Genomic DNA, 47,703 nt, shown 5'->3' with positions numbered 1-47,703 from the left:
GTTCGAATCCTCTCTCGCCGACCAATTTTGAACCCCGCTTCGGCGGGGTTTTTTGTTTTCTATCTGTCCTCTACTTTCTTCGTTCTCCCTCATTGCGCTTTTGTTTTACCCACCGCTACAGATTAATCCCGTTGTGAAACAAAGGGGATGTTATCAGTAACCGACTGTGACATAATGCGCCGCGTAGATGCTCATTCCACCTCTTATGCTCGCCTTTGGCCTCATAAACTCGGGAATGACGCAGAGCCGTTTACGGTGCTTATCGTCCACTGACAGATGTCGCTTTTGCCTCATCAGACACCATGGACATTACGTTGAGTGAAGCACCCATTATGTTGTCGAATTAAACCTGTTTAACGCCTGCTCCCAAAAGGAGCGGGCGTTTTTTTATGCCCAGTAGTAGCCCGGCCAAGCGCAGCGCCGCACAGCAGCCAAAAAAAAGGGGCCATTCGGCCCCTTAACAAATGCTCCACCTTACGCGGGCGGGTTATTCTGCAGCGTCAGCATCAAACCATCTCGGCGCATTGCCGCTGCTTCTTCCGGCTGCTTCAGACGATCAAGCGTATCGGCAAGCCACGCGTAGTCAAACGCGTCCGGACGCTGCTTCAGCGCGGCGCGGAACGCCAGGCTCGCTTCCTGCCACTCGCCGTGCTTCATCAGCGACTGACCCAGCGTACTCCACAACAGCGGGCGATCGCCTACCGTTTTGATCTGCTGGCGGAGCAGTTTTTCCATCTGCTCTGGGTTATTGGTGTGCAGGCGCGGGATCAGCATCACCAGACGATCGTCATACTGACGCTTCAGCCCATCGATAATGATCTGCTGCGCGGTGTCATGATCGTCACATTCAATCAGGTGATCGGCCATGGCGACCTGCAGGGCGACCTGATGGCGGGTTTTGCGGCTCTGGTTTTTCCACCAGTTACGCAGCCCCTCGCTGCCCTGATCGGCACGAGCCTGATCCATCAGACCAATCCACGCCTGCTGTTCCAGTGCAGCACGGTGCGCGTCGTCGCCGACGTGGGCTTTTGCCATGGAGGGGATGATATCCAGCAGCGAGCTCCAGGCTCCGGTCTGAATATAGGCCTGCTCTGCCAGACGCAGCACTTCCGGGTGGCGCGGCGCCACTTCCAGCAGCTTATCAATACCGTGGCGTGCCGCGTGATTCTCGTGGCGGGCCAACTGCAGGCGAACGCGGGTGATTTCGACCGGAATCAGGTCGTTGCCCGCGTTTTCAGCGGCGCGCTGAAGGTGCTGATTGGCGCGCGCTTCGTCACCACGCTGCTGCGCCGCTTCGGCCGCCAGCAGGTAGTTCACCACCGGTTGCTCGGCGTGATCGGCATTTTTCGACATCAGCTTCTCAACCTGCTGATAGTCGCCTTCCGCCAGCTTCAGCAGCGCCTGCTCTGTCTGCTTACGCGCACGGCGACGCTTGCGTCCAACGAACCAGCCGCGCGTGTGGGCGCTGGTGCGGAAGATCCGGCGCAGAATCCACTCCAGGGCGAACAGCACCACCATTATCAGGATCATGATAATGACTAAGCCGGTGACGCTGGTTTCAATGTTGTAGTTGTCGGTCTGGATAAGCACATAGCCTTGATGGCCCGCAATCATCGGGCCGACCACCACGCCGGCAATCAGCAGTGCAAAGAGTAAGAGAACTTTTAGCATCGGTTACTCTCCTTGTGCTGGGGCAGGTGCTGGCGCTGGCTGCACGGGGGCCACCGCGACAGGCTCTGCGGACGTGACGGCAGGCTGCGCCATCAGGTTACGCACGCGGGTTTGCATCAGCTTTTCCAGAATCGGCTGGCTTTGCAGCGTTTCCGGGATGTCCATGGAAATGCTCTGCTGGCTGAGCTTGTCTATCTCATCGAGGAACGTTTTTGTGGCGGCGTCGTCGGTGTCGTAGTAAGCGCGTACCCAGGTTGAAACGTTATCCAGCGCCTGCTTGAAGGTTTCATCCTGATGGCGTGGAATCGCCTGAGAGGCGGCAAGCAGTTGGGCGCGGATATTCTCCCGCAGGTAGATATCCTGGTTTGGCGCCAGCAGCGGAACGGCAGTTTCATCGCGACGACGAATGGTAATAAAGCTATCCATAAAGTTCTGCCAGCTTTTCTGCAGATTCACACGCCATTCGCCGAGCGAGGCCGACAGCTCGCTGTCATCGTTATCCATCGGCGAATCGTCGGTGTTGTTGTCTGCCAGACGCAGGTTATCCACCTGATTGGCGAGCTGATTAACCTTGAGGATGATGCCGTCGTAGTCCACCTGAGAGACGGCGGAGAGGCTGGCAATATCTTCGGTAATGGCGCGACGCGCGGCGATTAAGCTTGGGTCGTTCATATCCGCCAGGCTCGCGTCGGCGCTTTTCAGCAGCGCGGCAGCGGTGGTGACGTCCTGATCGCTCCACAGCTTGCGTCCAGCCAGCTTCACAAGGAAGTCAGATTGGGCCAACAGCCAGGTTTTCGAGTCGGTACCTGAAATAGCTGCTACTTTTTGCTGCATTTCATCCAGCTGTTTAGCCATTTCCGCCCGCTGGGTTTTGGCTTCCTGCAGTTGGTCGGCCTGCTGTTTAAGCGTGGTTTCCAGCGCCTCTTTTTGTGCGTCCTGCGTTTTTTGCAGGGCGATAAGCTGATTGGCGAGGGTGTCGCTGGTCTGGGTCTGATTGACGGCCTGCTGTTTGCCCCAGCCGTACAGGCCAATGCCTGCCGCTAGCGCAATGGCGATAGCAACGGCGCTGAGCGCCAGACTGGTTTTCCCGCCGTTATTTTTCTTCTCAGCATTTTCCGGCTTACGAGCGTCGGGCTGCGGTGAGGTTTTCACCGCATCTTCGGACTCTTCAACCACGGCGGAGTTTTCTTTTTGTTCCGTCATTATGGCTTCCAATTTTGAGAGTTATTGTAGTGCGCGCAGCAGCGCATCGTTGTCTGCGCCATCGGCAACCTGAATATCCTGCCAGCCCAACTCCTGGGCCAGTTTTGCAATACGCTCACTCACCACCAGTAGCCGACAGGTGAGCAGCCAGCGCTCCCGGTACCAGAGGGGAATCAGCGTCCAGAGTTGTTGCAGCATTTCGCCGCTGGTCACCACGAGGGTGCTGACCTCTCGCGACTGCCAGCGCATGGCCTCTTCGGCGCCGTCATAGTGGATAGCGCTGCGCTGATAGCATTCGCACAGGGTGACATCGGCACCGCGGGCGCTCAGCGTTTCGGCCAGCAGTTCACGCCCGCCGTTGCCGCGCAGAATCAGCGCCTTCTTTCCCGCAATAGTTTGCAATTCAGGTAATTGTAGCAACACTTCGCTGATTTCCCGATCTAATGGATAGCGAACATCGAGGCCGCTCGCCTGATGCAGCGCCAGCGCCGTGGTACGGCCAATCGCAAAATAACGGGGAGAAGTGGGCCAGCTAACGCGCTGCTGCTGAAGCTGCGCGTGGGCGAAGCTGACCGCGTGTTGCGACAGAACAAACGCTAAATCGCCTTCGCGCAGTGCGCCAAGCGCCGGTGCCAGTGCGTTCAGCTCGCGTCCGGGCGTAAATTCTATCAGCGGGAAATTCCAGGCTACTCGCCCCAGCGCGCGCAAACGGCTGACTAACTCTTCACCTTGCGGGGAGGGGCGGGTAACCAGAATGGTCATACGGCGGCATCTCCGTCGTAAACGGCGGCAAGGATTGCCCGCGCGCCGTTGTCCAGCAGTTCATCGGCAAGCTCAATGCCCATGCGCTCGGCATCTTCCGGCTTGCCGCGGCGTTCACCGCACACCATCTCACTGCCGTCCGGCGCGCCAACCAGCGCGCGCAGCCACAGTTCGCCGTCGTTCAGCTCAGCGTAGCTGCCGATAGGCACCTGGCAGCCACCCTCCAGGCGCGTGTTCATGGCGCGCTCGGCGCGAACGCGAATGGCGGTGTCGTCGTGGTTTAATGGTGCGAGCAGGGCGCGGGTCTGTTCATCGTCCAGACGGCACTCAATACCGACGGCACCCTGGCCGACCGCCGGGAGCGACTCTTCCGGCGACATTGGCTGGCGAATACGGTCATTCAGCTCAAGGCGTTTTAGCCCCGCGACCGCCAGAATAATGGCATCGTAGTCACCGTTGTCGAGCTTGCTCAGACGCGTGCCGACGTTGCCGCGCAGCGAGCGGATCACCAGATCTGGACGGCGTTTGGCCAACTGGCACTGGCGGCGCAGGCTGGAGGTGCCGACGATGCTACCTGCCGGGAGATCGTCCATGCAGGCATAATGATTAGAGACGAAGGCATCGCGCGGGTCGTCACGTTCGCAGATGGTCACCAGTCCAAGCCCTTCCGGGAATTCTACCGGGACATCTTTCATCGAGTGGACGGCGATATCCGCACGATTTTCAAGCAACGCAAGCTCAAGCTCTTTGACGAAAAGCCCTTTACCGCCCACTTTGGCCAGCGGCGTATCGAGGATGATGTCCCCTCGCGTGACCATCGGCACGAGCGTCACCGTAAGCCCTGGATGGCAGGCCATCAGGCGTTCTTGTACATAGTGCGCTTGCCAGAGAGCGAGCGGACTTTGGCGTGTGGCAATTCTCAAAACTTTGTCTAACATGCTTGTTACCGTCGTTATCGTCCATTGACCATCCTAACATTGTTGCCCTAATGATGTTAGTTTTCACGGTCTTCGTAAAAATTCTTGCTGGGAATTAAGGGGTATGCACGAAGCGTGCCTTGAGAGTCAGTAAAGGTAAGCATAAACGGGGTTGTGTTTACCGTTCATTACTGGCACTGTCTTGATCGTATGCCGGGGTTTACAGCAGCATTCAATGCTACACTTGTTGTAGTGCAACATTCTTTACGGTCAACCGGCAAGGTGTTAAATTGATCACGTTTTAAACCATTTTTTGTCCGAAATTCGATAATCACAACGGCGGACACAAAACGGTAACGGTTCTTCTTGTTGAAATATTAAAGCCTCCGTACCGCTCTGACAGGATACGTCGAGGTTTTGAACATCAGGCGATATGTCTTGTACCTCTATATTGAGACGCTGAAACAGAGACTGGATGCCATCAACCAACTGCGTGTCGATCGCGCGCTTGCAGCCATGGGGCCTGCTTTCCAGCAGGTTTACAGTCTACTGCCGACATTATTACATTATCATCATCCGCTGATGCCGGGTTACCTCGACGGTAACGTTCCCAAGGGCATTTGCCTCTACACGCCTGATGAAACCCAACGCCACTATCTTGACGAGCTCGAGCTGCATCGCGGTATGCCGCCGCAGACCTCTGCAAAAGGTGAACTGCCGATTACCGGCGTCTACTCGATGGGGAGTACCTCATCGGTAGGTCAAAGCTGCTCTTCCGACCTGGATATCTGGGTCTGCCACCAGTCGTGGCTCGATAATGATGAACGTCAATTGTTACAGCGTAAATGCAGCCTGCTGGAAAGCTGGGCGGCATCGCTGGGCGTTGAAGTCAGCTTCTTCCTGATCGACGAAAACCGCTTCCGTCATAATGAAAGCGGCAGCCTCGGCGGCGAAGACTGTGGTTCAACGCAGCACATTTTACTGCTCGACGAATTTTACCGCACGGCGGTCCGCCTGGCGGGCAAACGTATTCTGTGGAATATGGTGCCATGCGAAGAAGAAGATCATTACGACGACTACGTGATGACCCTTTACGCCCAGGGTGTCCTGACGCCGAACGAATGGCTCGACCTCGGTGGATTGAGCTCGCTCTCCGCCGAAGAGTACTTCGGTGCCAGCCTGTGGCAGCTCTATAAGAGCATCGACTCACCGTATAAAGCGGTGCTGAAAACCCTGCTGTTGGAAGCCTATTCCTGGGAATACCCGAATACGCACCTGCTGGCGAAAGACATTAAACAGCGCCTGCACGACGGCGAGATCGTCTCCTTCGGTCTCGATGCCTACTGCATGATGCTGGAGCGCGTGACCGAGTACCTGAAGGCGATTGAAGATGAAACTCGCCTCGACCTCGTGCGCCGCTGCTTCTATCTGAAGGTGTGCGAAAAGCTCAGCCGTGAACGCGCCTGCGTTGGCTGGCGTCGTGAAGTGGTCGGCCAACTGGTGAAAGAGTGGGGCTGGAGCGAAGAGCGTCTGGCGATGCTCGATAACCGCGCCAACTGGAAAATCGATCAGGTGCGTGAAGCGCACAACGAACTGCTCGACGCGATGATGCAGAGTTACCGTAACCTGATTCGCTTCGCGCGTCGTAACAACCTGAGCGTTTCCGCCAGCCCGCAGGATATCGGCGTGCTGACGCGTAAGCTGTACGCCGCGTTTGAAGCGCTGCCGGGTAAAGTGACGCTGGTGAACCCGCAGATCTCCCCGGACCTGTCCGAACCGAATCTGACCTTTATCTATGTTCCGCCGGGACGCGCCAACCGTACGGGATGGTATCTCTACAACCGCGCGCCGAACATGGAATCCATCGTCAGCCATCAGCCGCTGGAATATAACCGCTATCTGAATAAGCTGGTGGCCTGGGCCTGGTTTAACGGCCTGCTGACCTCACGTACGCGCCTGTTTATCAAGGGCAACGGCATTGTCGATCTGGCAAAACTACAGGAGATGGTTGCTGACGTGTCGCACCACTTCCCGCTGCGTCTGCCTGCGCCAACGCCGAAAGCGCTCTACAGTCCGTGCGAAATTCGCCATCTGGCGATTATTGTTAACCTCGAATATGACCCGACGGCGGCTTTCCGCAATCAGGTGGTGCATTTCGATTTCCGCAAGCTTGATACCTTCAGCTTCGGCGAAGATCAGAAATGCCTGGTCGGCAGCGTCGACCTGTTGTACCGCAACTCGTGGAACGAAGTACGTACGCTGCACTTCAACGGCGAGCAGGCGATGATCGAAGCGCTGAAAACCATCCTCGGTAAAATGCACCAGGATGCCGCGCCGCCGGACAGCGTTGAAGTGTTCTGTTATAGCCAACACCTGCGTGGTTTAATCCGTACTCGCGTACAGCAACTGGTGTCCGAGTGCATCGAACTGCGCCTTTCCAGCACCCGTCAGGAAACCGGGCGCTTTAAAGCGCTGCGCGTCTCCGGGCAGACCTGGGGCCTGTTCTTTGAGCGTCTGAACGTGTCGGTGCAGAAACTGGAAAACGCCATTGAGTTCTACGGCGCCATTTCGCATAACAAGCTGCACGGGCTTTCCGTTCAGGTTGAGACTAACCATGTTGAGCTACCGCAGGTGGTCGATGGTTTTGCTAGCGAAGGGATTATCCAGTTCTTCTTCGAAGAGTCGGGCGAAGATCAGGGCTTTAATATCTATATTCTCGACGAGAGTAACCGCGCAGAGGTGTATCACCACTGCGAAGGCAGTAAAGAAGAGCTAGTGCGTGACGTCAGCCGCTTCTACTCATCGTCGCACGATCGCTTCACCTACGGCTCAAGCTTTATCAACTTCAACCTGCCGCAGTTCTACCAGATTGTGAAGGTTGATGGGCGTGCTCAGGTGATCCCGTTCCGCAGCCAGGCCATCGTGCCGCCGCCGTCCAATCAGGACAATAACAACGCGCCGTTGTTGCAGCAGTATTTCTCTTAAAACCCCGGCGTCGCTGCGCTCGGCCGGGCTACCGTTATGATCTGTAGCCCGGACGAGGCGTTTACGCCGACTCCGGGATTGTGCAAAGCGCTTAGCGGAAGCTAACCTCTTCACCCGCCTGCTGCGTCGCCGCCTGCTCAAGTAGATCCCAGAAGGTTTCGCCGCTGCGGTCGCAAATCCACTCATCACCCTTCAGGTCAAAATGGTAGCCGCCCTGTTTGGTCGCCAACCACACCTGGTGCAATGGCTCCTGACGGTTAATAATAATTTTGCTACCGTTTTCAAAACTGATGGTCAGCACGCCGCCGTTGATCTCGCAGTCGATATCGCTGTCGCCGTCCCAGTCGTCCAGACGCTCTTCGATGGTCAGCCACAGGGTATCGGCGAGGCGATGAAATTCACTGTCGTTCATTGTTGTTTCCCGTTATTTAGTGATGGCGGCAGTATAGCGTGAAACAAATCACGTTGCAGTCAGGTGCTTAACGCTTGCTTTTGCGCCTTCTCCTGCGATGATAGAAAATAGAAAGCATTGAACTACAGGCATCTTAAGAATGAATAAGATTTTTCGACCGCTGGCAGTGTTACTTGCATTATCTAGCCTTGCAGGCTGCGGCCTGAAGGGCCCGCTCTATTTTCCTCCGGCTGATAAAACGGCAGCTCCGCCGACGCAACCCGTCACTCCTCCGATTCAGAGCAGTTCTCCGGATCGTAACGACCGTGGTGATAACGGCGGCCCGACGCAGGTTAATTACTAATATTACCGTTCTGTTCCGCGCAACTGGAGTAGATGATGCAGTTCTCTAAAATGCATGGCCTCGGCAACGATTTCATGGTCGTCGACGCGGTAACGCAGAATGTCTTTTTCTCGCCCGAGCTTATCCGCCGACTGGCGGACAGGCATCTTGGCGTGGGTTTCGATCAACTGCTGGTCGTGGAACCGCCTTACGACCCCGATCTGGATTTTCACTACCGCATTTTCAATGCCGACGGCAGCGAAGTTTCCCAGTGCGGTAACGGTGCTCGCTGTTTCGCCCGCTTTGTGCGCCTGAAAGGGCTGACCAACAAGCGCGATATCCGCGTGAGCACCGCCAATGGCCGCATGGTCTTAAGCGTGACCGACGACGAGCTGGTTCGCGTGAATATGGGCGAGCCGAACTTCGAACCGTCTCAGGTGCCATTCCGCGCTAACAAAGCGGAAAAGACCTATATCATGCGCGCGTCTGAGCAGACAGTATTGTGCGGCGTGGTCTCCATGGGGAACCCACACTGCGTGATTCAGGTCGATGATGTCGACACCGCCGCGGTAGAAACGCTTGGCCCGGTGATGGAAAGTCATGAACGTTTTCCAGAACGCGCTAACATTGGTTTTATGCAGGTAGTGAAGCGGGACCACATCCGTCTGCGCGTTTACGAACGCGGAGCGGGTGAAACTCAGGCCTGCGGCAGCGGTGCATGTGCAGCGGTTGCCGTCGGCATCCAGCAGGGTTTGCTGGCGGAAGAGGTGCGAGTGGAACTGCCGGGCGGGCGACTTGATATCGCCTGGAAAGGCCCGGGCCAACCGTTGTTTATGACTGGCCCGGCGGCACATGTCTATGACGGATTTATTCACTTATGAAACACGTCGGGGAAGAACAGCAGGACGCTCTCACCACGCTGAATGATGGCGCGGTCGTGGATTATCTGTTGCAACATCCTGAATTCTTTATTCGTAATGCCGCAGTGGTTGAGCAAATGCGCGTCCCGCACCCGGTGCGGGGCATGGTCTCTCTGGTGGAGTGGCACATGGCGCGTTCGCGCAACTACATTGCCATGCTGGAAGAGAACATGAGCCAACTGATGGAACAGGCAACGGCGAACGAAAGCCTGTTTTACCGCCTGCTGCATCTGCAAAACCGGCTGGCCTGCGCAGAAAGTCTGGACGACCTCCTGCTGCGCTTCCATCGCTGGGCGCGTGAGTTGGGGCTGGCGGGCGCATCGCTGCGGCTGTTCTCTGACCGCTGGCGTCTCGGTGCACCTTCCAGGCATACCGATCTGGTGCTTTCCCGTCAGGCCTTTGAGCCGCTGCGCATTCAGCGCTTAGGTCAGGCCAACCACTATCTTGGCCCCCTTAACGGCCCTGAACTGTTGCTGGTACTTCCTGAGGCGAAAGCCGTAGGATCGGTGGCGATGTCGATGATGGGCAGCGACGGCGATTTAGGCGTGATCCTCTTTAGCAGCCGCGACCCGCACCACTATCAGCCGGGGCAGGGCACACAGCTGCTGCAGGAAATCGCCCTGATGCTGCCGGGCTTACTGGAACGCTGGATAGAGCGCGTATGACCGGCACCGGGCTAGGGCTAGCCGTTACCCGCTTTCTGCGCTATCTGGGCGTAGAACGCCAGCTTAGCCCCATAACGCTCCTCAACTATCAGCGTCAGCTTGATGCCATTATTGAACTGGTCGAAGGGATGGGCCTGCAGAATTGGCAACAATGTGATGCTGCGATGGTGCGCAGCGTGGCGACCCGCAGCCGCCGCAAAGGGCTGGGTGCCGCCAGTCTGGCGCTACGTCTGTCGGCGCTGCGCAGCTTCTTTGACTGGATGGTGGGTCAGGGCGAGCTGCCGGCTAACCCGGCAAAAGGTATCGCCGCGCCGAAAGCGCCGCGCCATCTGCCAAAAAATATCGACGTTGATGACGTTAACCGTCTGCTGGATATCGATCTCAATGACCCGCTGGCGGTGCGCGATCGCGCCATGCTGGAGGTGATGTACGGCGCGGGTTTACGTCTTTCTGAACTGGTGAATCTGGATATTAAACATCTGGATCTCGATACCGGCGAAGTGTGGGTGATGGGGAAAGGCAGCAAAGAGCGACGCCTGCCGATTGGACGTAACGCTGTGGCGTGGATTGAGCACTGGCTCGACCTGCGCGGGCTGTTCGGCAGCGACGAGGATGCGCTGTTTCTCTCGAAGCTCGGTAAACGGATTTCGGCGCGTAATGTGCAAAAGCGCTTTGCCGAATGGGGTATCAAGCAGGGGCTGAATAGCCACGTGAACCCTCACAAGCTGCGCCACTCGTTTGCTACCCATATGCTCGAGTCGAGCGGTGACCTGCGCGGCGTGCAGGAGCTGCTGGGCCACGCCAACTTGTCCACCACCCAAATCTATACCCACCTTGATTTTCAACACCTTGCCTCGGTGTACGATGCGGCGCATCCGCGCGCCAAACGGGAGAAATAATGCGTTTTTATCGGCCGTTGGGCGCTATCGCTGCGCTGACGTTTGACCTTGATGACACCCTTTATGATAACCGCCCGGTGATTGACCGGACGATGCAGGAGTCGCTGGCCTTTGTGCGCGGCTACCATCCGGCGCTGGCGAACTTCGATGCCCGTACGCTGCAGCAGTGGCGCGACGAACTGTTAAAGACGGAGCCAGAAATCTACCACGACGTCACCGAGTGGCGCTGGCGCGCGCTGGAGTCCGGTATGCGTCAGCTTGGGCTGACGGTTCAGGAAGCCAAAGCCGGTGCCGATGCAGCGATGGCGAATTTCGCCCAGTGGCGTAGCCGGATTGACGTACCGCAGGAAACCCATGATACGCTGGCGAAACTGGGCCAAAAATGGCCGCTGGTGGCGATCACCAACGGTAATGCCCAGCCGGAACTGTTCGGCCTGAGCGACTACTTCCAGTTTGTACTGCGCGCCGGCCCGGACGGGCGCTCGAAGCCGTTTGCCGATATGTACCATCTGGCGGCAGACAAGCTCAACGCGCCGCTCGGTGAGATTCTGCATGTGGGCGATGACCTGACCACCGACGTGGCAGGCGCGATTCGCTGCGGTATGCAGGCCTGCTGGATCAAACCGGAAAATGCCGACCTGATGCAAACCGCAGACAGCCGTTTGTTGCCGCATGTCGAGATTTCCCGGTTGGCATCTCTGACCTCGCTGATATAATCGTCAACATCTCTGTATAAATTCCCAGTGTATTTCTGGGACTCTTTTTTTTTCCGGCGGTGCCAATGGACGTTTCTTACCTGCTCGACAGCCTCAACGATAAACAGCGCGAAGCCGTCGCGGCGGAGCGGACCAATATGCTGGTGCTCGCCGGGGCAGGCAGCGGCAAAACGCGCGTGCTGGTGCACCGCATTGCCTGGCTGCAAAGCGTCGAAAACTGCTCGCCGTACTCCATCATGGCGGTCACCTTTACCAACAAAGCGGCGGCGGAGATGCGTCACCGCATTGCTGAGTTGATGGGAACGTCTCAGGGCGGCATGTGGGTCGGGACCTTCCACGGGCTGGCGCACCGTCTGCTGCGCGCCCACCATCTGGACGCCAATCTGCCGCAGGATTTCCAGATCCTCGATAGCGAAGACCAGCTGCGCTTGCTGAAGCGCCTGATCAAGGCGATGAACCTCGACGAGAAACAATGGCCGCCGCGCCAGGCAATGTGGTTTATCAATAGCCAGAAAGATGAAGGGCTGCGCCCTCACCATCTGCAAAGCTACGGTAACCCGGTTGAGCAGACCTGGCAGAAGGTCTATCAGGCCTACCAGGAAGCGTGTGACCGCGCGGGGCTGGTGGACTTCGCCGAGCTGCTGCTGCGCGCCCATGAGCTGTGGCTCAACAAACCGCATATCCTGCAGCACTATCGCGAACGTTTTACCAATATCCTGGTGGACGAATTCCAGGATACCAACAACATTCAGTACGCCTGGATCCGCCTGCTGGCGGGTGACACCGGCAAGGTGATGATCGTGGGCGATGACGACCAGTCGATCTACGGCTGGCGCGGGGCGCAGGTGGAGAACATCCAGCGCTTCCTCAACGATTTCCCCGGTGCAGAAACCATTCGTCTGGAGCAGAACTACCGTTCAACCAGCAATATCCTCAGCGCCGCGAACGCCCTGATTGAAAACAACAACGGGCGTCTGGGCAAAAAGCTGTGGACCGATGGCGCCGACGGCGAACCGATTTCACTCTACTGCGCGTTTAACGAACTCGATGAAGCGCGCTTCGTGGTGAACCGCATTAAAACCTGGCAGGACAACGGCGGCGCGCTGACGCAATGTGCCATCCTCTATCGCAGCAACGCCCAATCGCGCGTGCTGGAAGAGGCGCTGCTGCAGGCCAGCATGCCGTACCGTATCTATGGCGGTATGCGATTCTTCGAACGTCAGGAAATCAAAGACGCACTCTCCTATCTGCGCCTTATTGCTAACCGCAACGATGATGCCGCGTTCGAGCGCGTGGTGAATACGCCAACCCGCGGCATCGGCGATCGTACGCTGGACGTGGTGCGTCAGACCTCGCGTGACCGCCAGTTGACGCTGTGGCAGGCCTGCCGCGAGCTGCTGCAGGAGAAAGCCCTTGCCGGTCGTGCAGCGAGCGCCTTACAGCGCTTTATGGAGCTGATTGACGCGCTGGCGCAGGAAACGGCCGATATGCCGCTGCACGTTCAGACCGACCGCGTAGTGAAAGACTCCGGCCTGCGCATGATGTACGAGCAGGAAAAAGGCGAGAAGGGCCAGACGCGAATTGAGAACTTAGACGAACTGGTCACGGCTACGCGCCAGTTCAGCTACAACGAAGAAGATGAAGATTTAATGCCGCTGCAGGCGTTTCTCTCCCATGCGGCGCTGGAAGCCGGGGAAGGCCAGGCGGATACCTGGCAGGACGCGGTGCAGTTGATGACCCTACACTCGGCGAAAGGCCTGGAGTTCCCGCAGGTGTTTATCGTTGGCATGGAAGAGGGGATGTTCCCAAGCCAGATGTCGCTGGATGAAGGCGGGCGTCTGGAAGAAGAGCGCCGTCTGGCCTACGTCGGCGTCACCCGCGCCATGCAAAAACTGACGCTGACCTACGCCGAAACCCGCCGCCTGTACGGCAAAGAGGTTTACCATCGCCCGTCGCGCTTTATCGGCGAGCTGCCGGAAGCCTGTGTGGAAGAGGTTCGTCTGCGCGCGACGGTCAGCCGCCCGGTGAGCCATCAGCGGATGGGCACGCCAATGGCGGAGAACGATACCGGCTATAAACTTGGCCAGCGGGTACGCCATGCGAAGTTTGGTGAAGGCACCATCGTCAACCTGGAAGGCAGCGGTGAACATAGCCGACTGCAGGTCGCTTTCCAGGGGCAAGGAATTAAATGGCTGGTGGCCGCTTACGCTAGGTTAGAAAACGTATAACATTCAGAAAAACATAACATTTTTGTCACCTTCTGCTAGCCTTAATAAAGAGAAGGTAATTAATCTAACTTAGCGTTTCGTTGCGTGTTGACGGCGTTTTTTTGCTGGCGTAACATGCGCGCACGATTACGCTAAGAGGACAAAGCCTTGGACACACCCAGTAGATGCTGGCTCACCTTCCTGTCATTCAGGAACAACTCCTAAGGCTATCCTCTTATGCTGATAGCCTTAGCGGTTGTCAGCGACTCGTATTTCCCGTCGCATTGAGTCAGGCTGTTTAATGGTCTGAAACCCCTGTAGTTTCTGTGTGCCCACCGGCTGTCCGATAATTTTTTGCATTGGGAGTCCCGGTCATGCTGAGCGCATTTCAACTGGAAAACAATCGTTTAACGCGTCTTGAGGCGGATGAGATCGATCATCTTGCCAGCTCGGTTTGGGTGGATTTAGTCGAGCCAGATGACGACGAACGAAACCGTGTGCAAAAGGATTTGGGCCAGAACCTGGCCACGCGCCCTGAACTGGAAGACATCGAAGCATCCGCACGTTTTTTTGAAGACGAAGACGGCCTGCACATTCACTCCTTCTTCTTTTATGAAGATGCGGACGATCACGCAGGTAACTCCACCGTCGCATTCACCATCCGCGAAGGGCGTTTGTTCACCCTGCGTGAGCGTGAGCTGCCGGCATTTCGCCTCTACCGCATGCGTGCGCGTAACCAGGCGATGGCGGATGGTAACGCCTACGAGCTGCTGCTCGACCTGTTCGAAACCAAGATCGAACAGCTGGCGGACGAAATCGAAAACATCTATAGCGACCTCGAAAAGCTAAGCCGCGTCATTATGGAAGGCCATCAGGGCGATGAGTACGACGAAGCGCTCTCGACGCTGGCGGAACTGGAAGATATCGGCTGGAAAGTTCGCCTGTGTCTGATGGATACCCAGCGCGCGCTGAACTTCCTCGTGCGTAAGGCGCGTCTGCCGGCAGGCCAGCTGGAGCAGGCACGGGAGATTCTGCGAGATATCGAATCCCTGTTGCCGCACAACGAATCGCTGTTCCAGAAGGTGAACTTCCTGATGCAGGCGGCGATGGGCTTTATCAACATCGAGCAGAACCGCATCATCAAGATCTTCTCGGTGGTTTCCGTGGTCTTCCTGCCGCCGACGCTGGTGGCCTCCAGCTACGGGATGAACTTTGAGTTTATGCCGGAGCTGAAGTGGAGCTTTGGTTACCCTGGGGCGATTGTCTTTATGATTCTGGCAGGGCTTGCGCCGTACCTGTACTTTAAGCGCAAGAACTGGCTGTAATAGCCGTGCCGGATGGCGCTTCGCCATCCGGCAATCCTCTAGTTCCGACGCGCCCGTCTTTGCGTATACACCGCATCCATCACGAATATCGCCAACGCCACCCAGATAAAGGCAAAGGTCACCATCTTATCTGCGCCCGGCACCTCACCGTAGAACGTCACCGCCAGCAGGAACATCAGCGTCGGGCCGATGTACTGGAAGAAGCCCAGCGTCGACAGACGCAGGCGGGTCGCCGCCCCGGTAAAGCACAGCAATGGGATAGTGGTTACCACGCCTGCGGCAATCAGCAGCAGGTTCAGCGACCACGGGTTTTGACCCATATGGCTGGTGGCGCTATCGGCGATGCCGAACAGATAAATCGCCGCTACCGGCAGCAGCCAGAGCGTCTCGAACAGCATGCCGGTCTGGGCATCGACGGCAATTTTCTTACGCACCAGGCCATAGAAGGCGAAGCTGAACGCCAGCCCCAGGCCAATGATCGGCAGTGAACCGAAGGTCCAGAGCTGGACCAGCACGCCGCAAATCGCCAGCGCGACGGCAACCCATTGCATGCGGCGGAAACGCTCGCCGAGGAAAATCATCCCCAGCAAAATATTCACCAGTGGGTTAATAAAGTAGCCGAGGCTTGCCTCCAGCATATGGTGGTTATTGACCGACCAGATAAACAGCAGCCAGTTACCGCCAATCAGCACCGCCGATAGTGCCAGCAGGAAGACTTTCTTTGGCGTCTTCAGCAGCGTTTTAACCTGCGGCCATTGGCGGCTAAAGCTAATCAGCGCCACCATAAAGAAAAACGACCAGATAACGCGGTGGGTCAGGATCTCATCGGCAGGAACGTAGTAAATCAGCTTGAAGTAGGCTGGAGCGATGCCCCAGATGAAATAGGCGGCAAGGGCCAGAAGCACGCCCTGTCGCGTTTGTTTGGGATCCATGTGAAACATCCATTTCGAAAAAGTAACGCAATTTTACGCGATTCTGGCGGTTATCCCACCATATAAGTCGCCGTGGCGCTGGCGATATGCGTTTTCTCTTCGTTGTGCAGCTCAACGCGGGCAACGGCAACCTTATTGCCTGCGCGCAGCAGCGTGCTGGTGGCGGTAAAACGCGATCCACGTCCTGGACGAAGATAGTCGACGCGCAGGTCGATGGTGCCCATCTTTGACAAGCGCTGGCGCAGCTCATCTTCATTGATGGTGTCATGACGTGCCAGCGTACTGCCCACGCAGACCAGGCCTGCCGCGACATCCAGCGCTGAGGCGATCACTCCACCGTGCAGAATGCTTTGCGCCCAGTTGCCCACCATCATCGGCTGGTTGTTAAAACTCAGCTGTGCGAACGCCTTTTCGTAGACATCCAGCTCCAGATTCAGGGCCCGGTTGAACGGCATATGGTAGACAAAGATTTCGCCAACCAGCTTGAGTGCGGCTTCCGCGGTGAGTTCTGCAGACATAGTGACCTTACATTTCATTGTTAATAAAATGTTGATTTTATGCCGATTGAATGTTGATTTCTACTTTCAGAAAGGTTTGATGAGCAAGAACAGCGTAAACAGGTAGAATACGTGTCAATTTGTTATCCATTATTTATATATATCTCAGGGGAAGTTGACTGATGCGGATCTCACTCAGTGGGTTACTGGCGCTGCTGCTGCCTGTCGCGGCGTTGGCGCAAGAAGCGACAATTAAAGAGGTGCACGATGCACCGGCAGTACGCGGCAGTATTATCGCCAACCTTCTACAGGAGCATGATAACCCGTTCACGCTCTACCCCTATGAAAGCAACTACCTGCTTTACACCTGGACCAGCGACCTCAATAAAGAGGCGATTCGTTCCTACGACTGGGCCGAGAATGCGCGCAAAGATGAGGTGAAATTCCAGCTTAGCCTGGCCTTCCCGCTGTGGCGCGGCATTTTGGGGGATAACTCGGTACTTGCCGCCTCGTACACCCAGCGTTCCTGGTGGCAGCTCTCCAACAGCGATGAGTCTTCGCCGTTCCGCGAGACCAACTATGAGCCGCAGCTTTTCCTTGGTTTTGCTACCGATTATCGCTTCGCGGGTTGGACGCTTCGCGATATTGAGATGGGCTATAACCATGATTCCAACGGTCGCTCTGACCCCACCTCCCGCAGTTGGAACCGTCTTTATACACGTCTGATGGCGCAAAACGGCAACTGGTTGGTTGAGGTGAAGCCCTGGTATGTGATTGGCGATACCGACGATAACCCGGATATCACCAAATATATGGGCTATTACCGGCTGAAAATCGGCTACCAACTGGGTGACGCGGTGCTCAGTGCGCAGGGGCAATACAACTGGAATACCGGCTACGGCGGCGCGGAACTGGGTGTGAGCTATCCGGTCACTAAGCACGTTCGCCTCTATACTCAGGTATACAGCGGATATGGCGAATCGCTTATCGACTATAACTTTAACCAGACTCGCGTTGGGGTCGGGGTCATGCTTAACGACCTGTTTTAAGAGCAATTCCTGCGGTTTGTTGCGAGCATGGCCGAAGGAATTCGTCTAAAACGTTGCAGTTTGGCACGCAGGCGCTGAAAATAGCGCCTGTTTTTATTTAACGGTAATGGGGTCAATGTGGCACAGGCGGAAGTTTTAAATCAGGAATCGCTGGCTAAGCAGGTTTTGCAAGAGACCTTTGGCTACCAGCAGTTCCGCCCTGGCCAGGAAACCATTATCGACACCGTGCTGGAAGGGCGCGACTGCCTGGTCGTGATGCCTACCGGCGGCGGTAAGTCGCTGTGTTATCAAATTCCTGCGCTGGTGCTTAACGGCCTGACGGTGGTGGTTTCACCGCTGATCTCGCTGATGAAGGACCAGGTCGATCAGCTGCTGGCGAACGGCGTGGCGGCGGCTTGTATCAACTCCACCCAAACCCGTGAACAGCAGCAAGAGGTGATGGCTGGCTGCCGTACCGGGCAGATTCGCCTGCTCTATATCGCCCCGGAACGCCTGATGCTGGACAACTTCCTTGAGCATCTGGCGCACTGGAATCCGGCGATGCTGGCGGTGGATGAGGCGCACTGTATCTCGCAGTGGGGGCATGATTTCCGCCCGGAATACGCGGCCCTTGGCCAGCTGCGTCAGCGCTTCCCCGCGCTGCCGTTTATGGCGCTTACCGCTACCGCCGATGACACTACCCGTAGCGACATTGTGCGCCTGCTGGGGCTGAACGACCCGCTGATTCAAATCAGCAGCTTCGACCGCCCGAATATCCGCTACATGCTGATGGAGAAGTTTAAACCGCTCGATCAGCTGATGCGCTACGTGCAGGAGCAGCGGGGAAAATCCGGCATTATTTACTGCAATAGCCGCGCGAAAGTAGAAGACACCGCGGCTCGCCTGCAAAGCCGCGGCATCAGCGCGGCGGCGTATCATGCCGGGCTGGAAAACACCGTGCGCGCCGACGTGCAGGAAAAATTCCAGCGCGACGACCTGCAAATCGTGGTGGCCACCGTGGCCTTCGGGATGGGTATCAACAAGCCCAACGTCCGTTTCGTGGTGCACTTCGACATCCCTCGCAATATTGAATCCTACTATCAGGAAACTGGCCGCGCCGGGCGCGATGGTCTACCGGCGGAAGCGATGCTGTTTTACGACCCGGCCGATATGGCGTGGCTGCGTCGCTGCCTGGAAGACAAGCCAGAGGGCATGCTGCTGGATATCGAGCGGCATAAGCTCAACGCGATGGGGGCGTTTGCCGAAGCGCAGACCTGTCGTCGCCTTGTGCTGCTCAATTACTTTGGCGAGGGCCGTCAGGAGCCGTGCGGCAACTGCGATATCTGCCTCGACCCACCGAAGCAGTACGATGGCGTGCAGGACGCGCAGATTGCGCTCTCTACCATTGGCCGGGTTAATCAGCGCTTTGGGATGGGCTACGTCGTCGAGGTCATTCGCGGTGCCAACAGTCAGCGTATTCGCGAGTTCGGCCACGATAAGCTCAAGGTTTACGGCATGGGCCGCGACAAAAGTCATGAACACTGGGTCAGCGTCATTCGTCAGTTGATCCACCTGGGCTTTGTCACCCAGAACATTGCCCAACACTCGGCGCTCCAGCTTACCGACGCTTCCCGTCCGGTGCTGCGCGGCGAAGTGCCGCTGCAGCTTGCGGTGCCGCGTATTGTGGCGCTGAAGCCGCGCGTGATGCAGAAAGCGGCGGTGGGTAACTACGACAAGCAGCTGTTTGCGAAGCTACGTAAGCTGCGTAAAGCCATTGCCGATGAAGAAAATATCCCGCCTTACGTCGTCTTTAACGACGCGACGCTGATTGAAATGGCAGAACAGATGCCTATCTCCCCAAGCGATATGCTCAGCGTCAACGGCGTGGGCACGCGCAAACTCGAACGCTTTGGTCGTGAATTCCTGGCGCTGATTCGCGCTCACGTCGACGGAGATGATGAGGAGTAGTCAGTTTGCGGAAAAAGTGTCAGGATAGTTACTCACTGTACTATTTTCCGCGAATTTATCGCCTCGTTTGGTAGGTCTATCATGATTACGCTGTTTCTGACCGTCGCGCTGGTGCACATCATTGCCTTAATGAGCCCGGGCCCGGACTTCTTTTTTGTCTCCCAGACTGCCGTGAGCCGCTCGCGCAAAGAAGCGATGATGGGCGTGCTGGGGATCACCTGTGGCGTGATGGTCTGGGCTGGCGTTGCGCTGCTCGGTCTGCACCTGATTATCGAAAAAATGGCCTGGCTGCACACCATTATTATGGTCGGCGGTGGTCTGTACCTGTGCTGGATGGGCTACCAGATGCTGCGTGGAGCGCTGAAGAAAGAGAAAGCCGATTCAGCCGAAGAGCCGCAGGTTGAACTGGCTCAGGGCGGGCGCAGCTTTATGAAGGGCCTGCTGACTAACCTCGCCAACCCGAAAGCGATTATCTACTTTGGTTCAGTGTTCTCGTTGTTCGTCGGCGATAACGTTGGCGCGGGTGAACGCTGGGGGATCTTCCTGCTGATTATCCTCGAAACGCTGGCCTGGTTTACCGTGGTGGCGAGCCTGTTTGCGCTACCCGCGATGCGTCGCGGCTACCAGCGCGCAGCGAAGTGGATTGACGGCGTAGCGGGCACGCTGTTCGCGGGTTTCGGCATTCACCTGATTATTTCGCGCTAAGTGATCGGCCCACTCGATAGCGTTATCGAGTGGGCTATGCGGCGTTTAGTGGTGGAGTTGCTGGAGTTCATCGTGAGAAAGCCCGGTGATCTCAGTGATAATGTTGCTATCGATGCCCCTTTCCAGCATGGCTTTAGCAATATCCTGTGTTGCGGCAAGTTTACCTTCCTGAATCCCTTCTTTACGTAGTTGTTCTGCCATGGTCATAAACTTTTCTCCATGCTGCGGCACGCGCTGTGCCAGTCCATATAATAGTTTTTGAACATCCTGGGTTTGTCCTGCTTGTATCAAATAGTTTACCAGCACGGTTATTTGTTGTCCGCTCATGTGTCCCAGAATGAACAAACTGGCTAGCTTGTCTTGTAGCAACGCGATATCCCGCTGCCGGATATGTTTCTGCACCAGAGTCAGCGCCGCCATGCTGCGGTGTTGCATGATCTCGTCATCGGGGATAACCGTGATATCCACCAGCGGGAAGGGCGAGGTGTAGAGCTGGCGAGCGGCTATGGGATCGCTGAACGCATCCAGCCAGCTTAGCGACCAAGGATAAGGACTGCGCTTGCCGTGATAAAACAGGATGGGGATCACCAACGGCAAGGTTTTATAGCCTGCTTCGAGATGGCGCTGCATGGCGGCAACGGCGTAACGCAGTAGCCTGAAGGCCATATGTTTATCCGGCGTGCTCTGGTGTTCGATAAGGACGTGGATATAGCCGCGCCCAGTGGTGGTCTGCAGCGAATAGATGACATCACTGTAGTAGGGGCGTTGACAGTCTTCAATAAAACTCCCCGATTCCAGCCGTAGCGTCTCCAGTTTGCAGAGTTGGAGAAGCTGAGTGGGCAGGTGGAGGCTAATAAAATCCCGCGCCGTATCGGCGCAGGAGAGAAAGGTTTTAAACACCGCGTCATGCGGCGTGGCTGTCTCCGCCATCGTTTATCATCCGTGAATGAAAAGTCTGGTGGCATTCTGGCACTCAGGCTTTTTGTGGTGTAGCGGTTATTCCAGGCTTCTTTCCGGGATGCGTCGCCGCTCGCGCGATTTTGTCAGTTAGCGGCTCCCACGACAAAAATTTGCGTGCCGCATTCAGGCATGGCGCGCCGACGCCAGCAGCGCTCCTACCAGCATAAACAGCGAGCCGAACACTTTATTCAACGCCTTCATCTGCTTCGGCCCTTTAATCCACGCCGAGATCCGCTGCGCCAACGTAGCGTAGCCAATCATCACGATGATATCGACGACGATAGTCGTTATCCCAAGAACCAGATACTGCATAACCTGTGGCTGATGCGGCACGATAAACTGCGGGAATAGCGCCGCGAGGAATACGATGCTCTTCGGGTTGGTCAGGTTAACGAACACCGCGCGCTGGAACAGCTTGCCGCGACTTTGCGTTTTCGCCAACGTTTTCAGGTCAATGGAGCCTGCGGCACGCCACTGCTGAATGCCAAGCCAGATAAGGTACGCCGCCCCCGCCCACTTCAGCACCTCAAAGGCCAGCAAGGATCGCGAGAAGAGCGTTCCGAGACCTACGCCAACCAGCACGATGTGAATCGCCAGGCCGGTTTGCAGCCCGGCAATTGATGCCGCGGCGCCGCGATAGCCGTGGTTAATGGAGGTGGTCATGGTATTGATCGCCCCTGAGCCCGGCGAAAGGCTAAGAATTATGGATGTGAGCAGGTAGGCGAACCACCATTCGAAGGTCATGAGAAACTCCCTGATTGTCTGTTTTTATGCCACAATACGCTATTGTCCTGGCGTTGTGTCAGGCGTCACAAAAAAATGATTTTCAGCGGTTAGCAGGGGTGGAAGCCCGATGTTTCAACAGCAAAAGGATTGGAATACAAGAGAAAACGCGTTTGCTGCCTTTACAACCGGCCCGCTGATGGATTTCTGGCGAGGTCGGAAGGAAGCGGAGTTTATCGGCGTTGACGGCATTCCGGTAAGGTTCGTTCGGTTCAGTTCACCGGCGCACGACAGCGTGATCGTGGTCTGCCCTGGGAGAATTGAGAGCTACGTGAAGTATGCCGAGCTGGCGTACGACCTGTTCCATAGCGGCTTTGATGTGTTGATTATCGACCATCGCGGTCAGGGGCGTTCCGGGCGCATGTTGTCCGATACCCATCGCGGTCACGTGGCGAAATTCAGCGACTATGTCGACGATCTTGCGGCCTTCTGGCAGCAGCAGGTGTTGCCGGGGCACTGGCGGCGGCGGTTTATCCTCGCGCATTCTATGGGCGGGGCTATCGCGACGCAGTTTTTGCAGCGTAACCCGCAAGGCTGTGATGCCATCGCGCTTTGCGCGCCGATGTTCGGGATTATTATGCGCCTGCCGGAATGGGTAGTAAGGCCACTTCTCGACTGGGCTGAGGGCCATCAGCGTCTTCGGGAAGGGTATGCAATGGGAACAGGCCGATGGCACGCGCTGCCGTTTGGCATTAATGTATTGACCCATAGTCGCGAACGCTATCGGCGTAACGTCCGTTTTTATGCCGATGAGCCCCGGCTACGCGTGGGAGGCCCCACGTATCACTGGGTCAGAGAGGGTATTCTAGCAGGGGAGCAAATCCTCGCCGGTGCCGCAAAAGAGACGTTCCCCGTTCTGCTGATTCAGGCAGAGGAGGAGCGCGTCGTTGATAATCGCATGCACGATCGTTATTGCGAAATCCGCGCCGAAGCGGGCCACCCTTGTGATGGCGGTAAGCCGCTTGTCATACAGGGCGCCTATCATGAGATCCTTTTTGAAAAGGACGCTATGCGCTCAGTCGCACTCACTGCCATCGTCGATTTTTTCCGTCGACATTGTTAATTCGGCGCCAGCGGCGCACTGTTTAGAGGTTAAATTCGAATATGTACCAGGTTGTTGCGTCTGACTTAGATGGCACCTTACTCTCCCCCGACCACCACTTAACGCCGTACGCGAAAGAGACGCTGAAGCTGCTCACCGAGCGCGGCTTGAACTTCGTCTTTGCGACCGGTCGTCATTACATCGACGTAGGCCAGATTCGCGATAATCTGGGGATCAAATCCTACATGATCACCTCCAACGGCGCGCGCGTGCACGATGCCGATGGGAAACAGGTTTTCGCCCATAACCTCGATCGTGATATCGCCGCCGATCTCTTCGGCATCGTGAATGACAACCCGGATATCGTCACCAACGTATACCGTGAAGACGAATGGTTTATGAACCGTCACCGCCCGGAAGAGATGCGCTTCTTCAAGGAAGCGGTATTTAACTACACCTTGTATGAGCCGGGTATGCTGGAGCCGGAAGGGGTCAGCAAGGTGTTCTTCACCTGCAACGATCACGAAACGCTGCTGCCTTTGGAACAGGCGATTAACGCGCGCTGGGGCGATCGTGTCAACGTTAGCTTCTCCACGCTCACCTGTCTGGAAGTGATGGCGGGCGGCGTGTCGAAAGGCCATGCGCTGGAAGCGGTGGCGAAAGCGATGAGCTATACCCTGAAAGATTGCATCGCGTTTGGTGATGGGATGAATGACGCTGAAATGCTGTCGATGGCAGGTAAAGGCTGCATCATGGCAGGGGCGCACCAGCGTCTGAAAGATCTGCATCCGGAGCTTGAAGTGATCGGCTCGAACGCCGATGACGCAGTCCCGCACTTCCTGCGCGACATGTATCTGCGTTAATTATCAACAACTGGCTATTTGGTGGTCAGTTGTCAACCGATAACTCCGCTACAATGAATGCTCATCTTCCTATGAGACATTCATTGTGGCGCTCCTGATTATTACCACGATTCTGTGGGCTTTCTCCTTTAGCTTTTACGGCGAGTACCTTGCTGGACACGTCGACAGCTACTTTGCGGTGCTGGTGCGAGTGGGCCTGGCGGCGCTGGTCTTCCTGCCGTTTCTTCGCACCCGTGGGCACAGTCTGAAAACCGTTGGCCTGTACATGCTGGTGGGCGCAATGCAGCTTGGCATCATGTATATGCTGAGCTTCCATGCCTATCTCTACCTGACCGTCTCCGAGCTGCTGCTGTTTACCGTCCTCACGCCGCTCTACATCACGCTGATTTACGACCTGATGAGCGGACGCCGCCTGCGCTGGAGCTACGCGTTTAGCGCGCTGCTGGCGGTGATTGGCGCAGGGATTATTCGCTACGACCATATCACCAACCATTTCTGGACGGGGCTTATTCTGGTGCAGCTCTCCAATATCGTCTTTGCCATCGGCATGGTGGGCTATAAGCGCCTGATGGAGACAAGGCCAATGCCGCAGCATAACGCTTTTGCCTGGTTCTATCTCGGGGCGTTTCTGGTCGCGACGGTGGCCTGGATGCTGCTGGGTAACGCGCAGAAAATGCCGCAGACTCTGCCGCAGTGGGGGATTCTGGTATTTCTTGGCGTGGTGGCTTCGGGGATTGGCTACTTTATGTGGAACTACGGCGCCACGCAGGTGGATGCGGGCACCTTAGGCATTATGAACAATATGCATGTGCCCGCAGGGCTGCTGGTGAACCTGGCAATCTGGCATCAACAGCCCCACTGGCCGAGCTTCCTTACAGGGGCTGCGGTGATACTGGCCTCACTGTGGGTGCATCGCCATTGGGTCGCTCCGCGTTCTTCACGAACGGCAGATGATCGCAAGCGTGATTCCGCGCTGAGCGAATAAACGCATCCATCACCGGCTGACGCTGCTCGCCATCGCGCACGGCAGCGTACAGTCGGCTCCACAATCCTTCGCCTAGGGTTTTGGTCACAATCAGACCCTGGCGCTCAAAACTCTCCACCACCCAGTGCGGCAGAGCGGCAATGCCCATCCGCGCGGCGACCATCTGTACCAGCAGCAGCGTGTTATCAACGCTTTTCAACTGTGGGCTTACGCCAGCAGGCTGCAGGAAATGACGCCAGACATCAAGGCGCTGGCGCTGCACCGGATAAATCAACAACGTTTCTGCCGCCAAATCTTCTGGCGTGATGCGTGCTTTGGTCGCCAGCGGGTGATCCGGTGACAGTACCAGGCGCACTTCAAAATCAAACATCGGTGAGTAGTGCAGGCCGCTGCGCGGCAGGATGTCTGAGGTAAGCACCAGATCCAACTCGCCTTGCTGTAGTGCAGGCTGCGGGTCAAAGGTGACGCCGGATTTAAAGTCCATCTCAACCTGCGGCCACTGCTTGCGGAAATTCTCTAGTGCAGGCGTCAGCCACTGAATACAGCTATGGCATTCGATAGCGATACGCAGTGTGGCCTGCTGTGGTTCATGACAGGCCTGCAGCGCCTGAGTGATTTGCGGCAGCACCTGGTTTGCCAGCTGCAGCAAAATCTCCCCCTGCGGGGTAAAGCGCAGCGGCTGGCTTTTACGTACGAATAGCCGGAAGCCAAGGCGCTGTTCCAGATCGCTGAACTGGTGAGACAGGGCGGATTGGGTCTGGTGCAGCGTCGCCGCGGCGGCCGCCAGAGAACCACTGTTCCGCAACGCCTGGAGCGTTTTCAGATGTTTAATTTCGATCATGAAAGTCCTTCACTTCGGCATGAACAATTTGCGCTTGAGGAATATACAGTACCTGTCGATTATGGATGTGTAAACATCTGGACGGCTAAATACTAAAAAATCCATGAGAGGCATATGATGACTATTCAAAACCACACCCTCGGTTTCCCTCGCGTTGGCCTGCGTCGCGAGCTGAAAAAAGCGCAAGAGAGCTATTGGGCGGGTAACGCCTCCCGTGAAGACCTGTTGGCCGTTGGCCGCGAACTGCGCGCCCGTCATTGGGATCAGCAGAAGCAAGCGGGTATCGACCTGTTACCGGTGGGTGACTTCGCCTGGTACGATCACGTACTGACCACCAGTCTGCTGTTAGGTAACGTCCCGGCTCGCCACCAGAACAAAGACGGTTCCGTCGATATCGACACCCTATTCCGTATTGGCCGTGGCCGCGCACCGACCGGTGAACCTGCGGCGGCGGCAGAAATGACCAAATGGTTTAACACCAACTATCACTACATGGTGCCTGAGTTCACCAAAGGTCAGCAGTTCAAGCTGACCTGGACCCAACTGCTGGATGAAGTCGACGAAGCGCTGGCGCTTGGTCACAACGTGAAACCAGTCCTGCTGGGGCCGGTTACCTATCTGTGGTTGGGCAAAGTGAAGGGTGAGCAGTTTGATCGCCTGACCCTGCTAAACGACATCCTGCCAGTGTATCAGCAGGTGCTGGCTGAACTGGCGAAGCGCGGCATTGAGTGGGTGCAGATTGATGAACCTGTGCTGGTGCTGGAACTGCCGCAGGAATGGCTGAACGCATTTAAGCCGGCCTATGATGCGCTGCAGGGGCAGGTGAAGCTGCTGCTTACGACCTATTTCGAGGGCGTGACGCCAAATCTGGACACTATCGCCGCGCTGTCGGTTCAGGGGCTGCACGTTGATCTGGTGCACGGTAAAGATGACGTTGAAACCCTGCATCAGCGCCTGCCAGCTGACTGGCTGCTCTCCGCTGGCCTGATTAACGGCCGCAATGTCTGGCGCGCCGACCTTACTGAAAAATATGCGCAGATTAAAGCGCTGGTCGGTAAACGTGAACTTTGGGTCGCTTCTTCTTGTTCCCTGCTGCATAGCCCTATCGACCTGAGCGTTGAAACCCGCCTGGACGCGGAAGTGAAGAGCTGGTTCGCCTTCGCCCTGCAAAAATGCGGTGAGCTGGCGCTGCTTCGTGATGCGCTGAACACCGGCAACACGGCGACTCTGGTCGAATGGAGCGCGCCAATTCAGGCTCGTCGCCATTCAACCCGCGTGCACAATGCGGCCGTGGAACAGCGTCTGGCGGCGGTTACCGCCAAAGACAGCCAGCGTCCTAGCGCTTACCCGGTACGCGCTGAAGCGCAGCGCGCGCGCTTTAATCTTCCGGCCTGGCCGACCACAACGATCGGCTCTTTCCCGCAAACCACCGAGATTCGCGGCCTGCGTCTGGATTTCAAAAAGGGGAATCTGGACGCGAATAACTACCGCACCGGCATTGCCGAACACATTAAGCAGGCGATCGTCGAACAGGAGCGTCTGGGGCTCGATGTGCTGGTGCACGGTGAAGCCGAGCGTAATGACATGGTGGAATATTTTGGTGAGCATCTCGACGGCTTCGTCTTTACCCAGAACGGCTGGGTGCAGAGCTACGGTTCTCGCTGCGTGAAACCGCCGGTCGTCATTGGCGACGTGAGCCGCCCGGAAGCGATCACCGTGGAATGGGCGAAGTATGCCCAGTCTCTGACCGACAAACCGGTGAAAGGGATGCTGACCGGTCCGGTGACGATTCTTTGCTGGTCCTTCCCGCGTGAAGATGTGACCCGTGAAACCATCGCTAAGCAGATTGCGCTGGCGCTGCGTGATGAAGTGGCGGATCTGGAAGCCGCCGGTATTGGCATCATCCAGATCGATGAACCGGCACTGCGTGAAGGTCTGCCGCTGCGCCGCAGCGATTGGGCCGCCTACCTGGAGTGGGGCGTGGAAGCCTTCCGTATTAACGCCGCGGTGGCGCAGGATGATACCCAAATCCACACCCACATGTGTTACTGCGAGTTCAACGACATCATGGATTCCATTGCGGCACTGGATGCGGATGTGATCACTATCGAAACCTCCCGTTCCGATATGGAGCTGCTGGAGTCATTCGAAGAGTTCGACTACCCGAATGAGATCGGGCCGGGCGTCTATGACATTCACTCGCCGAACGTACCAAGCGTGGAGTGGATTGAAGCCCTGCTGAAGAAAGCCGAGCAGCGCATTCCGGCAGAGCGCCTGTGGGTTAACCCGGATTGCGGTCTGAAAACACGTGGCTGGCCAGAAACCCGCGCGGCGTTGGCGAACATGGTCAAAGCGGCGCAGAACCTGCGTCAGGCTTAAAAAATCAAACGGAGGCTAATGCCTCCGTTTTTCTTTACTAAGGGAATTAGCCTTTTTTCCCGCCGTACTGCGCAAACCACGCCAGCATACGCTGCCAGCCATCTTTCGCTGACTCTTCATGATAGCTCGGGCGGTAATCGGCGTTGAACGCATGCCCGGCTTCCGGGTAAACCACGATCTCGGTATTCGCATTGGCCGCTCGCAGCGCGTGGCGCATGGTGTCAACCGACTCCAGCGGAATCCCCGTATCCTGGCCACCGTACAGTCCCAGCACCGGGGCGCTAAGATCGACCGCGATGTCGACCGGATTTTTCGGCATCTTCAGCGTCTTGTCACCCACCAGACGGCCATACCAGGCAACGGCGGCTTTGAGCTGCGGGTTATGCGCGGCGTACAGCCACGTAATACGGCCGCCCCAGCAAAAGCCTGTCATCAATAAGCGGCTGGCGTCGCCGCCGTTACGAGCCGCCCAGTTGGCGACGTGATCGAGGTCGGCTAGCACCTGAGCGTCGGGGACTTTGGACACCAGGCCGCTAAACAGCGAGGGGACATCGTCATAATCGTTCGGATCGCCCTGACGGAAGTAGAGCTCTGGTGCGACCGCCAGATAGCCCTCTAACGCCAGACGACGACAAATATCGCGGATGTGTTCGTGGACACCAAAAATCTCCTGCACTACGATGATTACCGGCAGCGGCGCATCGCTATGCTTAGGGCGAGCGTAGTACGCTGGCAGCGTATCACCCTGTGAAGGGATAGAGGTTTCTCCCGCTGAGATAGCCTCCTCGGGCGTATGAACAGTGGTTGAGGCGTGAGGTGAAGCCGCAGGGGCAAATCCAGGTTGTCTGTTGGTTGTCATGGCATTCTCCGTACCCTTTTAATGAACTCATAGCCAAATCACATTGCCTGAATGCGGCGTATTTTTGGTCAGCAGGGAGTAACAATAACTTGTTAATGTGATGTGAATCACTAATTGCGTGGAATTTAATGTAATATTTTTAATTCTTAGTGATTGTGGTCACGAAAAGATGTTGTGGTCTTCTATAAAGTACATTTTTGCTTCTTCTGACAAAACTGAACCACAGAGGAGTTCTTTATGTCCAAGTCTGATGTTTTTCATCTCGGCCTCACCAAAAGCGACCTTCAAGGGGCTACACTCGCTATCGTCCCAGGTGACCCGGAACGTGTGGAAAAGATCGCCGCGCTGATGGAAAAGCCGGTAAAACTGGCATCTCACCGTGAATTTACCTCCTGGCGTGCCGAACTTGATGGCAAGTCAGTGATCGTTTGCTCTACCGGTATCGGTGGTCCATCCACCTCTATCGCCGTGGAAGAACTGGCCCAGTTGGGTATCCGCACCTTCCTGCGCGTAGGCACCACCGGCGCCATTCAGCCGCATATCAATGTCGGTGACGTTCTGGTGACCACCGCATCCGTCCGTCTGGATGGGGCGAGCCTGCACTTTGCGCCGATGGAATACCCGGCAGTCGCTGACTTCGCGTGTACGACTGCGCTGGTTGAAGCGGCGAAAGCCGTAGGTGCGACCACACACATCGGCGTGACGGCGTCCTCTGATACCTTCTATCCGGGTCAGGAACGCTATGACACCTTCTCTGGCCGCGTAGTGAGAAACTTCAAAGGCTCCATGGAAGAGTGGCAGTCAATGGGCGTGATGAACTACGAGATGGAATCCGCGACGCTGCTGACCATGTGCTCAAGCCAGGGTCTGCGTGCGGGGATGGTAGCAGGCGTTATCGTTAACCGTACCCAGCAGGAAATCCCGAACGCTGAGACGATGAAGCAGACGGAAAGCCACGCGGTGAAAATCGTGGTGGAAGCAGCACGCCGCCTGCTGTAGTTCGCTCACCCGCTCTGTAAAAGGCCGACTTGTTCGGCCTTTTTCTTTTTGCGTGGAGGCTCGCAGGAAACTGCTTTAAAACTGGACGTTTATACAGCACAATTCTATTTTGTGCAGATAACCGGTTTATGCAGGGGGCGTTGTGGATATTGCCGTGGTGATTTATGCGCTGGTCGCGCTGGCGGGCATCGTGATTGGCTGGCTGGCGGCGAGCTATCGCGTGGCGCAGCAGCGGGCTGAACAGCTGGCTGAAGAGCGCGACGTGTACGGTGAGCTGAGTGCGGCAAAACAGCAGATTGCCCAGAACGCCCACTGGCGGGAAGAGTGCGAGCTGCTCAATAACGAGTTGCGTAACCTGCGGGAAATAAACGCCTCGCTGGAGGTCGACCTGCGGGAAGTCACCACGCTGCTGGAGACCACTCGTCAGCACGGCGATGAAAAGTATCGCCTGATGCTCAACAGCGAGCAGCGCCTGAGCGAGCAGTTCGAAAACCTGGCCAACCGCATCTTCGAACAGAGCAATCGCCGGGTGGAAGAACAAAACCGCCAAAGCCTGCACGGCCTGCTGACGCCGCTTCGCGAGCAACTTGATGGCTTTCGTCGTCAGGTGCAGGAGAGTTTCGGGCAGGAGGCACGCGAGCGTCACACGCTGGCGCATGAAATTCGTAACCTCCAGCAGCTCAACGCCCAGATGGCACAGGAAGCGGTCAATCTGACCCGTGCGCTCAAAGGTGACAATAAAACCCAGGGGAACTGGGGTGAAGTGGTGCTCACGCGCGTATTAGAGGCTTCTGGCCTGCGTGAAGGGCATGAATACGAAACCCAGGTTAGCATCAATACGGACGCGAACTCCCGTATGCAGCCGGACGTTATCGTGCGCTTGCCGCACCGCAAGGACGTGGTGGTGGATGCCAAAATGACGCTGGTGGCCTACGAGCGTTACTTTAACGCTGAAGATGACTATACCCGCGAAACCGCGCTGCAGGAGCATATTGCGGCAGTGCGTAACCATATCCGCATGCTGGGCCGTAAAGATTATCAGCAGTTGCCGGGGCTGCGATCGCTGGACTACGTCCTGATGTTTATCCCCGTTGAACCTGCCTTTCTGCTGGCGCTGGACAGACAGCCCGAACTGATTAGCGAAGCGCTGAAAAACAATATTATGCTGGTCAGCCCAACCACGCTGCTGGTGGCGCTGCGGACCATCGCCAACCTATGGCGCTATGAGCATCAGAGCCGAAATGCGCAGCATATTGCTGAACGCGCGAGCCGCTTATATGACAAAATGCGCCTCTTCGTGGATGACATGTCGGCTATCGGTCAAAGCCTCGATAAAGCGCAGGAAAACTACCGACAGGCGATGAAAAAGCTCACCACCGGGCGCGGTAACCTGCTGACGCAGGCCGAGGCGTTCCGCCACCTTGGGGTGGAGGTGAAACGCGAGATTAATCCGGAACTGGTTGAACAGGCGACGGCGCAGGACGATGATTTTCGTCTGCGTGACGACACAGACACGAATGATGACAATCCGTTAGCCGCTGAACGTCGCTAAAACGCTCGCCGCACGGGTTTGGTAACGGGGTGGAATCGTAGGGCAATTGCGTCCAATCTGTTACACTCCATGAACATTTTCTTGATAAGCAGGCATAGAGATGGTTGAGGATTCACAAGAAACGACGCACTTTGGCTTTCAAACAATCGCCAAATCACAGAAAGAAAACATGGTGGCGCATGTCTTCCATTCTGTCGCCGCAAAATACGATGTGATGAATGACCTGATGTCATTCGGTATCCATCGTCTCTGGAAGCGTTTTACCATTGATTGCAGCGGCGTGCGCCGTGGACAGACGGTCCTCGATCTGGCGGGCGGCACCGGTGACCTGACGGCAAAATTCTCGCGTATGGTCGGTGAAACCGGTCGCGTGGTGCTGGCAGATATTAACGACTCGATGCTCAAAATGGGCCGTGAAAAGCTGCGCAACATCGGCGTGGTGGGTAACGTGGAATACGTGCAGGCAAACGCTGAAGCGCTGCCGTTCCCGGATAACACCTTCGACTGTATCACCATCTCCTTTGGCCTGCGTAACGTCACCGACAAAGACAAAGCGTTGCGCTCGATGTATCGCGTACTGAAGCCGGGCGGACGTCTGCTGGTGCTGGAGTTCTCTAAGCCGGTTATCGACCCGCTGAGTAAAGCTTACGATGCCTACTCGTTCCACATCCTGCCGCGTATTGGCGAAATGGTGGCAAACGACGCCGAAAGCTACCGCTATCTGGCAGAATCTATTCGTATGCACCCCGATCAGGACACCCTGAAAGAGATGATGCAGAACGCTGGGTTGGAAAACGTTGAGTACTTCAACCTGACGGCAGGGATTGTCGCGCTGCATCGCGGCTATAAATTCTGATAAGCGGGGGCCATATGCCTTTAAAACCCTTAGTGACCGGCAGTATTGAAACCGCGATTAACGCGCTGTTATGGCGTGAGAAAGCGTTGAAACCTGCCCGTCAGCGTCTTATCGGAAAAGTATTACGCATTGAGCTGAAAGAGTTCTCTTCTCCGCTGGTGCTGATCTTTAGCGAGCGTCAGGTTGACGTGGTCGGCGCGTGGGACGACGAGGCGGATTGCACCGTCATCACCCGCGCGAGCGTGCTGCCTCAACTACGCAACCGTCAGCAACTGACGGCGCTTATCCGCAATAACGACCTGGAAGTGCAGGGCGATCTTCAGGTGGTACAAAACCTGGTGTCGCTGGCGGACCTGGCGGAGTTCTCCCCTGCAGAGCTGCTAGCACCCTATACCGGCGATGTGGCGGCAGAGGGGATCAGCAAAGCGCTGCGCGGCGGGGCGAAGTTCATACAGCACGGGCTGGCACGCCAGCAGCGCTATGTGGCGGAATCCCTGACGGAAGAGTGGCGATTAGCGCCGGGCGCGCTGGAAGTGGCCTGGTTTGCGGAAGAAACAACGGCCGTTGAGCGTGATGTTGCCGCGCTGACGAAACGGTTGGAAAAACTGGAGGGGAAATGACGCCAGGAGAATTACGGCGCCTGTATTTTATCATCCGCACCTTTTTGAGTTACGGGCTTGATGAGCTCATTCCCAAAATGCGTATCACGCTGCCGCTGCGAATTGGGCGTCGGCTGCTGTTCTGGATGCCGAATCGCCACAAGGAAAAGTCGCTAGGTGAACGTCTGCGCTTAGCGTTGCAGGAGCTTGGCCCGGTATGGATCAAGTTTGGGCAGATGCTCTCAACTCGTCGTGACCTTTTCCCCCCGCAAATTGCCGATCAGCTCATTATGCTGCAGGACCGCGTGGCGCCGTTTGACGGTAAGCTAGCAAAGCAGCAGATTGAAAAATCGATGGGCGATATTCCCGTTGAAAGCTGGTTTGATGATTTTAGCATCGAGCCGCTGGCTTCAGCCTCCATTGCCCAGGTGCATACTGCTCGCCTGAAAGAGAACGGCAAAGAGGTGGTCATTAAGGTTATCCGCCCGGACATTCTGCCGATTATCAAAGCGGACATGAAGCTTATCTATCGCCTGGCGCGCTGGGTACCTCGCCTGCTGCCAGACGGTCGTCGCCTGCGCCCGCTGGAAGTGGTGCGTGACTATGAAAAGACGCTGATCGACGAACTGAACCTGCTGCGCGAAGCGGCGAACGCCATTCAGCTGCGCCGCAACTTCGAAAACAGCCCGATGCTGTACGTGCCGGAGGTCTATTCAGACTACTGCCGCGTTGACATGCTGGTGATGGAGCGCATCTACGGTATTCCGGTCTCTGACGTAGAGACGCTGGAAAAGCAGAATACCAATATGAAGCTGCTGGCCGAACGCGGCGTGCAGGTCTTCTTTACCCAGGTATTCCGCGACAGTTTCTTCCACGCGGACATGCACCCTGGGAATATTTTCGTCAGCTATGAACACCCGGAAGACCCGCAGTACATTGGCATCGACTGCGGTATCGTTGGCTCGCTCAACAAGGACGATAAGCGCTATCTGGCGGAAAACTTTATCGCCTTCTTCAACCGCGACTACCGTAAAGTTGCCGAGCTGCACGTCGATTCCGGCTGGGTTCCAGCGGACACCAACGTGGAAGAGTTTGAGTTTGCTATCCGCACCGTCTGCGAGCCGATTTTTGAAAAGCCGCTGGCAGAGATCTCTTTCGGCCACGTGCTGCTGAACCTGTTTAACACCGCCCGACGCTTCAATATGGAAGTCCAGCCGCAGCTGGTGTTGCTACAAAAGACATTACTTTACGTAGAAGGGGTAGGACGTCAGCTCTATCCTCAGTTAGATTTATGGAAGACGGCGAAGCCTTTCCTTGAGTCATGGCTGAAAGATCAGGTCGGTATTCCGGCGCTGGTTCGTGCTCTGAAGGACAAAGCGCCGTTCTGGATTGAAAAGATGCCGGAACTGCCGGAGCTGGTGTATGACAGTCTTCGCCAGAGTAAACAGGTTCAGGCGAGCCTTGAGAAACTCTCGCAGAATCTGACGACGCATCACACCCGTCAGGGGCAATCGCGTTATCTCTTTGGTATAGGCGCGGTTTTACTCCTGAGCGGTACAGTATTGTTAGTGAATCGCCCGGAATGGGGCCTGACACCCGCATGGCTTATGGCCGGAGGGTTGGTGGTATGGCTCGTCGGGTGGCGGAAGACGCGCTGAATTATGCGTCGCTAAGAGGGCGCTGCATAACGTATAATGCGCGCTGATTATTTCATCATCTATCAGAGGAACATGTATGGGTGGTATTAGTATTTGGCAGTTGCTGATTATCGTCGTTATCGTGGTTCTGCTTTTCGGGACTAAAAAGCTGAGCTCACTGGGATCCGACTTAGGTTCGTCTATCAAAGGCTTCAAGAAAGCCATGAGTGATGAAGACGACACCAAAACCAAAGCGGACCAGGATGCAGATTTCACTGCAAAATCAATCACTGATAAGCAGGAAAGTGCAAAGAAAGACGAAGCGAAACGCCACGACAACGAGCAGGTGTAATTCGTGTTTGATATTGGTTTCAGTGAACTGCTGCTGGTGTTTATTATTGGCCTCGTTGTACTGGGGCCAAAACGCTTGCCGGTAGCAGTGAAGACGGTTGTTGGTTGGATACGCGCGCTGCGCTCTCTGGCGACAACCGTACAAAACGAGCTGACGCAGGAGCTTAAACTCCAGGAATTTCAGGACAGCCTGAAAAAAGTGGAGAAAGCGAGTCTGGATAACCTGACGCCAGAACTGAAAGCTTCCATGGACGAGCTGCGTGAAGCGGCAGAGTCGATGAAGCGTTCTTACACGGCGCACGATCCGGAAAAGGCGAGCGACGAGGCCAATACCATCCATAATCCGGTGGTGAAGGAGAAGGACGTTGCGCAGCCTGAAGTGGCTGAGCCACACGTCGACGAGCCTAAAGCGTCGTCCACTGAGGCGCCTGCGCCTGACGCCGAGGCAGTAAAGCCAGCAGAGAAAGAAAAAGCCCCTGCGGCCGCTGTTTCTGATTCATCCCCCGCATCGAGTGATAAACCGTAAATATGAGCGTAGAAGATACTCAACCGCTGATCGCTCATTTGATTGAGCTGCGTAAGCGCCTGCTCAACTGCATCATTGCGGTCATCGTGATTTTCCTGGCGTTGGTCTACTTCGCCAATGACATCTATCAGATGGTCTCCGCCCCGCTGATTAAGCAGATGCCCGCCGGTGCGACGATGATTGCCACCGACGTGGCATCGCCGTTCTTCACGCCGATTAAGCTGACCTTTATGGTCTCGCTGATCCTCTCTGCACCGGTCATTCTCTACCAGGTATGGGCGTTCGTTGCGCCTGCGCTGTACAAGCATGAGCGCCGTCTGGTGGTACCGCTGCTGGTCTCCAGTACGCTGCTGTTCTATATCGGCATGGCGTTTGCCTACTTTGTGGTGTTCCCGCTGGCATTTGGCTTCCTGACGCATACTGCGCCGGAAGGGGTGCTGGTCTCGACCGATATTAAGAGCTACCTCGACTTCGTCATGTCGCTGTTCATTGCATTCGGCGTGTCGTTTGAAGTGCCGGTGGCAATCGTGCTGCTCTGCTGGGTGGGCGTGACCACGCCGGACGACCTGCGTAAAAAGCGTCCGTACGTGCTGGTAGGCGCATTCGTCGTTGGCATGTTGCTGACCCCGCCGGATGTGTTCTCGCAAACGCTGCTGGCGATTCCGATGTACTGTTTGTTTGAGGTGGGGGTCTTCTTCTCTCGCTTCTACGCTGGGAAGCGACTCACGCGTGATGAAGACGCGGAAGAAGAACAAACTGAAGAATAATCACCAACCGCCCGTCAGGGCGGTTGTCATATGGGAGTGATGATGTTTGACATTGGGGTCAATCTGACCAGTTCGCAGTTTGCTCGCGATCGCGATGATGTGGTGGCACGCGCTCGCGCCGCCGGGGTACACGGCATGCTGTTAACCGGCACCAACCTTCATGAAAGCGAAGCGGCGCAGCAACTGGCTGAACGCTTTGATTGCTGCTGGTCTACCGCCGGTGTGCATCCACATGATGCCAGTAGCTGGTCGTCGGAAGTGGCTGAGGCTATCTATACGCTGGTTAATAAGCCGGAAGTAGTGGCGGTGGGCGAGTGTGGCCTCGATTTTAATCGTAACTTCTCTACCCCGGCCGAACAGGAAGCGGCGTTTACCGCACAGCTGGCGATGGCCTCTGAACTCGGAATGCCGGTGTTCCTGCACTGCCGCGATGCGCATGACCGTTTTCTCACCCTGCTGGAGCCGTGGCTCGATCATTTACCAGGCGCCGTGCTGCACTGCTTTACCGGAACGCGGGATGAGGCGCAGGCGTGTCTCGATCGTGGGTTATCGATTGGTATTACCGGCTGGGTATGCGATGAGCGTCGTGGTCTGGAACTGCGTGAGCTGCTGCCGATGATTCCGGCAGACAGACTATTGCTGGAGACGGATGCCCCATACCTGCTGCCACGCGATATGACGCCGAAGCCAGCTTCACGACGTAACGAACCAGCCTATGTGACGCATATTCTTGAACGGGTTGCTGGTTGGCGGGGTGAAGAGGTGCAATGGCTGGAAGCCGTCACAGACAATAACGCCAGACGGCTGTTTAATATCCACTTCTAGATTAGGCTTTGCGGAAATCGGTGTTTTTAACGCTCTGCTTAATTTGTTTATTCAACAGGTTAAGCAGCAGCATGGAGCGCGCTTCACCGTCCGGTTCGGAAAAGATAGCCTGAAGTCCTTCGAACGCCCCTTCGGTAATGACGACGCTGTCGCCTGGGTACGGTGTTTCCGGATCGGTAATATCATCAGGTTGGCAGATGGACAGCTGGTGAATCACCTCGGAGGATACCGTCGCCGGCTGCGTACCAAAACGAACAAAGTGGCTGACGCCGCGGGTGGCGTTGATGGTCGTCGTGTGAATAACTTCGGGATCAAACTCGACGAACAGGTAGTTAGGGAACAGCGGCTCACTGACCGATGTACGCTTCCCGCGCACCATTTTCTCAAGGGTGATCATCGGTGTCAGGCAATTCACCGCCTGCCGTTCCAGATGTTCCTGAGCACGCTGAAGCTGCCCACGCTTGCAATACAGTAAATACCAGGCTTGCATAATGACTCTTCCCGAAGTTTAGCGCGCAAGCATAACAAAAGCAGGGCTAAAGCGCGATGTTGAATGTCGCCGCTTTAATTTACGCTAATTTAACAAAAATACAGCATCACCGGACCATTCGCCGTATACTAAGGCGCTTACCAGGAGGCCAAGAATTACCCCATGAAATACCATGACCTACGCGACTTTCTGACATTACTTGAACAGCAGGGCGAATTAAAGCGCATTAGCCTCCCGGTTGATCCCCATCTGGAAATTACCGAAATTGCTGACCGCACGCTGCGTGCCGGTGGCCCGGCGCTGCTGTTTGAAAATCCTAAAGGTTATGACATGCCGGTGCTCTGCAACCTGTTCGGTACGCCCAAGCGCGTTGCGATGGGGATGGGGCAGGAAGATGTCAGCGCGCTGCGTGAAGTGGGTAAGCTCTTAGCCTTTCTGAAAGAACCAGAACCGCCGAAAGGTTTCCGCGACCTGTTCGATAAACTGCCGCAGTTCAAGCAGGTTCTGAACATGCCGACCAAACGCCTGCGCGGCGCCCCTTGCCAGCAAAAGATTATCTCCGGTGATGACGTTGATTTGTCCCGCATTCCGGTGATGACCTGCTGGCCGGAAGATGCCGCGCCGCTGATCACCTGGGGTCTGACGGTGACCCGTGGCCCGCATAAAGAGCGGCAGAATCTGGGTATCTATCGCCAGCAGGTGATTGGCAAAAACAAACTTATTATGCGTTGGCTGTCGCATCGCGGCGGCGCGCTGGATTTCCAGGAGTGGTGCGCGGCGCATCCGGGTGAGCGCTTCCCGGTATCTGTTGCTCTTGGTGCCGACCCGGCGACCATTCTGGGCGCGGTGACGCCGGTGCCGGATACGCTCTCTGAGTATGCCTTCGCGGGCCTACTGCGCGGTACCAAAACGGAAGTGGTGAAGTGTATTTCCAACGATCTGGAAGTTCCCGCCAGCGCGGAAATCGTGCTGGAAGGGTATATCGAGATTGGCGAGATGGCGCCTGAAGGCCCGTATGGCGACCATACCGGCTATTACAATGAAGTGGATAGCTTCCCGGTCTTTACCGTCACGCATATTACCCAGCGTGAAGATGCTATCTATCACTCCACCTATACCGGCCGTCCACCGGATGAACCGGCGGTGCTGGGCGTGGCGCTGAACGAAGTCTTCGTGCCTATCCTGCAAAAACAGTTCCCGGAGATTGTTGATTTCTACCTGCCGCCGGAAGGGTGTTCCTATCGCCTGGCCGTCGTCACCATGAAAAAACAGTATGCGGGACATGCAAAACGCGTAATGATGGGCGTATGGTCGTTTTTACGCCAGTTTATGTACACAAAATTCGTGATTGTCTGCGATGATGACGTCAACGCACGCGACTGGAACGATGTGATATGGGCGATTACCACCCGAATGGATCCCGCACGGGATACGGTTCTGGTCGAGAACACGCCGATTGATTATCTGGATTTCGCCTCGCCGGTTTCTGGCCTGGGGTCGAAAATGGGCCTGGATGCCACCAATAAATGGCCTGGGGAAACCCAGCGCGAATGGGGCCGTCCTATCAGGAAAGATCCCGCCGTTACGGCGCGTATCGATGAGATCTGGGACGAGCTGGCCATTTTCTCCGACGATAAATGATAATGATATCCTTTGAGTTCTCCACGCCGCGGACAACGCATCCGCAGCGTGAAGTGTGATGAGGAAAAGACCCGACAGAGGGAGCGCATGACAACCTTAAGCTGTAAAGTGACCTCGGTGGACGCCATTACCGATACGGTATATCGCGTTCGTTTAGTACCCGAAGCTGACTTCTCATTTCGTGCCGGGCAGTACCTGATGGTGGTGATGGATGAGCGCGACAAACGTCCGTTCTCCATGGCCTCTACGCCGGATGAAAAGGCGTTTATTGAGCTGCATATTGGCGCGTCAGAGCTGAATCTGTACGCCATGGCGGTGATGGACCGTATTCTTAAAGAACGCGAAGTGGTTGTCGATATCCCGCACGGCGAAGCCTGGCTGCGTGAAGAAGACGATCGTCCGTTAGTGCTGATTGCTGGCGGCACCGGGTTCTCTTATGTGCGTTCAATTCTGCTGACCGCATTGACGCAAAACCCGAACCGCGAGGTGGCGATTTACTGGGGCGGCCGTGAAGAGAAGCATCTGTACGATCTCTCTGAGCTGGAAGCGCTGTCGGTGAATCACCCGAATCTGCGAGTGGTGCCGGTCGTTGAGCAACCGGAAGAGGATTGGCGCGGGCGTTCTGGTACCGTGCTGACGGCGGTGCTGCAGGATTACGGTACGCTGTCGAACCACGATATTTATATCGCCGGTCGTTTTGAAATGGCGAAGATTGCCCGTGATCTGTTCTGCAACGAACGTCAGGCGCGTGAAGACCGTCTGTTCGGCGATGCGTTTGCCTTTATCTGATAGGCAATAAAAAACCCGCCCCTGACAGGCGGGAAGAACGGCAACTAAACTTTGTTGTGGTTGCATGCTGGATAAAACACGGTGTGTGGCTTTCCGGCATGGTCGCCGGGGGCGTTGCGCTTGCCTGGCCGACAATAACGATATACTGCGCGCCCCGACTTTCGGGGCGCGTTTTTTATACGCGCTCGATAACCGTCGCGATGCCCTGACCTAAACCGATGCACATGGTTGCCAGACCAAACTGGACATCCTTGCGCTCCATCAGGTTTAGCAGGGTGGTGCTGATACGCGTACCGGAGCAGCCCAGCGGGTGGCCCAGCGCAATCGCGCCGCCGTTAAGGTTGATCTTCTGATCGATCTGCTCCATCAGCCCCAGATCCTTAATGCATGGCAGGATCTGCGCGGCAAACGCTTCGTTCATCTCAAACAGGTCAATATCGTTCGCGGTCAGACCGGCTTTCTTCAGCGCCAGTTTCGAGGCTGGAACCGGGCCGTAACCCATAATCGACGGATCGCAGCCGACCACCGCCATTGAACGAATACGCGCGCGTGGCGTTAAGCCCAGCTCGCGAGCGCGGCTTTCGCTCATCACCAGCATGGCCGAAGCGCCGTCGGAGAGAGCGGAAGAGGTGCCTGCGGTTACCGTACCCGTCACCGGGTCGAAGGCCGGTTTCAGCGTGGAGAGCGCTTCAACGGTGGTCTCCGGGCGAATCACCTCATCATAGTTAAACTGCTTCAGCACGCCGTCTGCGTCATGACCACCGGTTGGGATGATTTCATTCTTAAAGGCACCCGACTGCGTGGCGGCCCAGGCACGAGCGTGGGAGCGGGCGGCAAACGCATCCTGCATTTCACGGCTGATGCCGTGCATACGGGAGAGCATTTCTGCCGTCAGGCCCATCATGCCCGCAGCTTTCGCTACGTTACGGCTCATGCCTGGATGGAAATCGACGCCGTGGCTCATCGGCACGTGGCCCATGTGTTCCACGCCGCCAACCAGACAGACCTGCGCGTCGCCGGTCATGATCATTCGGGCCGCATCGTGCAGCGCCTGCATGGAAGAACCACACAGACGGTTCACGGTCACTGCCGGTACCGAATGGGGGATTTCCGCCAGCAGTGACGCGTTACGAGCGATGTTAAAGCCCTGCTCCAGCGTCTGCTGTACGCAGCCCCAATAGATGTCGTCGATAGCCGCCGCTTCCAGCGCGGGGTTACGCGCCAACAGGCTACGCATCAGGTGCGCGGAGAGATCCTCAGCGCGCACGTTACGGAACGCACCGCCTTTGGAACGGCCCATCGGGGTACGAATTGCATCAACAATAACAACCTGTTCCATCGTGACTCCTTAAGCCGTTTTCAGCTCACCAGCCGGGCGGGCTGGCTCAACCGGTGGATAATACGCGTCGTTATGGTGCGCTTTGTCGCGCAGGCCGGCCGGGACTTCATACAGTGGGCCGAGGTGCTGATACTGCTGCGCCATATCGAGGTACTTCGCGCTGCCGAGCGTATCCAGCCAGCGGAACGCGCCGCCGTGGAACGGAGGGAAGCCCAGGCCGTAGACCAGCGCCATATCGGCTTCCGCCGGGCTGGCGATAATGCCTTCTTCCAGGCAGCGCACCACTTCGTTGACCATTGGGATCATCATACGGGCAATAATCTCGTCGTCGCTGAAATCGCGCTTCGGCTGGCTAACGTCTGCCAGCAGGCTATCGACCGCTGAATCTTCTTCTTTCTTCGGCTTGCCTTTGCTGTCTTCTTTATAACGCCAGAAGCCCAGGCCATTTTTCTGACCATAGCGGCTTGCGTCGAACAGCGCGTCGATCGCGTCGCGATAATCTTTCTGCATGCGCTGCGGGAAACCGGCCGCCATCACCGCTTGCGCGTGGTGCGCGGTATCAATACCCACCACGTCGAGCAGATAGGCTGGGCCCATTGGCCAACCGAACTGTTTCTCCATCACTTTATCAACCTTGCGGAAGTCCGCGCCGTCGCGCAGCAATTGGCTGAAGCCAGCGAAGTACGGGAACAATACGCGGTTAACGAAGAAGCCAGGGCAGTCGTTGACCACAATAGGCGTTTTGCCCATCTGGCTTGCCCAGGCGACCACTTTCGCAATGGTGCTTTCTGAGGTCTTCTTACCGCGGATGATTTCGACCAGCGGCATACGGTGCACCGGGTTGAAGAAATGCATACCGCAGAAGTTTTCCGGGCGCTCCAGCGCATCGGCCAGCTCACCGATTGGAATGGTCGAGGTGTTAGAAGCCAGCACGGTATCCGGGCGAACTTTCTGCTCGGTTTCTGCCAGTACCGCTTTTTTCACCTTCGGGTTTTCCACGACGGCTTCAACGACCACATCAACACGGTCGAAACCGGTGTACTCCAGCGTCGGCTGAATGGTTGAAATCACGCTTGCCAGCTTCAGACCGTTGATTTTGCCGCGCTCAAGCTGCTTATTGAGCAGCTTGCTGGCTTCGGTCATGCCGAGGGTCAGCGACTTTTCATTTATATCCTTCATAATCACCGGCACGCCTTTCCAGGCGGACTGGTAAGCGATCCCGCCACCCATGATGCCCGCACCGAGTACGGCGGCCTGTTTTGGCGGTTCGATATGTTTGGTCAGTTTCTTAGCCTGACCTTTTACATATTGGTCGTTGAGGAAAATACCGACCAGCGCACGGGCCTCATTAGAGTGGGCCAATGGAACAAAGCTTTTGTTTTCTAGATTGAGCGCTTCTTCGCGGCCAAAGCGGGCCGCAGCTTCAATCGTTTTCACCGCCGTGATCGGCGCCGGGTAGTGTTTACCCGCCGTCTGCATCACCATTGCTTTGGCGATAGAGAAGCTCATGGTGGCTTCAATCTTGCTGAGCTTCAGGGGTTCAAGCTTAGGCTGACGCTTGGCTTTCCAGTCGAGGTCGCCGTTAATCGCCTGGCGCAGTACCGCCAGCGCGCCATCAACCAGTTTCTCCTGCTTAACAACACCGTCAACCAGGCCAATCTTCAGCGCCTGCTCGGCACCGACATCTTTACCGGCGGCGATGATTTCCAGCGCGCTATCGGCACCCAGCAGACGCGGCATACGAACCGAGCCGCCGAAGCCTGGCATGATGCCCAGCTTGGTTTCCGGCAGGCCGATGCGCAGATCCGGCGTCGCCAGACGGTAGTCGGTAGCCAGCACGCATTCGCAGCCGCCGCCCAGCGCATAGCCGTTGACGGCAGAGATGGTTGGGACCGGTAAATCTTCCAGACGATTGAAGACGCTGTTGGCGAAGTGCAGCCACTGGCTGAACTGTTCTTCTGGCACCAGGAACAGCGAAAGGAATTCGGTGATATCCGCGCCGACAATAAAGGCCGCCTTTTCAGAGCGCAGCAGCAGCCCCTTCAGCTCTTTTTGTTTTTCGAGGACGTCGAGCGCCTGGCCGAGGCTGGCTACGGTTGCGGTATCTAACTTGTTAACTGAGCCAGGGGCATCGAACACCAGTTCGGCAATGCCATCTTCCAGCCAGTTGAGGTACAGGGTGTCGCCTTTGTAGAGCATGTCAGTCTCCTGAATCCAGCAAAGTGATCTGGTCATACCAGATAATCAGGAGTGTGTATTTTGTGTTAAATAAATGCAAATAAGACTTTAAATATTTGCTGGTCGGATCACGTCCGGCGGAAATCACGCAGGGTGGGAGAGGTGTGCTAATATGCGGTGACTAAAGGGTAAAAAAATCAGAAGGGTAAATCATGGAATCTCTGGCCGCACTCTATAAAAATCATATCGTTACCTTACAGGAGCGAGCACGTAACGCACTCGACCGTTTCAATCTCGATGCGCTGCTTATCCACTCTGGCGAGCTGATGAATGTTTTTCTGGATGACCACGCGTACCCATTCAAGGTCAACCCGCAGTTCAAAGCCTGGGTGCCGGTTACTCAGGTGCCAAACTGCTGGCTGCTGGTAGATGGCGTCAACAAACCGAAGCTGTGGTTCTATCTGCCGGTGGACTACTGGCACAACGTTGAGCCGCTGCCGACCTCGTTCTGGACGGAAGACGTTGAAGTCATTGCGCTGCCAAAAGCAGATGGCATTGGCAGCCAGCTGCCCGCTGCGCGCGGCAACATTGGCTATATCGGTCCGGTTCCGGAGCGTGCGCTGGGCTTAGGCATTGCCGCGAACAACATCAACCCGAAAGGGGTGATTGACTACCTGCACTACTATCGCGCCTATAAAACCGATTACGAGCTGGCCTGTATGCGCGAAGCGCAGAAGATGGCGGTCAACGGGCACCGTGCGGCGGAAGAAGCTTTCCGTTCCGGCATGAGCGAGTTTGATATTAACCAGGCTTACCTGACAGCCACCGGTCATCGCGATACCGATGTGCCTTACGGCAATATCGTGGCGCTGAATGAGCATGCGTCCGTGCTGCACTACACCAAGCTGGATCACCGCGTGCCGTCTGAAATCCGCAGCTTCCTGCTGGATGCCGGGGCAGAATACAACGGCTATGCCGCTGACCTCACCCGTACCTGGGCGGCAAACGGCGACAACGACTTTGCGCAGCTCATCAAAGATGTGAATACCGAGCAGTTGGCGCTGATTGCCACCATGAAGGCGGGCACCAGCTACGTGGATTACCACATCCAGTTCCATCAACGTATTGCCAAACTGCTGCGTAAGCATCAGATCGTGACCGACATGAGCGAAGAGGCGATGGTCGACAATGATCTGACCGGGCCGTTTATGCCGCACGGTATTGGTCACCCGCTGGGCCTGCAGGTGCATGACGTTGCCGGCTTTATGCAGGATGACACCGGCACGCATCTGGCCGCACCGTCTAAATACCCGTACCTACGCTGCACCCGCGTGCTGCAACCGGGCATGGTGCTGACCATTGAACCGGGCATCTACTTTATTGAGTCTCTGCTCGCACCGTGGCGTGAAGGTCAGTTCAGCAAGCACTTCAACTGGCAGAAAATTGAAGCGCTGAAGCCATTTGGCGGCATTCGTATTGAAGATAACGTGGTTATCCACGAGAACAATATCGAAAACATGACGCGTGACCTGAAACTGGCGTAATGGAAAGCTGGCGAATACCGGCCGAGCCGGTCACCTTCGTTGAAGAGATAAAGAAGAGCCGTTTTATCACCCTGTTGGCGCATACCGACGGGGTAGCGGCGGCGAAAGCGTTCGTTGAGTCGGTTCGCGCCGATCACCCGGATGCCCGCCACCACTGCGTGGCGTGGGTCGCGGGCAGGCCGGATGACTCGCAACAGCTTGGCTTCTCAGACGATGGTGAACCGGCGGGAACGGCCGGTAAGCCGATGCTGGCTCAGCTGATGGGCAGTGGCGTCGGTGAAATTACCGCCGTAGTGGTTCGCTACTACGGCGGCATCTTGTTAGGCACTGGCGGGCTGGTAAAAGCCTACGGTGGCGGCGTACAGCAGGCGCTCAATCTGCTGGCAACGCAGATCAAAACGCCGTTAACCGAATATACTCTGTTATGTGAATACGGGCAGCTTGCGGGAATTGAGTCGCTGGTTGGGCAATATGCCGGGCAGATTGTTGCCAGCGATTATCAGGCGTCGGTTCAGCTCCGTATCGCGCTTCCGCAGGCAAAAGTGCATGATTTTTCCGCAAGACTGGCGGATTTTAGTCGTGGTTCATTGCAATTGTTAGCGATTGACGAATAATCCCCCTCCTGACTTTTTTGATTATCAAAGGACGCGCCGGAAATGCATTTTCGTGCCATTACTCGAATTGTTGGACTTCTGGTCATCTTATTCTCGGGGACAATGATCCTCCCGGGATTGGTGGCTCTGATTTACCGCGATGGCGCCGGGCGCGCATTTACTCAAACCTTTTTTGTTGCGCTGGTGATTGGTTCGCTGCTGTGGTGGCCGAACCGTCGTGAGAAGGGGGAGCTGAAATCCCGTGAGGGCTTCCTGATCGTCGTCCTGTTCTGGACGGTGCTGGGCAGCGTGGGTGCGCTACCGTTTATCTTCTCCGAGCAGCCAAACCTGACGGTTACCGATGCGTTCTTTGAATCGTTCTCCGGTTTAACAACCACCGGGGCAACTACGCTGGTGGGGCTGGACTCATTGCCTCACGCTATCCTCTTCTATCGACAGATGCTGCAGTGGTTCGGCGGTATGGGGATCATTGTGCTGGCAGTAGCTATCCTGCCTATCCTTGGCGTCGGTGGGATGCAGTTATATAGAGCAGAAATGCCCGGGCCGCTGAAAGACAATAAGATGCGCCCGCGAATTGCCGAAACGGCGAAAACGCTGTGGCTTATCTATGTGCTGCTGACGGTAGCCTGCGCGCTGGCGCTGTGGTTCGCTGGAATGCCCGCGTTCGATGCGATTGGACACAGCTTTGCGACTATCGCCATCGGCGGCTTCTCCACTCACGATGCCAGCGTTGGCTTCTTTAATAGTCCAACCATCAACACCATTATTGCTATCTTCCTGCTGATCTCCGGCTGTAACTACGGCCTGCACTTCTCTTTATTAAGTGGGCGCAGCCTGAAGGTGTACTGGCGTGACCCAGAATTCCGCATGTTTATTGGCGTGCAGTTGACGCTGGTGGTTATCTGTACCCTGGTGCTGTGGTTCCATGACATCTATAGCTCGGCGGTAACGACGCTGAACCAGGCGTTCTTCCAGGTGGTCTCGATGGCGACGACTGCGGGCTTCACCACCGACAGCATTGCGCGCTGGCCGCTGTTCCTGCCGGTTCTTCTTTTATGTTCGGCTTTCATCGGTGGCTGTGCGGGTTCAACGGGCGGTGGCTTGAAGGTCATTCGTATTCTGTTGCTGTTCAAGCAGGGGAACCGTGAGCTGAAGCGCCTTGTTCACCCGAATGCGGTCTACAGCATTAAGCTGGGTAATCGCGCGCTGCCGGAACGTATTCTCGAAGCGGTATGGGGGTTCTTCTCTGCCTATGCGTTGGTTTTCATTATCAGTATGCTGGCGATCATCGCCACCGGCGTGGATGACTTCTCGGCGTTCGCGTCCGTCGTGGCGACGCTGAATAACCTTGGCCCTGGGCTGGGCGTGGTGGCGGATAATTTTGCCAGCATGAACCCGGTGGCGAAGTGGATCCTGATTGCGAACATGCTGTTTGGTCGTCTTGAAGTCTTTACGCTGCTGGTGCTGTTTACCCCAACATTCTGGCGCGAATAACAGGAGTCAGCGTTGAAAACACTAATGCTCTTTTCTACCCGTGATGGACAGACGCGTGAAATCGCAGCCTATCTCTGCTCGCAACTGAGCGAGCAGGGTATTGATACCGCGATGGTGAACCTGAACCGTACGGAAAGTATCGATTGGCAACAGTATGACCGGGTAGTGATTGGTGCTTCTATTCGCTACGGTCATTTCCATCCTGCGCTCGACCGTTTTGTTAAAAAACACACCGCGGCGCTACAGGCAATACCGAGTGCGTTTTTCGCCGTAAACCTGGTGGCGCGTAAACCGGAGAAGCGTTCTCCGCAGACCAACAGCTATACGCGCAAGTTCCTGCTGCGTTCTCCGTGGCAGCCAGATGCCTGCGGTGTGTTTGCGGGCGCCTTGCGATATCCTCGCTACCGCTGGTTTGACCGGGTTATGATTCGCCTCATTATGAAGATGACCGGCGGTGAAACGGATACCAGTAAAGAAGTGGTGTATACCGACTGGGAGCAGGTGGCCGGTTTTGCCAAAGAAATCGCGCAACTTTCGCGCAAATAGGGCGCTAATTCGGCGCATCGCCTGGAAATTAAGCGAACGAAAAGTTTTTTCAGAATTATGCTTGCGGGATCTCAATTACTCCCTATAATGCGGCCCCACTGAGACGGAAC

At 56.2% G+C, this 47,703-nt stretch carries 44 protein-coding genes, 1 tRNA gene and 1 pseudogene (1 of these 46 only partly in view); 32 read left to right on the top strand and 14 right to left on the bottom strand.

The genetic code is table 11. The annotated features are described in order from the left end of the window. Positions 1–24 (top strand) — tRNA-Pro (locus V6944_RS19885); it begins 153 nt to the left of the window's first position. A 450-nt stretch (positions 25–474) separates the two neighbouring features. Here V6944_RS19885 and hemY read toward each other — a convergent pair. From hemY to hemC, 4 genes are read right to left on the bottom strand one after another with little or no spacing between them, the layout of a single operon-like run. Then, the gene (gene hemY, locus V6944_RS19880) at positions 475–1,671 is read right to left on the bottom strand and encodes a protoheme IX biogenesis protein HemY (protein WP_333500201.1); all 1,197 of its coding nucleotides are present in this window, start codon (positions 1,669–1,671) and stop codon (positions 475–477) included. Positions 1,672–1,674: 3 nt separating this feature from the next. Continuing rightward, a complete protein-coding gene (gene hemX / locus V6944_RS19875) occupies positions 1,675–2,874 on the bottom strand; it encodes a uroporphyrinogen-III C-methyltransferase (protein ID WP_333500200.1) in 1,200 nt (399 codons plus the stop codon). A 21-nt stretch (positions 2,875–2,895) separates the two neighbouring features. Then, positions 2,896–3,636 carry a uroporphyrinogen-III synthase gene (hemD, locus tag V6944_RS19870; protein WP_333500199.1) on the bottom strand — a complete coding sequence of 247 codons (741 nt, stop codon included), beginning with the start codon at positions 3,634–3,636 and terminating at the stop codon, positions 2,896–2,898. Next, the gene (hemC, locus tag V6944_RS19865; RefSeq protein ID WP_185669771.1) at positions 3,633–4,574 is read right to left on the bottom strand and encodes a hydroxymethylbilane synthase; all 942 of its coding nucleotides are present in this window, start codon (positions 4,572–4,574) and stop codon (positions 3,633–3,635) included. Before hemC ends, hemD begins: the two co-directional genes overlap by 4 nt. A 417-nt stretch (positions 4,575–4,991) precedes the next feature. Between hemC and cyaA the strand changes: the two genes are divergently transcribed. Next, positions 4,992–7,538 (top strand): class I adenylate cyclase, encoded by a 2,547-nt coding sequence (cyaA, locus tag V6944_RS19860; protein ID WP_333500198.1) that lies wholly within the window; start codon positions 4,992–4,994, stop codon positions 7,536–7,538. A gap of 91 nt (positions 7,539–7,629) precedes the next feature. Here cyaA and cyaY read toward each other — a convergent pair whose 3' ends face one another. Continuing rightward, entirely contained in the window at positions 7,630–7,950 is a 321-nt protein-coding gene (gene cyaY, locus V6944_RS19855; RefSeq protein WP_035896460.1) for an iron donor protein CyaY, read from the bottom strand. Positions 7,951–8,089: 139 nt separating this feature from the next. On the opposite strand from cyaY, the gene lptM reads away from it, so the two are divergent. From lptM to corA, 8 genes are all read left to right on the top strand, one after another. After that, positions 8,090–8,293 carry an LPS translocon maturation chaperone LptM gene (gene lptM / locus V6944_RS19850; RefSeq protein ID WP_185669769.1) on the top strand — a complete coding sequence of 68 codons (204 nt, stop codon included), beginning with the start codon at positions 8,090–8,092 and terminating at the stop codon, positions 8,291–8,293. 35 nt (positions 8,294–8,328) lie between these two features. After that, positions 8,329–9,153, top strand: a complete 825-nt coding sequence (dapF, locus tag V6944_RS19845) for a diaminopimelate epimerase (protein WP_185669777.1) — start codon at positions 8,329–8,331, stop codon at positions 9,151–9,153. Then, positions 9,150–9,857, top strand: coding sequence for a DUF484 domain-containing protein (locus V6944_RS19840; RefSeq protein ID WP_185669768.1), 708 nt, complete (start codon positions 9,150–9,152; stop codon positions 9,855–9,857). Before dapF ends, V6944_RS19840 begins: the two co-directional genes overlap by 4 nt. Next, complete coding sequence (gene xerC / locus V6944_RS19835; protein ID WP_333500197.1) at positions 9,854–10,756, top strand: tyrosine recombinase XerC; 903 nt, start codon at positions 9,854–9,856, stop codon at positions 10,754–10,756. The genes V6944_RS19840 and xerC overlap by 4 nt, the downstream gene beginning before the upstream one ends. Beyond that, positions 10,756–11,472 carry a 5-amino-6-(5-phospho-D-ribitylamino)uracil phosphatase YigB gene (gene yigB / locus V6944_RS19830; protein ID WP_333500196.1) on the top strand — a complete coding sequence of 239 codons (717 nt, stop codon included), beginning with the start codon at positions 10,756–10,758 and terminating at the stop codon, positions 11,470–11,472. Before xerC ends, yigB begins: the two co-directional genes overlap by 1 nt. A 65-nt stretch (positions 11,473–11,537) precedes the next feature. Further along, positions 11,538–13,700, top strand: a complete 2,163-nt coding sequence (uvrD, locus tag V6944_RS19825; RefSeq protein ID WP_185669765.1) for a DNA helicase II — start codon at positions 11,538–11,540, stop codon at positions 13,698–13,700. A 147-nt stretch (positions 13,701–13,847) separates the two neighbouring features. After that, a complete protein-coding gene (gene ysgD / locus V6944_RS23360) occupies positions 13,848–13,904 on the top strand; it encodes a YsgD/CorL family protein (RefSeq protein WP_368301982.1) in 57 nt (18 codons plus the stop codon). 149 nt (positions 13,905–14,053) lie between these two features. Then, entirely contained in the window at positions 14,054–15,004 is a 951-nt protein-coding gene (gene corA / locus V6944_RS19820; protein ID WP_333500195.1) for a magnesium/cobalt transporter CorA, read from the top strand. Positions 15,005–15,042: 38 nt separating this feature from the next. Here the strand turns inward: corA and rarD are convergent, their stop codons facing one another. Together rarD and yigI are read right to left on the bottom strand one after the other, a co-directional pair. Continuing rightward, positions 15,043–15,936 (bottom strand): EamA family transporter RarD, encoded by an 894-nt coding sequence (gene rarD, locus V6944_RS19815; RefSeq protein ID WP_333500194.1) that lies wholly within the window; start codon positions 15,934–15,936, stop codon positions 15,043–15,045. A 50-nt stretch (positions 15,937–15,986) separates the two neighbouring features. Continuing rightward, positions 15,987–16,454, bottom strand: coding sequence for an acyl-CoA thioesterase YigI (gene yigI, locus V6944_RS19810; RefSeq protein ID WP_220439443.1), 468 nt, complete (start codon positions 16,452–16,454; stop codon positions 15,987–15,989). A 161-nt stretch (positions 16,455–16,615) separates the two neighbouring features. On the opposite strand from yigI, the gene pldA reads away from it, so the two are divergent. The 3 genes from pldA (at position 16,616) to rhtC (ending at position 20,134) form a co-directional block, all read left to right on the top strand. Then, positions 16,616–17,482: a phospholipase A gene (gene pldA, locus V6944_RS19805; protein WP_333497221.1), complete on the top strand. Its 867-nt coding sequence runs from the start codon at positions 16,616–16,618 to the stop codon at positions 17,480–17,482. Between the two features lie 117 nt (positions 17,483–17,599). Further along, a complete protein-coding gene (recQ, locus tag V6944_RS19800) occupies positions 17,600–19,429 on the top strand; it encodes an ATP-dependent DNA helicase RecQ (protein WP_333500193.1) in 1,830 nt (609 codons plus the stop codon). 81 nt (positions 19,430–19,510) lie between these two features. Continuing rightward, entirely contained in the window at positions 19,511–20,134 is a 624-nt protein-coding gene (gene rhtC, locus V6944_RS19795) for a threonine export protein RhtC (protein WP_333500192.1), read from the top strand. A gap of 45 nt (positions 20,135–20,179) precedes the next feature. On the opposite strand, the gene V6944_RS19790 is transcribed toward rhtC, so the two are convergent. Together V6944_RS19790 and rhtB are read right to left on the bottom strand one after the other, a co-directional pair. Then, positions 20,180–21,064, bottom strand: coding sequence for an Rpn family recombination-promoting nuclease/putative transposase (locus V6944_RS19790; protein ID WP_333500191.1), 885 nt, complete (start codon positions 21,062–21,064; stop codon positions 20,180–20,182). A 153-nt stretch (positions 21,065–21,217) separates the two neighbouring features. After that, positions 21,218–21,838: a homoserine/homoserine lactone efflux protein gene (rhtB, locus tag V6944_RS19785; RefSeq protein ID WP_220439439.1), complete on the bottom strand. Its 621-nt coding sequence runs from the start codon at positions 21,836–21,838 to the stop codon at positions 21,218–21,220. A 109-nt stretch (positions 21,839–21,947) separates the two neighbouring features. Between rhtB and pldB the strand changes: the two genes are divergently transcribed. The 3 genes from pldB to V6944_RS19770 all read left to right on the top strand — a co-directional run bounded on the left by pldB (position 21,948) and on the right by V6944_RS19770 (position 24,767). Then, on the top strand, positions 21,948–22,940 hold the full coding sequence (pldB, locus tag V6944_RS19780; RefSeq protein WP_333500190.1) for a lysophospholipase L2: 993 nt from the start codon (positions 21,948–21,950) through the stop codon (positions 22,938–22,940). Between the two features lie 41 nt (positions 22,941–22,981). Further along, positions 22,982–23,782, top strand: a complete 801-nt coding sequence (gene yigL / locus V6944_RS19775; RefSeq protein ID WP_333500189.1) for a sugar/pyridoxal phosphate phosphatase YigL — start codon at positions 22,982–22,984, stop codon at positions 23,780–23,782. A gap of 85 nt (positions 23,783–23,867) precedes the next feature. Continuing rightward, positions 23,868–24,767, top strand: coding sequence for a carboxylate/amino acid/amine transporter (locus tag V6944_RS19770; RefSeq protein ID WP_185669755.1), 900 nt, complete (start codon positions 23,868–23,870; stop codon positions 24,765–24,767). Here the strand turns inward: V6944_RS19770 and metR are convergent. Next, positions 24,655–25,608, bottom strand: coding sequence for an HTH-type transcriptional regulator MetR (gene metR, locus V6944_RS19765; protein WP_333013117.1), 954 nt, complete (start codon positions 25,606–25,608; stop codon positions 24,655–24,657). The genes V6944_RS19770 and metR overlap by 113 nt on opposite strands. A 117-nt stretch (positions 25,609–25,725) precedes the next feature. Between metR and metE the strand changes: the two genes are divergently transcribed. Beyond that, positions 25,726–27,987 carry a 5-methyltetrahydropteroyltriglutamate--homocysteine S-methyltransferase gene (gene metE, locus V6944_RS19760; protein WP_333500235.1) on the top strand — a complete coding sequence of 754 codons (2,262 nt, stop codon included), beginning with the start codon at positions 25,726–25,728 and terminating at the stop codon, positions 27,985–27,987. 46 nt (positions 27,988–28,033) lie between these two features. Here metE and V6944_RS19755 read toward each other — a convergent pair whose 3' ends face one another. After that, complete coding sequence (locus V6944_RS19755) at positions 28,034–28,846, bottom strand: dienelactone hydrolase family protein (RefSeq protein WP_333500188.1); 813 nt, start codon at positions 28,844–28,846, stop codon at positions 28,034–28,036. A 237-nt stretch (positions 28,847–29,083) separates the two neighbouring features. Between V6944_RS19755 and udp the strand changes: the two genes are divergently transcribed. The 9 genes and pseudogenes from udp to tatD all read left to right on the top strand — a co-directional run bounded on the left by udp (position 29,084) and on the right by tatD (position 36,958). Further along, positions 29,084–29,845, top strand: a complete 762-nt coding sequence (gene udp, locus V6944_RS19750; protein ID WP_333500187.1) for a uridine phosphorylase — start codon at positions 29,084–29,086, stop codon at positions 29,843–29,845. A gap of 142 nt (positions 29,846–29,987) precedes the next feature. Continuing rightward, positions 29,988–31,397, top strand: a complete 1,410-nt coding sequence (rmuC, locus tag V6944_RS19745; protein WP_333500186.1) for a DNA recombination protein RmuC — start codon at positions 29,988–29,990, stop codon at positions 31,395–31,397. A gap of 100 nt (positions 31,398–31,497) precedes the next feature. Beyond that, positions 31,498–32,253, top strand: coding sequence for a bifunctional demethylmenaquinone methyltransferase/2-methoxy-6-polyprenyl-1,4-benzoquinol methylase UbiE (gene ubiE / locus V6944_RS19740; protein ID WP_185669749.1), 756 nt, complete (start codon positions 31,498–31,500; stop codon positions 32,251–32,253). Positions 32,254–32,267: 14 nt separating this feature from the next. Then, positions 32,268–32,873: a ubiquinone biosynthesis protein UbiJ gene (ubiJ, locus tag V6944_RS19735; RefSeq protein ID WP_333500185.1), complete on the top strand. Its 606-nt coding sequence runs from the start codon at positions 32,268–32,270 to the stop codon at positions 32,871–32,873. Then, positions 32,870–34,510 (top strand): ubiquinone biosynthesis regulatory protein kinase UbiB, encoded by a 1,641-nt coding sequence (gene ubiB / locus V6944_RS19730; protein ID WP_185669747.1) that lies wholly within the window; start codon positions 32,870–32,872, stop codon positions 34,508–34,510. Before ubiJ ends, ubiB begins: the two co-directional genes overlap by 4 nt. A gap of 76 nt (positions 34,511–34,586) precedes the next feature. Next, positions 34,587–34,841, top strand: a complete 255-nt coding sequence (tatA, locus tag V6944_RS19725) for a Sec-independent protein translocase subunit TatA (protein WP_123651758.1) — start codon at positions 34,587–34,589, stop codon at positions 34,839–34,841. 3 nt (positions 34,842–34,844) lie between these two features. Then, positions 34,845–35,199, top strand: a pseudogene (tatB, locus tag V6944_RS19720) (Sec-independent protein translocase protein TatB); the annotation flags it as partial. A 169-nt stretch (positions 35,200–35,368) separates the two neighbouring features. Continuing rightward, on the top strand, positions 35,369–36,133 hold the full coding sequence (gene tatC / locus V6944_RS19715; protein WP_185669745.1) for a Sec-independent protein translocase subunit TatC: 765 nt from the start codon (positions 35,369–35,371) through the stop codon (positions 36,131–36,133). 30 nt (positions 36,134–36,163) lie between these two features. Continuing rightward, positions 36,164–36,958: a 3'-5' ssDNA/RNA exonuclease TatD gene (tatD, locus tag V6944_RS19710; protein ID WP_333500183.1), complete on the top strand. Its 795-nt coding sequence runs from the start codon at positions 36,164–36,166 to the stop codon at positions 36,956–36,958. 1 nt (position 36,959) lies between these two features. Here tatD and rfaH read toward each other — a convergent pair whose 3' ends face one another. Beyond that, positions 36,960–37,448, bottom strand: a complete 489-nt coding sequence (gene rfaH, locus V6944_RS19705) for a transcription/translation regulatory transformer protein RfaH (protein WP_333500182.1) — start codon at positions 37,446–37,448, stop codon at positions 36,960–36,962. 162 nt (positions 37,449–37,610) lie between these two features. Between rfaH and ubiD the strand changes: the two genes are divergently transcribed. Continuing rightward, positions 37,611–39,089, top strand: coding sequence for a 4-hydroxy-3-polyprenylbenzoate decarboxylase (gene ubiD, locus V6944_RS19700; RefSeq protein ID WP_185669742.1), 1,479 nt, complete (start codon positions 37,611–37,613; stop codon positions 39,087–39,089). A gap of 87 nt (positions 39,090–39,176) precedes the next feature. Continuing rightward, positions 39,177–39,878 carry an NAD(P)H-flavin reductase gene (fre, locus tag V6944_RS19695; RefSeq protein WP_333500181.1) on the top strand — a complete coding sequence of 234 codons (702 nt, stop codon included), beginning with the start codon at positions 39,177–39,179 and terminating at the stop codon, positions 39,876–39,878. Between the two features lie 175 nt (positions 39,879–40,053). On the opposite strand, the gene fadA is transcribed toward fre, so the two are convergent. Continuing rightward, the gene (gene fadA, locus V6944_RS19690) at positions 40,054–41,217 is read right to left on the bottom strand and encodes an acetyl-CoA C-acyltransferase FadA (protein WP_035894432.1); all 1,164 of its coding nucleotides are present in this window, start codon (positions 41,215–41,217) and stop codon (positions 40,054–40,056) included. Between the two features lie 9 nt (positions 41,218–41,226). Continuing rightward, complete coding sequence (gene fadB / locus V6944_RS19685) at positions 41,227–43,416, bottom strand: fatty acid oxidation complex subunit alpha FadB (protein ID WP_333500180.1); 2,190 nt, start codon at positions 43,414–43,416, stop codon at positions 41,227–41,229. 191 nt (positions 43,417–43,607) lie between these two features. Between fadB and pepQ the strand changes: the two genes are divergently transcribed. The 4 genes from pepQ to hemG are packed head-to-tail and all read left to right on the top strand — an operon-like array spanning position 43,608 to position 47,593. Further along, positions 43,608–44,939, top strand: coding sequence for a Xaa-Pro dipeptidase (pepQ, locus tag V6944_RS19680; RefSeq protein WP_333500179.1), 1,332 nt, complete (start codon positions 43,608–43,610; stop codon positions 44,937–44,939). Then, positions 44,939–45,553 (top strand): IMPACT family protein, encoded by a 615-nt coding sequence (locus tag V6944_RS19675; protein ID WP_333500178.1) that lies wholly within the window; start codon positions 44,939–44,941, stop codon positions 45,551–45,553. Before pepQ ends, V6944_RS19675 begins: the two co-directional genes overlap by 1 nt. A gap of 42 nt (positions 45,554–45,595) precedes the next feature. Next, entirely contained in the window at positions 45,596–47,047 is a 1,452-nt protein-coding gene (trkH, locus tag V6944_RS19670; protein ID WP_185669736.1) for a Trk system potassium transporter TrkH, read from the top strand. Positions 47,048–47,059: 12 nt separating this feature from the next. Further along, complete coding sequence (gene hemG / locus V6944_RS19665) at positions 47,060–47,593, top strand: menaquinone-dependent protoporphyrinogen IX dehydrogenase (protein WP_333500177.1); 534 nt, start codon at positions 47,060–47,062, stop codon at positions 47,591–47,593. The last annotated feature ends 110 nt before the right edge of the window (positions 47,594–47,703 follow it).

The sequence above is a fragment of the Kluyvera sp. CHPC 1.2972 genome (assembly GCF_036759925.1).
Classification (GTDB): Bacteria; Pseudomonadota; Gammaproteobacteria; order Enterobacterales; family Enterobacteriaceae; genus Kluyvera.
The sequence above is the reverse complement of the archived record's forward strand: the minus strand, read 5'-3'. Positions and strand labels throughout refer to the sequence as shown.

Excerpts from the sequence above, each read along its gene's own strand:
- uvrD (WP_185669765.1), top strand. The coding sequence starts at position 11,538 with ATGGACGTTTCTTACCTGCTCGACAGCCTCAACGATAAACAGCGCGAA.
- corA (WP_333500195.1), top strand. The coding sequence starts at position 14,054 with ATGCTGAGCGCATTTCAACTGGAAAACAATCGTTTAACGCGTCTTGAG.
- xerC (WP_333500197.1), top strand. The coding sequence starts at position 9,854 with ATGACCGGCACCGGGCTAGGGCTAGCCGTTACCCGCTTTCTGCGCTAT.
- rhtB (WP_220439439.1), bottom strand. The coding sequence starts at position 21,838 with ATGACCTTCGAATGGTGGTTCGCCTACCTGCTCACATCCATAATTCTT.
- V6944_RS19675 (WP_333500178.1), top strand. The coding sequence starts at position 44,939 with ATGGAAAGCTGGCGAATACCGGCCGAGCCGGTCACCTTCGTTGAAGAG.
- pldB (WP_333500190.1), top strand. The coding sequence starts at position 21,948 with ATGTTTCAACAGCAAAAGGATTGGAATACAAGAGAAAACGCGTTTGCT.
- cyaY (WP_035896460.1), bottom strand. The coding sequence starts at position 7,950 with ATGAACGACAGTGAATTTCATCGCCTCGCCGATACCCTGTGGCTGACC.
- metR (WP_333013117.1), bottom strand. The coding sequence starts at position 25,608 with ATGATCGAAATTAAACATCTGAAAACGCTCCAGGCGTTGCGGAACAGT.
- rarD (WP_333500194.1), bottom strand. The coding sequence starts at position 15,936 with ATGGATCCCAAACAAACGCGACAGGGCGTGCTTCTGGCCCTTGCCGCC.
- hemC (WP_185669771.1), bottom strand. The coding sequence starts at position 4,574 with ATGTTAGACAAAGTTTTGAGAATTGCCACACGCCAAAGTCCGCTCGCT.
- fadA (WP_035894432.1), bottom strand. The coding sequence starts at position 41,217 with ATGGAACAGGTTGTTATTGTTGATGCAATTCGTACCCCGATGGGCCGT.
- pepQ (WP_333500179.1), top strand. The coding sequence starts at position 43,608 with ATGGAATCTCTGGCCGCACTCTATAAAAATCATATCGTTACCTTACAG.
- yigB (WP_333500196.1), top strand. The coding sequence starts at position 10,756 with ATGCGTTTTTATCGGCCGTTGGGCGCTATCGCTGCGCTGACGTTTGAC.
- ubiE (WP_185669749.1), top strand. The coding sequence starts at position 31,498 with ATGGTTGAGGATTCACAAGAAACGACGCACTTTGGCTTTCAAACAATC.
- ubiJ (WP_333500185.1), top strand. The coding sequence starts at position 32,268 with ATGCCTTTAAAACCCTTAGTGACCGGCAGTATTGAAACCGCGATTAAC.
- tatC (WP_185669745.1), top strand. The coding sequence starts at position 35,369 with ATGAGCGTAGAAGATACTCAACCGCTGATCGCTCATTTGATTGAGCTG.
- fadB (WP_333500180.1), bottom strand. The coding sequence starts at position 43,416 with ATGCTCTACAAAGGCGACACCCTGTACCTCAACTGGCTGGAAGATGGC.
- hemY (WP_333500201.1), bottom strand. The coding sequence starts at position 1,671 with ATGCTAAAAGTTCTCTTACTCTTTGCACTGCTGATTGCCGGCGTGGTG.
- ubiB (WP_185669747.1), top strand. The coding sequence starts at position 32,870 with ATGACGCCAGGAGAATTACGGCGCCTGTATTTTATCATCCGCACCTTT.
- dapF (WP_185669777.1), top strand. The coding sequence starts at position 8,329 with ATGCAGTTCTCTAAAATGCATGGCCTCGGCAACGATTTCATGGTCGTC.
- V6944_RS19840 (WP_185669768.1), top strand. The coding sequence starts at position 9,150 with ATGAAACACGTCGGGGAAGAACAGCAGGACGCTCTCACCACGCTGAAT.
- udp (WP_333500187.1), top strand. The coding sequence starts at position 29,084 with ATGTCCAAGTCTGATGTTTTTCATCTCGGCCTCACCAAAAGCGACCTT.
- V6944_RS19790 (WP_333500191.1), bottom strand. The coding sequence starts at position 21,064 with ATGGCGGAGACAGCCACGCCGCATGACGCGGTGTTTAAAACCTTTCTC.
- hemX (WP_333500200.1), bottom strand. The coding sequence starts at position 2,874 with ATGACGGAACAAAAAGAAAACTCCGCCGTGGTTGAAGAGTCCGAAGAT.
- yigL (WP_333500189.1), top strand. The coding sequence starts at position 22,982 with ATGTACCAGGTTGTTGCGTCTGACTTAGATGGCACCTTACTCTCCCCC.
- trkH (WP_185669736.1), top strand. The coding sequence starts at position 45,596 with ATGCATTTTCGTGCCATTACTCGAATTGTTGGACTTCTGGTCATCTTA.
- yigI (WP_220439443.1), bottom strand. The coding sequence starts at position 16,454 with ATGTCTGCAGAACTCACCGCGGAAGCCGCACTCAAGCTGGTTGGCGAA.
- ubiD (WP_185669742.1), top strand. The coding sequence starts at position 37,611 with ATGAAATACCATGACCTACGCGACTTTCTGACATTACTTGAACAGCAG.
- tatD (WP_333500183.1), top strand. The coding sequence starts at position 36,164 with ATGGGAGTGATGATGTTTGACATTGGGGTCAATCTGACCAGTTCGCAG.
- V6944_RS19755 (WP_333500188.1), bottom strand. The coding sequence starts at position 28,846 with ATGACAACCAACAGACAACCTGGATTTGCCCCTGCGGCTTCACCTCAC.
- tatA (WP_123651758.1), top strand. The coding sequence starts at position 34,587 with ATGGGTGGTATTAGTATTTGGCAGTTGCTGATTATCGTCGTTATCGTG.
- metE (WP_333500235.1), top strand. The coding sequence starts at position 25,726 with ATGACTATTCAAAACCACACCCTCGGTTTCCCTCGCGTTGGCCTGCGT.
- rhtC (WP_333500192.1), top strand. The coding sequence starts at position 19,511 with ATGATTACGCTGTTTCTGACCGTCGCGCTGGTGCACATCATTGCCTTA.
- hemD (WP_333500199.1), bottom strand. The coding sequence starts at position 3,636 with ATGACCATTCTGGTTACCCGCCCCTCCCCGCAAGGTGAAGAGTTAGTC.
- rfaH (WP_333500182.1), bottom strand. The coding sequence starts at position 37,448 with ATGCAAGCCTGGTATTTACTGTATTGCAAGCGTGGGCAGCTTCAGCGT.
- fre (WP_333500181.1), top strand. The coding sequence starts at position 39,177 with ATGACAACCTTAAGCTGTAAAGTGACCTCGGTGGACGCCATTACCGAT.
- pldA (WP_333497221.1), top strand. The coding sequence starts at position 16,616 with ATGCGGATCTCACTCAGTGGGTTACTGGCGCTGCTGCTGCCTGTCGCG.
- lptM (WP_185669769.1), top strand. The coding sequence starts at position 8,090 with ATGAATAAGATTTTTCGACCGCTGGCAGTGTTACTTGCATTATCTAGC.